The organism is Caballeronia sp. M23-90 (genome assembly GCF_053574605.1).
On record NZ_JBSIPA010000009.1, the window covers coordinates 1 to 43,145 of the forward strand.

A 43,145-nucleotide genomic window follows, 5' to 3' on the forward strand; every position below is an offset into this window, starting at 1 on the left:
TTCTGCTGACGCAGCACCGACTCGTCATAGCGCGCTGGCCGGCAATACCTGGGCAGCGTATCAATGCTACGGCGACCCAGACTGGACCTTTCGCGCGGGACCGCAAGCCACGCTGCCCGCGCCGATGCCCAGCTCAAAGCTGTACGCAGCGGTCGCCTCGCCAAATGCGCTCGTGCTGGCGCTGGACCAACTGAGCCTCGCCGCGCGCTATGACGAGTCGGTGCTGCGTCAGCAGATCGAGCGCATCCAGTATCTCGAAGCAACGTTCCGGGCGCGCTATGGCCAGATCGGCAAGGTTGCCGAAGCGTTCGCGCGCGCGTGGACGCAAGTCGCCAGCGATGACAACGCCGAGCGCTGGTACGAGCGCGCGGTGACAGCAGCAGACGGCAGCGCCTCGTTCGAAGCAGGCGCGGAGTGGGCGCGCGTGCGGGCGCGTCTGGCGCTCGACCAGTTCGTGCGGCCGCTCAGCAACGATCCCGCCAGCGTGCCTGACCCGGCGCAGACGGAGAAGTGCATCAAAGAAGTGACCGACGCCGCCGAACTGCTCGAACGCCTGAGCGCGCTGCGTCCTTCGGTGCGCATGGAAACGCTGACGGGTTCTGCGTGGCGGCGGCTCGCCAAGATCCATCTGTGCGTGGCCAACGGCAGTGGCAAGCCGGCTACGACGGGCATCGACCGTGCCGTCGACCATTTCTTCAAGGCCATCGAGCTTTCACGAGCCGTGCGCAGCGACATGCTGTTTCTGCCAGCGCTCAAGTATCTGTCGGCGAGCACGGTGCAGGCGCTTTGGAAGGACATCGATCTGCACGATGCCGGCCGTCCCGACACCGAGCGCGACGCGCTGATCCGGGACGTCTATGCCTCGCTTATGAAGAAGATGCACCGTCAGACTGATTTCTGGGCGCAGGCGGCAATCAACGGAATCAAAGTGTGCGATGCTGTAGATCGCCGAATTCTCGCGCAGCACACGGACGGCATGCTCGCCTTCTACGAAAAGCTGCATGCCACCGCGAGCGATCCGAAGTTCTGGACGCCTGTGTACCGGCAAGCTGATTTCGTGCTGACAAACTACACGGCGAAGGCATCGGAGCCGGAGAAGCAAGCGGCGCAGGTTCTGAACGCGCGGCTCCGCCAGTGGAGCGAGCACCAGCGCAGCAACCCGAAACCTTGACACCCATTGACTGCATGCACCCAACATCGAACGGCGATCCGCCGTGCGCATCGAGCCGTTCGATGGAAGACGTCGTGCTGTCCGAGGGCAAACTCGCCCTGCTCGCGCAATTCGCTACCTGCCCGTCAGGCTCGGCGGCACAGGTGAAGGCGCTATCAGTCATTTCGCTCCGCGTATCGACGCGAAACGCGTCTCGAGGCTTAGCTGTTCGACCCCGACGCTAGCGCAGCAATTGATGCCCCGGGCATCTGCCCACGATTCGTTAACTCGACGTAAAACGACAGGGCATTCCGTCGTCGATGGTCGACCTAAACTAATTGGCGGCGTGTCACAAGACCAGCAGCAATCTCTCAGGCCGTGCGCGACGGAAAATTCTGCGTTGAACAAAAACGCCTTTCGCGGACGTGCGGAGCGCTTGCTTCCGAATGACCGTTGAGCATATCAAGAGTTGACCGCTAGGTAAGCTAGAGTTGCTTACGTATGGCGAACTGACTATCAAGATTTCTGATCTTAGTCGCGAGCCATATAGAATTTTCGACGCTAACCGCCGTCGCCGAAACTTTGCGTTTGTCTCGGCGGACTGGGTCAGCCAGTTGCCAACGGTCGAGCAAATTCACCAACCGCGGCAGACCCAAGTCGACCCGATTTGGCCCGTGGGATTTCTCCTAAGCGGACGTTCAAGCGCTTGGGTGGCAAGCGCGGCGACGCCGCGCAAACCCCACGTATCGCCTAGCTCCATAGCGCAACGAACATTCGGCGCCCCCTCGGATTTTCACGATTTCGTTGCACGCGCATCAATTGCCCGCGATTCAGATGTTTGCGCCGACCGGCCGGTTGCTGCCGAAGGTCACCCCTGCTTACCCGTCGAGCCTTAATTCGCTGGAGGCGGCTTGAGCCGATGCTTATTTCAATTCCTAACAAATTTTAATGGGCGTGTAACACAACTGACATAGGCTTCGTGCGAGTCAAATGCCGTCGGATGGATCCGGCCCATAACGAGGAGAAGTTGTGAGAAATGCAGGGTTGTGTAGGGGTGCGCTCGCGATGCTGGCAAGCATCGGCGTAATGGCAGGGTTGTCTGCCTGCGGAAGCAGCGACAATGGGTCGAGCGGGCCGAAGGTCACCGGTCAGGTGCTCGGCAGCTATATCCAAGGTGCGGCGGTCTGCCTCGATGAAAACAACAACGGCAAGTGCGACCAGGGCGAGCCTGTCGCGCGCTCGGATGCCCAAGGCAAGTTCTCGATCTCCGATACGAGCAATGGTTCCTGGAAGTATGTTGTTGCCGACCTGAATGGTGCCACGGAGAACGACGCATCGGGCAAGAACATGGGCACAGCGTTCAACAGCGCGGCTACGCTCCGTTCGCCGCGCGGCGTCAGTTCCGTCAGCGCGATCACCACGCAGCTTTCGCAATTGATGGACAGTGGCCTGTCGCAGTCGGATGCTCAAACGCAACTGGCCAGCAAGATCGGCACGGCGCCAGACACTCTGCTGGGCGACTTCAACACCAACGGCAACGCCGCGGTGAAAGCTGCGAGCGACCAGTACATTGCAACCGTCGCCTCTAATAAGGCGATCAAGCACGTCTGGGTTATCGTGCTCGAAAACAAGGCCGCGGAATCGACGTACGGCACGACGAACCCTGATTCGAACCAGGACCCGTACCTGAAATCGCTGATGCCGCAGGGCACGTACCTCGCGAACTACTATGGCACCGGCCACGTTTCGCTGGACAATTACATATCGATGGTGTCGGGCCAGCCATCGACACACGACACCGAATCGGACTGCGTCGCGATTTGGTCTGATATCGTCGATGCCGGAAACGACTCGGCAAACCCCAAGGTTCTCAAGGCAGGCACGGACGCAAACGGCCACCAGAGCGGCGGCTGCGTGTTCCCGGCTCGTGTGCAGCATTTGGGCAACCAGATGGAACAAGCCAAGCTCTCGTGGCGCAGCTACAACGAGGACATGGGCAACAACCTGAACCGTGACGGCACGAAGACCTGTTCGTTCCCGCGCCGTACCGCGCAGCTTGCGGGCACCGACCCGACGAAGGCTGTAGACGGCACGCAGGCCGCGCAGGCTCCTTCGGCTTCGGGTGACGTGGAGGGCGATGAGTACGCAACGCGTCACAATCCGTTCCCGTATTTCCATTCGACCATCGATGATCTGGCAAACTGCGACGCGCGCGTGGTCAACCTGCAAGCCAACCTGGCAACGGATCTTCAGTCGATCGACACTACGCCAAACTTCTCCTTCATCACGCCGAACCTGTGTGACGATGGTCATGATGGTGACGGTACGGGTACTGCGGGCAAGGGCTGCGCAAACGGTCAGCCTGGTGGTTTGACTTCGATCGACGCTTTCCTGAAGAAGACGATCCCGGTGATCCAGGCTTCGCCCGCCTACAAGCAGGACGGCCTGATCATCATCACCACGGATGAAGGCGTCGTGACCGGACTTACGCCGACAACGCAAGTCAGTGCTGATGGCAAGACGCTCTCCTTGCTGGAGCCGGAGATGGGCAATCAGTGCCCTGGCTGCAACCAGCAAACGGGCCCGAACGTAGCGCGTCCGGAACAGGTCACGTTGACCACGTTGCCGGTGGCCCAAGCAGGCCTGCTCGGTATTAATCCGGCGACGCTGCCTGCATCCGTGCAGAGCGTGTCGATTTCGTTGAACTACCTCGGAGTCGGTGGCGATCAGATTGGTACGCTTCTGCTGTCGCCGTTCATCAAGGGCGGCCACGTGGATAACACCGGCTACAACCACTACGCGCTGCTGCATTCGCTCGAAGACAACTTCGGCATGGGCTCGTATCTCGGCTACGCCGATGATACATCGCTCAAGCCGATCTTCACGTCGAGCAACATTGACAACCGCTAATCCCTAGCGATCTCAATAGAACTCTGTTGTCGTTTGCCCGGCTCTCTGTTCGAACCGGGCTGTTTTCTTGATGAGTCATGCGCCAATATCCTTCAAGGGCTGTTCTCGCGACGGCCCTTTGCATTTCCCTTCTGTCCGCATGCGGCAAACATGCGCTGGACGCTCAAGCGGCATCTCCGGTTAAAGCGGGTACTACTGATCTGGTAGCTATCGGCAAGGCGGCGTTCTTCGATCCGTCGCTGTCGGCTTCCGGCAAGCAGTCATGTGCGTCCTGTCACAGCCCCGCGAATGCCTACGGGCCACCGAATGGTCTGGCTGTCCAGTTGGGTGGTCCAAACATGGATCGAGGCGGACTGCGCTCGGTACCGTCGCTGCGCTATCTGCGTTCTGTGCCTTACTGGACGTTCACGCAGGCAAATAGCCTGAAAGAGCGCTTGGAGGACGGCGATAATCAGCCCATTGGCGGCTACACCTGGGATGGGCGCTACAACACCCCTGCGGAGCAGGCTGCATTTCCCCTGCTCAATCCGGATGAAATGGCAAACACCAATGCGGATGACGTGGCGAAGAAGCTGAGCAAAAGCACCTACGCACAGCAGTTCCGGGAAGCATTCGGCCAGGACGTTTTCTCGCGACCGGCAGAGGCGCTGGCAGACCTCGGAAAGGTATTGCAGGCATTCCAGTTCAACGATCCGACGTTCGCGCCGTACTCCAGCAAGTTCGACCGCGTGCTCGACGGCAAGGACAAACTCACGCCACAGGAAGCGCACGGATTGACGCTGTTCAGCGACCCGGACAAGGGCAACTGCGCAAGCTGCCATCGCATCAACAAAGGCGCTCATGGCTCGCATCCGGCATTGACGGATTACAACTTCCAGACGCTGGGCGTACCACGCAACAAGGACATTCCGGCCAACCGCGATCCGAATTTCTTCGACATGGGGTTATGTGGGCCGCTGCGTGAAGACCAAGCGAAGCAACAGAAATGGTTCTGTGGAATGTTCCGCACGCCTTCGCTTCGCAACGTCGCCACGCGAGGTGTGTTCTTCCACAATGGCATGTTCCATACGCTTGAAGATTCGATGCGCTTCTATGTTGAGCGCGACACGAACCCGGCGAAGTGGTATCCGAAAGACGCGCACGGGCACGTCGTGAAGTTCGACGACCTGCCGAAGAATCTGCGCAGTAACGTGGATGTCAAGACGGAGCCGCTGACGAATCACCTGGGCGGCAAACCGGTCTGGTCGGACTCGGATATCCGCGATGTGGTGGCGTTCCTGAATACCCTGACCGACGCGGACGCACAGGCAGTGCCTCGCTAACATCGTGCAGAAAAAAAAGCCCGATTAGTCTTAACCGGGTTTTTTTTGTGTTAAGGGCCTGATACTACTGCGTCATAGAGTCATAGAGTCATTGAGTCATTGAGTCAATGCAGCAAATCGGGCCTCTCTGTAATCGACTGGATCGGTGTACCTCGCGAAATTGAAAAGGCCATCAAGCATCTTCAGCCGATTGTTGACGGTTCTACTTGCGTGTGTGAACGTCCCATTTTGTTTAGGGTTGTAGGACGCCTGCCCTGATCCGTCGACGTGTCAACTCGCCCAGACGCCAGCGGGCAGGCGTCCTACAAGCCCCAAGGGAGGAAACCGCGGAGTGCTCCGACATGGTCTGAACATTTCACCGCTATGGCGATTGGTTCGGTCCTATTGAGGGCACGGTGGATATAAACGCGGGTAAATCTGAGCCTGGGCAACCACGATCGCAGCAGCGACGCTGCTGAGCGTTGCTATCACGCCAACGCGGCCAGCGCCAAACTGCCCGTTTGGAACGATAGGCGCAGGCGTCTCCTATTGGCTCTCGTTGCCGAAGAGCCGACAGTCGATGTGTGCATCCTGACTCGATAGCGTTCATGTGTTGGCTCGCTCAACAGGCGGTCCCCGGATAGGTCTGCTGCGCTGGAGTATGTCGATGATGATCATCGGCGAACCGCAGTGCCGGCAAACGAAGGTTGGCGGCATTGCGACTGTGACTACGTCGTTGGCACTGCGGCCGAGACTGGCAGGCACTACGTCCAGCAACTCGCGTATCTTCGCGAGATTCTCGCGCCGCGATGGGTTCGCGAGCAAACCGTAATGGCGGATGCGATGGAAGCCGCCAGGCAGCACGTGCAATAAGAACCGGCGCACGAACTCATCTGCTTGGAGCGTCATGGTCTTGTTGCGTGTGCGTCCATCCACGCGGTAGTCCTTCCAACGGAAGGTGACGCCGTGTTCGTTGAGGGCGACCAGGCGGTGGTTAGAGATCGCGACCCGGTGCGTGTAACGTGACAGATAGGCGAGTACGGCTTTGGGTCCCGCAAACGGGCGTTTGGCATACACCACCCACTCGCATGCGCGCATTGGCGCAAGCCATTTAGCAAAGGCTGTGAGATCGTTGAGCTCGGCGTATTCGCCGAAGAAGCGCAACCGGCCGCGGCGATACATGGCCTCCAGCTCTTCGAGGAAGCGTCGCCGGAACAGGCGCGAGAGTACGCGCACTGGAAGGAAGAACCCTGGCTTGCACGCTACCCACCGGCTTCGCTCCGGCGACAACCCGCCACCGGGAACGATGCCATGCACATGGGGATGATGCGTGAGCGCGGAGCCCCAGGTATGCAGGACGAGCGTGGCACCGATCTGTGCTCCGAGATGCTTCGGATCGGCGGCGATAGTGCGCAATGTCTCGGCCGCGATATCGAACAGCAGTCCGTAGATGACGGCCTTGTTGTAATACGCAATCGCGCTGATCGCAGCTGGCAGTGTGAAGACCACGTGGTAGTACTCAACGGGCAGGAGATCAGCCTCACGCGCTTCTAGCCACCGGCGCGCAGCGCTAGCCTGGCACCTCGGGCAATGTCTATTGCGACATGAGTTGTAGGCGACTTCGATCGCCGCGCACCCTTCGCAGCGCAGCACGTGTCCTCCCAGCGCCGCGCTGCGGCACTGTTCGATCGCGGACATGACCTTCAGTTGCCCGAGGCTCAGGTGGGCAGATTGACGCCACGTTGAGCCAAGAGAGCGAAAGACGTCGGCCACCTCCAGCGCGCAATGCGCCACGACGGCGAGCTACTCAGGATGCAGACTCTCAAGCGGGCTGACCACCTCGCGCAGAATGTTGGTGGCGACTTGGGCGTAAAGCGCTGTGGTCTCAAGCTTCTTATGGCCGAGCATGACCTGGATCACGCGGATATCGACCTTCTGTTCGAGCAGATGAGTGGCAAAGCTATGGCGCAAGGTGTGCATGGACACGCGCTTGTCGATTTCCGCGGCCTCGGCGGCTGCATGGATCGCCCGGTTGAGTTGGCGGGTGCTGAGCGATTCAATTGGATCGAGCCCTGGAAAGAGCCAGCCGCCGTCGAGCATCTTGCCCTGGGCGCGGGCGACTCGCCACCAAACCCGCAGTCGCTCAAGCAAGATGGGCGAAAGCATCGCATATCGATCCTTCTGACCTTTACCTTGCTCAACGCGCAGCGTCATGCGCTGGCTGTCGATGTCACCGACCTTCAACGCCACCACTTCGCTGGCGCGTAATCCTGTGCCGTAAGCTAGCGCGAGCGCTGTCTGATGCTTGAGATGGCCGGCCGCCGCGATCAGTCGGCCCACTTCGTCGCGGCTGAGTATGACGGGCAAGGTGCGCGGAAGATAAATCGGACGCATCTTCGCCATCAACGCCTCCTGACCGAACGTTGTGCCGAAGAAGAACTTCAAGCCGGTGATCGCCGCGTTCAGGGAAATCGGCGACACGCCGTGGTCAACCAGATGCAGTTGATAGCGTCGCAAGTCCTCAACGGTGGCCGTGTCGGGCGAACGTCCGAGAAACACGGTGAACTGTCGTACCACGCGAAGATAGTTGGCTTGCGTGGTGGGCGCGAGGCGGCGCATGCGCATGTCGTCCATCATGCGCTGGCGTAACGGACTGATGCCTGTTTTGGGGGTTGTCATGGCTCGGCTCCTGTCGAGTAACGAGGCGGATTGCCTCATTGCTCAACATAGGAAACCGAGCGGGTTTCCTCTGAAGAACCACCAGGTTCAAACGCAGTGCATACCGCGCGAGCGGTTTAGTCCGCTGGTCGCGTGCGGCCCCATGTGTCGGGCTCGTGTCGACCCACCGCAGCCGGTCGCGCAGTCAGGGGTTTAACGTCAGGTAACGGAGTGGTCTGGCCATCCAAGCCTGTTTCTCGCGAACAGCAGTTCGGCCTTACCGGTCAGTCAATGCAGTGTTGCGCCAGCACCTGCGAACGTCCGCTTTTGTGCGCACGGCGCCCTGCGTGCTCCCTGGATGGTCGCTGTCGGCATCTCGGTCTCAACCAACAGCACCATTGGCGAGCATTCCTGCGGGCCAAGCGCCCCTCTTTTCCCTCTTTTGGAACGTACCCTGTCGAATCTTCTCTTTAATCGCCGAGATGGAGCCGCGTCAGCCATGCGCCGATCGGCTTCGTAACAATCATTGGTAGGGCCTTTCAGTCATTTTCCTAATCTCAGCCAGAGTGCCGATAATCGGCCTGTAAGGGAAATGATGTGCCATGCAAGTAAAATCGACACAGCAACTACTAGCACCAGAGCGGTTCGGACTGCGTCGTAACGGGAAAACTGCCCAAAGCCGCTTTGTGCGTAGCCCTCGTAAGACTCGACACAGATCGAAACGGCATCGGGAAGGAAAACCGCTCCTACGCACACGGCCAGAATCGCCAACGGAAATGCCTTTCCTCGTAAAGCCCGCCTCACCACGCTGCGATTGTGCTCATTGTCCTCCTTGAAGTCTGCAGGCCTGATCTCGAGAATCTTTACTAACTCCGGGTACCAAAGACTGTAGAGAATCGTGACGACCGTCGCCAACAACGATGCAGCAGCCAGCAAGTCGCTCATACATCACCTCAAGGGTTTTGTGGATCACGCATGGTGGCCTCGACAGACGCCCTTAATTGGTATTGATACTTTGAGATCACGGAGCGAATCAACGACCTGCTTTCGGTTAGCGTAGTTTGAAATAAACTGCAAACCTTCTGCTCGTCTGGAATTTTCCGTCGAAAGCAGACTCAATCAGAAGAAATAGCCGGTACTCCAGAATGTCGCTGCCTCTCTTCAGAGCCTTTTGTCCACGAAACATTGTCACGTATTCCTTTATGGCGGCCGCTGAATAGCCTATCAGTCTGTCTTGCAGTTGAGCCACATCGCACCCCAAGATGGCGGCGAGTTCAGTTGTCTCTTGCTGCGTGAGGGGGATTGTCGTTGTGATGTCCAATGTGGTCTCCCGAATTCTGGTGTCTGCTTCGTGGCGGCCGGACGCCTTGGAACTCCCGTCACATTGCGTTGGATCCAAACGAAAAAATTGAGTGCAAGCGCCCGTCGCATTAATTTACCTAACGGGCATCAATTTTCGTCATGATGATGTTGCTTTGTCCAAATGCCGTTATGACGCGATCGGTTGTTCGATACTGTTCCTTGCGCGAATAGCCTTTCAATCGATCGCCTGAGTGTAGTCGTCCCCATTCGAAGCAAAGGCCTTTTGAATTAAAAAAGAAGGTATGAGTCAAGGAACGAAAAATATTCTCGGCGATCTCTCTTGAGCCAATGATGTCGGTCACACCGTTCAGCGAGCACCAAATAGATTCGGTACTAACTTTACGCGCGTACTGGAACTCAGGGAGGAAACGTGCCCAGTGCAACGCCCGCGCGCTGGGCACGCAATGGTGCCAACGGAAGCTCCCCAGTGAATCGAGCCCGCGTCTCGCGGAGGTCATCGAGTTCTCCCTGGATTGCACTCTTGTCCAGATCGTACTGTGCCTGCGTAATTTTTTGGTTTTGGAGCAGGGTTTGGATTTCGGCGAGTTCTCGGAGCGCCTCACTGATCGATTTGTCGAAAAGCGCGATCGTCTTTTGTGTGGCTTTTCGATATTTAATCGTCGCGTCGTCGTTCAGTTGAAGTAGGTCCCTGGTCCACTCGCCGTCTTTGCTCTGGTTGTGAATCTCGACTAATCCCGTTTTACTGTCGTAGCGAAGGTGTGCCCCCATCTCGAAGTCGCACGGGTTAACTATAAACGGCCCCTTGCTTTCGTCGGAGGGCCAGTAATTATTTTTACGGCTGTTGCAAGCGCCGCAGCAATAGTAGAGATTGGTCCAATCTCGAACTAACGCGGCAAACTGCGGGATTCCCTTTGGGCGATAGTGATCAACGCCCATGTTGATGTTCGGTGCGCTACTGTCCGGCTGCCGACAGTAAACACACAGCCGCGCGAACTCCTTTTGGAGGTATCGCTTGTAGGTCTGGTACCGCTTAAACTGACGGGGCTGGAGGTGGCGCGTGTGCTTCGTCTTTGGATAGAGAAAAAGCATCATGTTTGCGCTTGCACGGCGCGACGTTGTGCCCGCTGAGCCCGGGCCTCGTCCGTGCGTTGCAGGAGCTTGTGAGAATTTTCAAGTGCAACAATTTGCTCATCGGAGACTCGTGGCGCTATTTCCATCAGCAATACGTTTAATTTTTCTAGGCGCGCGAGGATTTCGGGGGCGTGTTGTTTCGCGTATTTGCGCGCCAGCAGCACCATCCGTTCACTCGCGATGCGCTCGACCTTGCTTCGCATTGGGTCTCTAGCTTCTGCTGCTTCCGCGGGTAAGGTACGGGCGGGTTCGTTGGCGATCGGGAGCGTCGCGACAACATCTCCAAGTTCTGCTGCCCGAACGGCAGTCGCGGTGCCAGTTGGACGCTCGAAAAAATTCGCTACGTTCCCCTTCAGAATCGCGAATTGCGTATGCGTGCGTTGCGTAGGAGACGTGCGAGTTTGTGGCGTAGGTGTCCGTAGTTGCGAGCGCGTGTTGGTCAATCCGAAACCAGACCAGTTCGGTGCCGATGACCCAACGTCCTTAGTGATAGCGTAGTTGTTCATGATTCTTGCTTTGCGCGGAAGCCTTTGGGTGCAGCCAGATAGTTGCGTGCTGAGGGACCAATTGCCCAATCGAAGAGATTGAAGGCTTGGACATGCATGGCTTCGATATTTTTCTCAGTGTCATCCACTTCGACTCCGTTTCGGAAGACATCAAGATCCAAAAGATAATCGGGCCATACATCTTCCGGATCTTGGTTGGCCGTTGGCTGTTTCACCCGAATCCCGTGTTGCAAGAGGCATCCACCGTCCTCGCCGCCTACCTGGATCCTTCCCGCGAACTCTTGTATGCCTTTAAAATAGTCCGACAAAAGCGGCGAAACAAGCTCAGGATTTACCCATCCGCCCTTAGCTGGATCGGTTCCGCTGTCAATCACATTGATATAGCGTAGTCCGACGCGAGTGAAAAAATCCGAGTCGATGATCTTCGAAGCTGCTGCTACCACATGCATTACACGCTCTTTCATTTCATGGAAACCTGGGTATGCGTTGGTTTCTATTGAAAAAGCGCTTTCCTTAAGAGAAACCGTCCAGTCGTACTTCCGCGATCGAAAAATGTGTTTGTTTATCGAGCCGGCTGATTCACCACCCATGGTGAGAGTGACCTCGTTTGCGAGTTCCAGCGTAGGGTATTCCCTACGCAGCGCCGCAACGAATTGCGCGGGCGGCCGTCTTTCGCCCAACTCGATCAGCGTTGGAAAGCGGAATTCCGCGACCGCCTGCTTCAGGAAGGTTCGCTGGTATCGGTCCACGTTTTCGGACCGAACGGTTACTAGCTCGTTGACACCCCATATTCCACTCATATTTTTCACTATGTGAAATTATATCGCTTAATGCTTCCACTATGCCACGGGTCGATTGTCTTGTATTGCGATCCGAGATCGCACATGCGAATTGAGCCAACGTAGCCGGCGGACCATTTGAGCTATCAATGGTTCAAGGCACCGTGCGCAAAGCGTTTTCAACATGGCATCGATACGCAGCCCTCATCTACGACGCTGAAGTCGGCAACCAGCGGCGGTTCGCTGCGCTAACGGTGAGCTGTACCCGCGTCCCCGTTCGCAGCGCCGAGTCTATTCTATTATTCGCTGATTACTTTCCCTAGATCACCTACCCGATGTATCGGTCGGTCGAGAACCTTCTGACTCGCTGCTCCCCGCAACTCGAGATTAACCAATTGGAGAGAAGATATGCCAGAGGCAACTTGCCTCTCTGGCGCGGACAGTGACGTAATCCACTTGTAGGGGCATCCCTCCGAATTCGCTTCGCTTCTAGCCTTCGCTCATAAACCGCCATTTCGTTGAGCCCAGTGCCCGAAGAGTGCGAACGGGCAGCTTTCCGAGCAAACCAGCCATTCCAGCGACGGCTCCGTGGGACGGGCGAACGGGCAGCAACTGGCCGGTCACTGCCTGACGCCGATCGGCAGCAGGCGACCCGACGCCAGCACTCACAATTGCGACGCCGCAATGACGGATGTCCCGGCATAAGCGGTCATCCCCCCTCGGACCACTTATCGACCACAAATTTGCCACACTTCACCTTTCCACTTAATGCTGCGGATCGCGTCGACGAAGACGCGGCTTCCCTCCTGCACCGCTTCGCCTTTGGCTCACGGCTGCGATTTACACGCCCTGCGGAATTCCGGTTTTTTTGCGCCATCGGCTGCGCACCGGCACCCGCGGGCAGTTTTCGTCTGTCCACGCAACGCCGCGTGTCGTTGTCATGGAACTGGTCGACCTCACCAAGTCCGGTCTATTTCACAAGATGCACGTGGCGTCTGCACTGCGAGGAGTGACCAGAATCTCGCCGCGCGAACCGCCACCTCGTATTTGGTCAGTCCGGCGCGCATGGCCATCGAAGCCTCGCTAATGCGCCGCCTTGATCGAATCCACAAGCATGAAGTTCGGCGTGGCCACCTCGTGCGGATCGACACCTTGACGTAGCAATCCACTCACTGCCACATGCTTGCCTTGCCACTGCTTCGGCAAGACAGATTTGCCGTTGAAATACAACGCAAGGACCGTCAGCCCGTTCGCATCCGTGTAATCTGTTCCTCCACCTGCGATGCAGACCGGCTTGTCGGGAACAATTGCCGCGAAAGGCCCCCCATTCGGATACCGGCCAAGCGTTGCTTTCCCGACGATGGTCGACTTCGCTGGATCGAACTGCAGGCACTTTCCGTTACCTGGACTGGCAGCTGCAGCGGGCGTTGAAAGGGCAACATATATGGCTATACCAGTGAAGGGTAGGATGGACTTCATCGTGGTCAGGTGGTGAGCGTCATCGGGATATGACCATCGTAACTGCGAAGTGATAGTTCAACACGCATTTTTTTTGAGCCTGGGCGCTTCAGAAGCCTTGACCTGTGCATCCCGCCATACCTGGAAGCTCGACCCGTATCTAGTCGTAGGCGGCTCAGCATCTCCACGCGCAAGGTCGGGAAAAATGACAATCTAAGCACTTCAGGTTCTGACGCTGTATTTTAAGCGGTTATAAAATAAATCCGGATACCATAAAGAGACGGGCTGTCCGAATGGACAGCGGCTCTCCGTCGGGTCATGCAAAGAGAAGAAGCCATGTCTAACAGAGATTCCAAGAAGTCTTCCAAGCGGGCCGAAATGATTGTCGGTCTTATCGCCCTGCTTACCGTCGTCATCGGGGCAGCTATCAAGTTCTTTCCTGGTTCGACGTCTGCAGCTTCCGCCGTGACCGCATCGGGCATCGGGAGTATGGCCGTTAGCATCCCAGGGAGCGTAGCCCACGACGTCATTATTAACCCAGGCCCCAAGGCAGCCGACCCGAGTTCGAAGGAAGGAGCGATCGAACAACTGGAAAAGTGGCATCAACCATATACCGTGGCAGGATTTCAGGCGGCTGCAGAGAGCGGCACACCAGAGGCTGTTCAAACTTATCTGCGCGCCGGCATGTCGCCAGATAGCATTGGTGACGGAGGCCTATTCGTCCTTGCTACAGGTATCGCAAACAACCCCAATGCAGCATCGATCGTGGATTTGTTCCGGACTTTTCATGTGGACTTCGGCGCAAAAGGCGGCGTCAGGTCTGCACTTTTAAGTGACGGCCGTCTCGACACTGAAGCCTTTTACTACGCGTCATTTAATGGTAAGGCGGACGTTGTATCGCGGCTCGTTGCTGGCGGCGCTGACCCATCCCCTCTGCTCGCCACGATGAGAACAGAATGCAGGGAGGCTGTAGATAATCCACTAACTCGCGCAAGGATCAAGAGTCAACTTGAAACGCTGCAGCACGGCGGTGTTCGTGCCGATTGGTCATGCAACTGATGAGCCGCTGACGATGTGCCAACGGCCTTTTGGCGCTCTCTCCCCTTAGAGCCGTCCGATTCAGCCGACGCTACTGGCCCCGGCGCAGTGCAGAACGTGTCAGGAAGATTTTTTGGTGTTCGGAGGCGGCCGGCCTATGTGTCACCGCGTGTCGGCGCAAATTCGCAGAGCCGTTGCTCCGATCGCGAGGCACGGGCATTTCACTGGTAGTCGCCCACCGGCTCCCCCTCGCCAACTTTTTACAACTCTTTCTGACGTCGAACGTAGGCGAGAAATTGAACCCCTCGGCCAAACTTCAGCAACTCTCGAATGTCTGATCTGTTGATGAAAGCTGCCTTGCAAATGCCCTAGCTATGTGCGGCCTGAGTGTCCCTTTCTGGCCGACTGCGGGCAAACACTGAACCGACGGTGCGGCCCGCGGCTTACCATTTCGTCGCCGGCGCAGGTCAACCTGTGAAGGACGGTCGTAAGCGCTGTTCGAGAGTCCGCTGACGATGCGAACGGTCCATTGGTAGCGGAATGGGGGATCCATTCGGCGCTCGTTCCGATAATTGAGCATTACGGGTTTCGGAACTAGTCGTCCGAGCACGTCCTGCCCTGCTTTTAGTTCCAGATCTGCATTCCGCATCAGGCGCCAATCTCGTTGACCAGCTTCAGTTGAAGTGACAACGGTCACAAGATACGAGCGTGTTGTGTTCCGCTAAAAGCGGTGCCGAAGATCGATATTAGCCGCGCGAATTCGGAGTCCAGGCTGCAGCCGGAGAGAGAGTGCGTGTGGATTAGCCAGCATACCAAAGGTCTGCTCGGGGTGACGATGAAAGACTCGGGAATCCGGTGCTGGATATCTCACTACCAGAGATCCGATCACGCGAAGCTACAGCGTCTATCAGTAAATACCTTTCGATCGACAAATACAATGGGCCGAAGTGTAAATTCAAATTCGCTGAATTCGAATCTATAGGGGGCTATAAGTTCATTTGTCGGATTATTTCGGAATAAGAAAATGCGAGCGCGCATACATCGGGGAAGTAAAGAGATCGGCGGCAGTTGCATCGAATCGGAGGAGTCCGGTCAGCGCATCTTGCTCGACCTCGGGTTGCCTTTGAGCGCGGAGTCCAATACCCCGCGATTCCTGCCTGCCGTGAGCGGACTTGACGGAAACGATCCATCGCTGCACGGGATCCTGATCTCGCATCCTCACCTTGACCACTACGGCTTACTTGCTCACGTCTCTCCTAAAGTCAAAATCGGTCTTGGGAAAACGGCCCGCCGGGTATTGCGCGCGGCGTCTGATTTCGTTCCCGTAGAATGGCCATTGCCCAATGTCGGTTGGGACTACTGCTCGCGAAATAGCTTCGACGTTGGGCCGTTCCATGTCACGCCGTATCTAGTCGATCATTCCGCTTACGACGCGTAAGCGCTGCTTATCGAATCTGGAGGAAAGAGGCTTTTTTACAGTGGCGACTTCAGGGGACACGGACGCAAGTCCGCCTTGTTCGAGAAGATGGTTGCGAACGCACCGCGTGCCATAGATGCGCTTCTGGTCGAAGGCTCATCGTTGAGTAGGCTAGACGCCAATGAAACATTCCCGACCGAAAGCAATGTGGAAGCGCAATTTGCTGATGCGTTCCAACAGACGCACGGGCTGGCTCTCGTCCACACCTCCGCTCAGAACGTCGATCGAATCGTCTCAATTTACCGTGCGGCGAAACGGACCGGCCGGACCTTGGTCATCGACCTCTATGCAGCGGCTGTTCTGGAAGCGACCGGAAACACCGATCTTCCTCAATCGCATTGGGACGGCGTGGCCTTATACGTACCGCACACGCAGCGACTGCGAATCAAGAAAAATTCCCTTTTCGATCTACTTTCAAGACATTCGAACAACCGCGTGTTCGAACGCGATCTGAGCAGAGCTCCTGATCGCTACGCCCTTCTTTTTAGGCCCCTTCATCGCAACGATCTCGAGCGCGCACGTTGCCTCGCAAAGGCACACTACGTCTACTCGCAGTGGGAAGGCTACTGGGATCGAGGCATGTACGATTATTTGCGAGCGTGGCTAGCGTCTCACGACATTCCCAGAACTTGCATTCATACGTCCGGCCACGCATCGCCTCGCGATCTGAAGACCTTCGTCCAAGCCATTGATGCGAAACGCGTCGTGCCTATTCATAGCTTCCGCCCTGACTTGTATCCCGATCTATTCGCTAATGTCGAGGCCCATGCCGACGGCGAATGGTGGAGCGTCTGAGCGAGACAAGACACTTTCTTATCAGTTGTTTATCGAAAAGGATTGCAGAACACAATGGACACCATTGATCACAATGAAGAGCCAAATTGGGTCCGTCACCTGAACAATATGACGGCTTATGCACATCAACGACGTCAGCATCAGGAGCGGCTCGCCGAACTCGCCGAACGTCACTGCTATGTTCGTATTGGAGGGAACGGGTTCCGGCTTGTCTCGATCCATCTCGACAACCCATGCGGAAGTCTCTACGTCGACAATCAGGCGATCGGTACTAAGCCCTCGCTCGACGCCGTGCTAAACCAAGCACACTTCGCAAGCCACCGTATTGGTCCTCCGGGCAATGGAAAACGCGAACATCGGCTACAGGCCCATCTGATCCATCGCGCCCTCACCCAACCGGGCAAACTCGCATCCTTGCTGGACTGCGCGACTCTTTTCGACGAACTTTTCTTCCTTTCCGACGAATTTCGACTGGGTGACATTCGCGCCGATGTTATCGCCCTAGGTAGGAAGGGATTGCAGTACTTTCCAGTGTTCATAGAACTCAAGGCAACGCGCACGTTGAAACGCGTGATCCAGCAACTCGAGGACATCACGGAACGGATGGCGGAGGAACCTCACGCTGTCGCTGAATTTCTCGCCGCTGCGTCAGGTATCCCCGCTGCTGAGATCGCAATGATTCCGCTGCGACTGATCATTTGGCCAAGCCGAGGGAACGGGAAAGAAAATTCCGCCGTGTCGATCGCACGCAGCTTCCACATTATAGGCTTCGACGAGCCTGCGCCAGGCGAGTTCATATTCGTACTCGAGTGCTAACGGGGGATGCACTCTCGTCTTTTGAAACCCAGACAGACAACGTTGCGCGGTGCGAGCGTCTCATGTGATTCTGCGTATGCCCATCGCGATTCATGACATCACTGGGTTAGGAATATTGCACGGATGACGTGAATGTTCAAGCACGATGGTCGCCAATGCTTTACGGAGGTATCGTGACTCGTTAAATGACCGATGCCACCGCCCTCCGGCAACCCGTTAGCCAGCCTGTCGTGCCAGCCACGGTTCGAAATTACAGCACAATGCGCCGTATTAGTCGCGCTTACCATCGATATGAACGATATATTGACGCAAGCCCTATACGACGAGTTTCCTGGCCTATATGCGGGTCGTGCAAAGCCTGCAACCGACAGTTCGACGTGTTGGCGGTCCAGTATGGCGACGGCTGGTTTGCACTGCTCCGAGAGCTTTCGATCAAATTAACTGGGTATGCCCATGCGCAAGCCAACGACCGCCTCAAGCGGTCTAGGTCAAAGAAAAGACAGTCGATCTGCGCTTTGAGCTGCACCAACAATAATCTTGTCAGCATTGGGAAAGCGCGGAACTTCCGCTAGGCCGATCATCATTGGCCGAATCAATGTGTGCAATGTGGGGATCTCCGGCAATTTGCGTTGCGCAAACCAAAAAAGGATCGATCGCATTGCAAGTTTCCTCCACGCATTGTTTTAACGTTTCTTGTAGTGCGCAAGCGAACTCTTCGTCCGATCTATCTCTTCGGGTAATGTTTTGGCTCATAATCGAAAAAACTTTAGGAGATGCAATTACCTGCACGCCTTTTTTTGTAAAGACGCGGTTAAACGGAGATCCTTCTTTTAGGCCTTTTTCTTGGATCTTGCGTAATACGCCTAGGCGAACATTCCGAAATTCCTCATGGCCGAAACCATGCTCCCCTAGATGGCAGATCATCAGCTTGATGGTGGCTCCTCTCCGCGTGTTCGAGATCTCATAGACAATGCGTGGTAGATAGGGGTCGTCTGACTCATAGATCCACGGAAACTTTTCTCTCCACTTTACAGGGATAAATCGAATCCAGGTGTTGTTCCCCGCAACTAGCATCAGACTATCCTCTGGCCGACCAATTTTCTCTACAACTGACCTAATCAAATCGGCTTGCCTTGTGACATCAGACTGGACGTACCTAAGTAGCGGCCCCAAGAGCACCTTATTGCGCTCCAGTAAAGTCCGCCACTCTGCGTTGCCGGAGCCGCCTGCCGGCTGCTTCGTGCCTAGATTTTTCAGTTGCGTTAGTACTTCATTGTGGTCGTTCGCCAACCTATTCAATATGCGATTCGCTGGACTGTTATCGTCGGGCGACAAATCATCGAGGATGTCCAGATAGCTTGCAATAAACGCGTATTGCTGTTGCCCTAGGCCGCCTGTCTTTCTCCAAATTCGCAATGCTGCACGGAGGGGCGCCGCAACCGCTTCGGACCACGTGACGTTGATCCACGACGAGTTGACAGATTTTGGATCGTCTTCGCTTGCAAGGGTCAAGTAAATCAAAACCAAGTGTTTATCTTTTAGCGCCCACTTCTTAATCTTCTCGGCGTATTTTTCGAGTTGCTGCGGACCTTCGTTGCTGTCGATCTTCGCCTCGATCGCAATCGCCCAACGGTCCGCTTCGATCAGAAGATCGATTCGTCCTTTGCGCGCAATTGGTTCGCCTTCGCGAATTGAATCGGCGTCATCAAGTAGAGCCGGATTATTAAGCGTCTCGACTTGGACCTCCCGACGCACTCGAACCAAGCGTGAGGCGCTGGTTTCGTAGAGAAACTGAATTTGACTGTTGTCGGCGGCTATACAAACTTCCTTGATGAAGCCTCGAAGAAAGAAGTCGCCCATTCCATGGCTACCCTCGGCGTCAAGCAGCCATGCTAACGTATTTGTGTGACGGATTTCATAACGATCTGCGCGTAGGACACGAAGTGGGTTGAATGCGGCCCATCGAGCTTGCAGCGCCATGGCACGACGGTCATACAGCAAGTTCAGAAGACCCTGATAGATTGGATCGATCGATAAGTTTTTCAATTCATTCTCCAAAAGAGCCCTCAATGTTTTCTTTCAGCGGTCTTGCAATTCAGATCTGAATGCGCCCACGGCTTGACTGCCAACGTTGGCGACGAGGTTACAGACGCCTCTTGATTGTGAAACGGTGATGCCTTTCTTTACTCCGACACAACCGCAATTACTCTATCTGCCGATGACTCTGGATTGGCAAGGTCAAATGTCTCAATCGATAGCACAATGCTCGTACTGTTGAACGGCGCGAAGCGAAAGTTAACGTTTTCCCATTGATTCAACGGCTGAGCGTGCGGGTAAATTAGCATTAGTTGCTTGCAGTTATAGGTATGAGCATAAGCAAGCAACTGATAGAGATCTGCCTGCGCAACCGCGGCATTCACTTCAAGTGGCTGTAGCCGCTTCCACTTTGTGTCGAAAATTGCGACTAAAGTATCATCAATCCAAATGCAAAAATCCGGGCGAAGCTGGAAGCGCATGTTCAGGTCGCCGTCCGCGACCAAGTGTTTTACCGGTCGCTCTCGTGTCAGATTCAACCGCCCGCGCAATGGATGCTTTTGGATAACCGCATCCAGCGAGTGCCCTACGTAATCCTGAAATAGGCGGTTCATATCAAACAAGAGGGACAAACCGGTACTCGTTCCTCCATGAACATCCGGGCCGAGCGCACGTAATAGCCAAGAAGACAAAAGCAGCAGGCGATCATACCGCCGCGTCAAGCGTTGGGTGGGAGGCGGTCCTTGCAAATTTTTTGATGCGCGAATTTCGGCGACTTGGTCCAGCGACGCCGACAACCGCCGGACTGACATTGCGTAGCTAGAACCTATCGGCACGATCGACGAGGCGACTTGCAGAGCAGCCTTCACGAATTGGTTGTGCTCGTTGTCCACCGTCAGCTCGTCAAACTCGCAGTGTAGCGTGTGTCCATCAGCGCGGCCCTTCCGCAATTGCTCTTGCACCTTCAGCCGACCTCGCGGGCGCGTTAGTTGGTCTGTGAACGTCACATAGGACTTGATCCAACCTAAGCGCATCTGATCCGACGCTTCATGAAGAAAGGTGCGAACAAGAATGGACAACAAATCCGCGTCGTCGCTATCCGCCGGATCGCCTTGCCAAAGAGGAATGTCAAAGCACGTTTCCAGCATGCGAATAAGTAATCCCCGGTCGGGAGCGTCCCCTGCTTGATCGTAGATCTTAGGCAAGATTTCGAGCGTCCAGCCTCCCGCGCTGATCAAGCCGCAATAAGATCCCGTTCGCAATCCATCATGAATCGGAGTCAACGCGTTCGCGGGCAACGCAGACAAGTGGCGGAAGAATGCGTGGTAAGCGTCAACAGGCAGCGGACCAAAGGGTTGTCGCAAAACATTCTGATGCTCCCTGACTGTTAAACATCGTTGATTCACGTCAACAGCCCTCTGAACATGTCACCCGTGATTTCACGCTTTACGTGATGCTGTACGAAAGCCCCACGCGGCCGATCGCCTTGCGCGTCCCACCCTTTGCCAAAGATTTTCGTCGGGTCGATTTCTTGCGCTGTCAGGAACTCGCTGCGCCCAAGTTCGCGATTCGCGAGAACCAGCGCGATGCGTGACCAGTCATCGTAAAAATATTCAGACAGCAGCGGTAGTATCTGGTCGGAAAAGTCCCGGCGCAGATCGTCCAGCGTTTTCACGTGTGCAAGATATGCGTGTCCAATCCGATGGTCACGATCAATGAGTAGCTCGATCCGCTGGTTCAGCGTATCAAGCAGCAAGCCAAGATCAATCCCCTCTACCGGCGAATTGAAGATGCTTGAATCGGGGCCGATCTCTTCGAAACGGAAGCGTCGACGCAGCGCGGTATCAAGAAGCGCCACTGACCGGTCCCCACTATTCATCGTGCCGAAGATGTCAAGATTTGCCGGCACGCCGAACGGAATGCGTGAATACGGCAAGTTCACATGCAAACCGCGCTTAGGCTCGCCCGGATACACGCGCTTGTCAATCTCGATTAGCGTAATCAGCTCACCGAAAACCTTTGCGATGTTCGCTCGATTTATCTCGTCGATGAACAATGCGTATCGCTGGCCAGGATCGTTGCGAGCCGATTCACAGATTTCCCGAAAAATTCCCGGCTTGACCTCGTATCGAAGTTCTTTTGATAACTCGTCCACAACGGGTCGAAGCCCTTCCACAAACTCCTCGTAACTCATTGACGGATGAAAGGTAACAAACTCGAACCGCTTTCCGTCGTCGCCAAGATATTGCGGCATCAGCTCCGTTTGCAACCGAAACGTCTTGCCACAGCCAGGCGGCCCATAAAAAATAACATTTACTGGATCTCCAACAATCGGCAACTCGACCACGTCGGGCAAGCTCTCTTCTTCCTGCACGATGACTGGCTTCTCCGACATGGACCGCGCCAGCAAATCGTTCTCGACAGGACCGAGCGGTTGTTGCTCACCATCAAAAATCCAGCGAATGTGTTCAGCGAATTTCTTTTTATTCACTCGCTCAATTGTCTTCCGATATGCGAAAGAATAGATCGTGCTCGGTTCGAAATCCGTGTCCCATTCAACTGAGAGATGTTTTCCGTTCAAAGGATTGTCCGTAACTGTACCTACTGCCTTGATCCGCATGCAACTGACAGTGTGTCCATGGGCATTGAACGGAAGGTTATGCTTTTGCGTGAACGCCGCCTTGATTGCAATCCGGTCGCCTGCTTTGACTTCGTTCACCTGCGCGATGAACTGATCCTCATAGCCATTTTCCCATCGGGTCTCGGCCACGAACTTCGGCGTCATGTCCACCCCGTCCCAATCTGCGCCGACCACCCAGTATTGGCGATTGTCGTCGAGCGTATAATTAGGGTCCCCGACATAGATAAATGTCTGGACGTCAATCAGATCTCTCGGCGAGAGCCCGTCGTCGCGCAATGCAGCCCTCAAGGCAAAGAGGAAGTCGCGCAGTTGCCTGTAATCCCCCCCCGTCAAGGGTCGATTTGCTAACGTTTCGCTGCGAAGTGCCTTGAGTGCGCGCCGGAACTCCTGTGTTTTTATGATTACGTGTTCGGTGGGATCTGACAGCATCAGAAAAAAGCTTGTCACGCTGCGAGACATGGCCGCGAACCCTGAGTCGGGAACAGCTTCGGCAAGCAAGTCGCGCAGACCTGGTACGAACCGATCAACACGACTTTCTACATCGCCATTGCCATACAAAAGGTCCGCGACGAGACGAGCGAGCCAAGATCTCCCGCTTGCCGTCTGCTTGACAAGAGGCCCCCAGTAGCGCCAGCCGACGAGGTTTTGGGACTCACCCGTCTGTAATTTGCGGGTGAATAGGTCAACGAGCTCCGTTCCGAGCCGTGCCTGCGACGTTTCGTCGGTTGCCAGACTTTTTAGCGACGAGGCTATCTCGCGCTGAAAGATATCCACAAGCTCCAGCTTGTAGTGTCGCTCGCCAGCGTCGAGTGCCTCACTCCCGTCACCAAACTTGCGAAAGGTTGGAAACGTCTTGGTCAGCCTAGACCTATACGTGTTCATCGCTTCCTGGTTCAACATTGATTCGTCTCCATGTAGCTTCTTATTATGCTTTCAACAACTAATCTTCGAGCAGGTAACGCGTCGAACTCCAACTGCTCCTGATCAACGATTAAGACGATGTTTGAAGTCGTCCAGCCCGTCTCCAAAAAATCGGATGAACCATTCGGTTGGCCGAAATTGAGCGTCCAGCAAACCAAAATGCTGGCCAACCGCACGACCGACGCTTAATAGGGTGTTAGCGCTGCCTGTGGTGCCCGCGAATCCGCCATTTACCAGAAGCACCGCGCGCCCATCAGAGTCTACGCCCGATGCATATGCGAGACCGGTCAAGCCAGCGCAGTCAATACACACTCGCTCACGAGCATCGCCCTGTACATACCCAGGACCGTCGTTGGCAACTATCAGACCGATTTCATTTCCTGCCGCAATGCGACGCACATCTTCAACAGTGCGTTCGAACAAGTCGAACTCACGAGGCCGAAGCGGATAAATATAAGCGCCAAACGCGTTGTGGAAAGCAGGCCTGTCCACTGCTTCCGGATTGTTTTGTACCCACTCGCGAAAAGCGTTCTCACTATGCTCAGTCGGATTCGCTTCCCGGAACTTCGCATACACTTCGATTACGGTCGCAAACGGGTGCCCCGTTGGGACGCGATTAAGCCCCATCTCGGTCTCGTCAATTTCCGCGACCTCAGGCGCTACACCGCGATGCTGCTCAGGGATGTCGTCCTGTAAATTCCGTAGATCGTAGCCGAGCATGAACATCGCGGCTTCAAATGCGTGCGCCCTTGCAGCGAAGTCGTCAAGTCCTGCGCCTTCACCAACAAACAACGTTGTTCGCTCAAGTACCGCGCGAATGATCCATCCGGTCTTTACCTGCCAGCGTGCCCAGTCTTCATAGGAAACTTGCGGCGTATAGAATTGCGGCGCCCGGGCCAGGCCGATGCTGCCCGGGTTGCGAATCTGCGCTCCGCGAGCAAGACCTGAGGGAAACCGCAACGCGTCGAAACCGCGAACCTGAGCCGCATCAAGCTGGGCGCGAAAACGAGCGTACAACATTGCGAAAGCAGCGCCCACCCGACTGTCATAGATAGGGGAACCCGTGGTGTCGAAAAGGGCGTGGATTTTGGTCAGCCCTGCATCGAACCGCTCTACATTACTCGCTGTGAGAGCTGTGATCTGCTGATCGCCATCAAGTGCGAACAAGGGTGCGAGCTCACGAATATATGAACACAATCGACGCTCACGTGTTAGTCGCTCGATGAATGGTACTGCACCCCGCACACCTCCCCAAACTAGGATAGCTCTCGTTGCGAGGCAGGCCGACCCGTCGTCACCACTCAACACCGTCTCGCGGAGCCACTCGCTTAAGAGTTTTAACGACCGCCGAGTCGACAACCAGTCGGATGATGAGATCGTGTCGCCGCTACGGGCGTCCGTCCAGCTTGTATTCCAGCAGTATTGCAACAGTACGTCTTCTATGCCAACAGCATCATGATCGATCCGTACAGGATTGAACCGACTTTTCCCCACGCGAAGGGAGACGCGTAGTGTCGGAAGGGTTTTTGAAAGCCAACCAACAAACGCATCGACGTGCGGTTGCTTCAGAAATTTGTGTCGGTTCATAAACGTGACTGCGCTGGAAAAGGGAAAGGTTAAGGTGCCAACGAGGCACGGATTGGCCGCAACCCTGAACACTGCCGCGGATGCCGCCGTACTTCCGTGTGATGGCGCACAATGGGCCAAACGCTTGCGCTAGTCGTCGAATGCTGCCGATAACTCGCTCGCCCGCCACTCCCAGTTGCGGTGGATGCTCGTCTAGCCTTGACGGCGTCACTCCCGATGGTCAGAGCACGACGCTGCGAGACAAGCCGCGCGTGGTGCTCAATATTATTTTCCGGCTGCCTGCCAGACTAAGCCTACAAGCTGATTGCCATTGCCAACAAAGCGATAGCTCGAATCATAGGTCCGGTCACTTTGAGGGTCGTAATTTCCAACCTGGTGAAAATGCGCATCGTAGCCTCGCTGCTTTCCGCTCGAATCTGTGTCTATGCTGCCAATGGTGCGAAAGCTCTTGTCGCGGATATATTCTTTGCTCACGTTGATCTTCTCCCGTTCGTAGTTGGTTGACGCAGCGCGCGCATAGCCGTACAACAACTCAAGCGATGCGACCGCAGGATAGATAATTCGTTTCATTCGTGATGTCCTGAGTGGACAAGAACTAATAAACAGCATGTATGAGACAGAGCATGTCTCATACCTCAAGATTGTCATTTAATCACTCATGAGGTGCCACTCAGAGTCGTGCGTCGATCGCCGCAAGCACTTCAAGGGCGCCGCCGGCTATGCCAATGCCAAGTTGCGGGTCGATTGCGTTTTCGCGCGGGTTGATGCGAACGACACGCGGGCCGTTGCGCTCGCTGTAACGTCGGACCGTCGGAAGCGCTTTTCCAGCCCCCAGCTCGATGACGACCCTGCGACTCGAACCAGGCAGCCACGCTCTTAACTTCGCAAGTTGAACTTCGGAGTATTTGTCGACCCACGCTGAGTCCCAAAACATCAAAATGTTTGGCCGTGCCATCCGGCCGCAATGAAAACACCGAGGCATTTCGTTTGCCAGCCGTCCCGTATCCGAGACAACCTGAGGTACAAACGCGTCGGCTGGCCATGCGGTCTGCTGGCACGGCAATGCGCATTGAAGTGAATGGATCGTGCCATGCACCTCGGCGACTCGCGATGGCGGAAACCCAGCCTTCTGGAACTGTCCGTCTACGTTGCTCGTGAATACAAACGCGCCCCGTTCCATGTGCTCCACCCAACGCAGCATAATGTTGAACCCCTCGTGAGGTACAGTTTCACGGTACAAGCCAAGCCGATGCCCGTAAAAACCCCAGGCGCGCGTTGGGTCTGCCGAGAATTGACTTGGATTTGCCATCTCCTCAAAAGACAGCTTTTCATGCGCGAGAGACGGATACGCACGCCAGAAACCCTCCGGACCTCGAAAATCGGGCAAGCCGGAGTCAACACCCATGCCGGCGCCCGCTGTTATGAGCAAGCCATCTGCTTCTCGCACCCACTGCGCAGCCTGTTCGATTTTCTCGTCAAATGTCATGCACGGCTCCCGCGGTTGTTGCTCCTCAGCTCGCGACGGCGAACCTCAAGCCGAAATGGATGGGCCCCGCATCATGACGGAGCCCGGTTTACCACTCGTGCCTCTGCGGGCACGTCTTCTCCCAGCTTCACCCCCGTAAATCTTCGGCGTTTTTTGCTTGTTCTCGTTTTAACCTCTAGGTTAAATGTCGAAAGAGACAAATTGCGTCTGATGCAAGAACAGTCCTTCAGAATCCTTCGGCATGCCGCTCCCAGAATCCTGGCTCGTCATGATGTGCGTTCTTCATGGCCATACCGAGCGAAACAATCCAGAATTTCACGTCGTCGAATCGGCAAGTTCCATCAGGACGCTCCAGGAACTCCTGTACGTCTTGATACGTCGGGTTGCTTAGGTCGTAAGGAATGTCAACATAGACTTGGCCTTCATATGAGCTCCACCCGTTCTCTCGCGCAATTCCGCCACACATTGTCCAAGGTACGGCATTGGCATCGAACCATTCAAGGATACGAGTTCTGCTTTCGATGTCTTCGTAACGCACGGAAGCCTCAAGCGGCGTCTTCGGCCGTTTCGTCTTCGCGAATTCCAAAAAAAGCACGTCACGTTTTTTCTTTCGAGCTATCGCGTCGATATATTCAAGCAGTAATGGCATAGCACACCTCGGATAATTAGCTTAGTTCCGAGCGTAACGCGCGGTAGGGACAAAGGGTGTCTCACAAAAAGTCTTTCTATTTAAGACACTTTTTGTCTCAAACATGCCTTAGAATACAGCACAGGGGATGTCCCGGGATAACGTAAAGAGACCGACGAAATGGCAACAAATGGCGCATTGGATGAAGCAATTCTGGCTGTCCTTCCAGACGAAAACAGTCCCGAACCCTTCATGACGACCCCCGTTATCACAAGCCGGCTCAAGAGCGCAGGTCATAAGGGCCTTTACACAAAAAAAGTCCAGCGGCATCTCGAGAAACTCGAGTCGGACGATATGTATGTGATATCGCGATCAAGAGGACGCGCGTTGGAGTGGCAACGCAAGAAATCCTTGTGGGGGGGCGCCGGTACTTTGATGACTGGCTCGCAAGCGGTCGCTTTCACGCTGCTGGGCCGTTATATCCGCAACAAACTTCCGGACGTGCTTTCAGGCGACATCGAGCCTCTCTTTGCTGCGGCGGAACTGCGCCTGTCCCAGCAACGGCCGGATAACCATAATTTTCGCAGTTGGGTTGATAAAACCGCATGGGTGGACGGCGCCTTCGAACTGTCTCGTCCAAAGCCGAATCCAAAAGTTTTGCATACGGTTTCGACGGCAACCTTCTACGAGCGCGAGCTGATGGTGACGTATCGTCCCGCCTACAAAGGGCAGAAAGAGGACGGTCCGCCGCGCCGGCTCTGTCCTCTCGCGCTCGTTGAGTCGGCAGGCGTGATGTACATGGTGGCACAAGACCCCACCCGCCCGCCGCGGCCCGAGGAGAATAAGCCAGATTGGTTGCGCACCTTGTTCCGGCTCGACAGAATCAGCAAAGTCGAGGACACGCTGGTGTCCTTCAATTACCCGAAGGACTTCAAGCTCAATGAGTTCATCGGCAAGCAAAAGATGTTTGATTTCGTCACAGAACCTCCGGTCACGCTCGAACTGGCATTTTTTGGAAACGCCGGTGAGCATCTTAAGGAGTCACCCATGGCTAAAGACCAGACGGTTGCCGTGCTGCCGGACGGCCGGCTGTTGGTCTCGGGTACGGTTGTTCCAAGCCTCAAGCTGCGGTGGTGGATTCGCTCGATCGGTGTCGACGTTGAAGTGCTGGCGCCAAAATCGCTTCGCGATGAATTCGCCGCAAATTATAAGGCGCTCGCAAAGCTTTACAAATAGTGTGACCAGTCCCGAAGCTAATTGTCTCGTACTCTCGCCACGATTGCGTTTTGTGACCCTGGAGTTCGAAACGCTGTCAGGCGTTCATCCGAGATTTGGATTTGTTGCGCAGGCAGTGCAATTTCGTGACTAAACATCGCGACCAGCCACCGCGTTAATGGCGTCCACATTTTTTTCGCGACCTTTCAGCCTCTCAAGGTAAGCCACTTCTTGCTCAATGCCGCGGGCCTGGACCAGGGCCAGTTGTTCATCCTCCGTATTGCGTGGCAGTTGAGAATCCAGATTGATGAACTCCAGCGTTGTGCGGTGAGCGCACTCTAGAAGGACACTAGGTCGGACGCCAAGTAGATTCGTTCTACGTCCCGCTGCTGCATTTTATTCTCCCGTTCTCTTCACTGCGGGCCATCGCGTCGCTCACGGCTCCAATATCGGCAAGGCGCTCTAAATCTTCAGCTTCAGGAGAGCTCCAACTTGTCCCCAGTCGACCGCAAGGACAGGCACCTCCTGCACTCCCGCCTGTTCGTAGGCAAGCAGCAGGCCGTCGGATCGATCGCCATAGAGACCGTCGCCCGCTGGCGCGATGAGTATCGGAACATTATTTTTCGCAAGTATTGCGGACACTTGCGCGTATGTTGCGTCAGTGCGTCCATAAGTCTGTTCACCAACAGCATTGCGGACATTGGCGGTTGGCACGCTAACCATGACAGCGCGCACCTCATCAGCATCAGCATCTTCGAGATACAGGTTGTTCGCTCGCCACCAAAGCGAGTTACCGTCATCGATTTCCTGACGGATTGCATCAAGCGCTACCCCGGGCAGATACTTTAGGGGAACGACTGCTTCTTCGTCCAGTAACCATTGCGGAGCATATTCGGCAAGCCATACGGACACTGGATCCGCACGGATATCCCGGACGCCGCGCCGCTCGCAATAAGCGGCATGCGCACAGGTATCACACATCGGGTCATCGAACGTGCAAATGGAAATGCTCGGAAACGCAAATCTTTTGTCCGTCATACGTGACCAGCTGAAGTTGGAGCAGAGGACGTGGTCGATGTAAGCAAACGTGTGACCGGTCTCCGACGCCAGCGACTGGCAAACCTGAATGGTAGCTTCGCGCGCTTTGTCGGTGGGCGAGTGGTTTGCGCAACACCCATCAACGACCCCAACTGTCTGGAGCAGTGCGATGCTCGGCGGCCGAACGGCACGACGAAGGCCCATGATGTCCATGAAGCGGTCGACGCTACCGTCCTCAATGCCATCGAATACATGCTTTAGCCACGCCCGCAAAACAGGTTGTGGCCGATACCCTTCGAGCTGAACGTACTGAGAGACGATGGCATGAAACGACGGTCCGCGCCCGGAGTTGACCAGGTCATGAAAAATGGCCGCGAACCGCACTGCCTTTCGCAGACTCCGTTGGAACCGCAAGGGTATGCGAGCGGCTCTGCATAACGCTCGAATGTCGGATTTTGAGTAACCGCGCACCTCGGCAGCGGTGCTCAACATCGGCAGCAGTTTTTTGATTCGTTCGCGATGCACTCGCAAGGTCCAATCCATTCCGAGTTGCGGTGTCTCCGGTTGGCGCTGCATGACGGGGTCTTGCAGTGCAGTCGAGCGCATCAGCGATTCGAAATACTCACCGTTGCTGACCTCATCCAGAGAGATTGCGAAGTCAATAGCCTCCTGCGTCGCAAACTTACGAAAATTTTGTTCGGCTCCACGCAGCACTTCCAACAACGTAGGTTTCATCTAGATCTCTAGATAGGGGCTTGATCGCGAATTGACGCACTTCTTTGTGCCGATGAAATAAATGCTAAAAGCTTGCCATCAGACGGTTGCAATCAGCGCGCGATGGAACCCCCGAACGACAGCATCGATGTTCGGCCGAGCTCCAGAGTGCGCATAGTGCAAAGCGAACACTTCTGAAGACATCTGTCCGAACGCCAGATTCCAGCTCCTAAGGGTTCCAAAACCACTTTCGCTTTTGATCTGATTTGCTGATAAAACCGTATCAATGAAGCCGGCGACCAGCGCAAACAATGACGTAGGGCCGATGTGGTAGGGCCTTTCTGGCAAATATTCCCATGTGCCTTGAAGTCCAGATTTGAGCACGCTGCTATTGTGTGCAGGTGCATGAAGTTCATTGCGCCCGTCGTGGTGTTTATGATTATTCAACCAGTCCACTATTGAGACGAGTCCCTCATCGGTGGCGCCAAGGCGAATAAAACCACTAAGTGTGGTCGCTTCTACCACCGCTTGGCCGTAGACAGATTTACCTGGACCGCACGACAAAAATCCTTCCGAATTCATAAAAGCCGTCGGCACATGACCGGCGAAAATAGCGAATGTTGGCATCAGGGTAACTTCAAAGGATGAAAGCTCAAGCGTAACGGCGGCTTGAGACATTCCGCGTCCTCACGGCTGCTCGGCCTGTCGTTCTGCTACGTCTCTCTTTATTTCCTGCTCCGCACCAAAGAAGTTACATGCATCATAGCTTGGGTGTTCGTGCGAAAAACGAACGACATATGTTCATAGCTACCTATTCCGCGGGGTTCCGTCAAATCGGTTGCGCGATGCATTGATGGCACAAGACGCGTATGTGCGGCCGTACTCTAGTCAAAGTTCCGGCTTTTCCGCATAGCTCGCAAGTCACCCTGCTTTGGTCGTATGCGTCTTTTAAGAGATCCCAAATCGGGTAGGGTTTTTCCCGGTCGAAGTACACCCTCAATGCACCAAATTTTTCTTTTACCTGGATGACGGCGAACGGGTCGCCCGGCATTGAGCGAGCGACTTTCTCAAGGTCTGTGGATAGGTCACGCAGCAGAACGCCCCAGCCCGACTCGCACTCGAAACGCTCGCCCGACGGGAGACGTGGTTCGAGCTTTCGATAAATGACAGGATGGTCGCTGATGATGCACTTTTCAGTTTCGAGGTCCACGGGTTGCTCCCTTGTTTCGGTCGGCTCGGCCAGCGTTATCGGCTTCGGATTAGACGATATCCAGGACACGGGACAAACAATGTCGCAAATCCGTCGGTTAGCAGATATTTCTTCGCGAGACAGATTTCGAGCCAATCCAAAGATTCACACGTGTCGCTCATTCGTTTTTTCGATCAAAGCGGCTAAAGAGAGAAGATGACTGCAAGCAGTAGTGTGTCATTCATTTATAGGTCCATGCATTGCGATCTCGCGTCGTAACGCCCCGCACTGCGTGCCAAGGCTCGGGTCCGCTGCAACGGCAACCCACGCGCTTTGCCCGCACGGGTCTGGTCATTGTTCCGCTTTCAGCGTTGCGGAAATGATGCACGGACCGGCTTCCAGGTCGTTCAGGTTGGTCCATTCGAGCTTGCATTCCTTGCCCGTTCCACGAACAATCGCGCACTGCAAGCGAAAGCTCGGGTCGGCAAAACGTCGCAACGGAAGTGGGCCGTAATTGCCCCATTGCACCTCGTTTTGAGGACTGCGTCCGACCGTCAGCAAGACGGCATTCGGAAGCACGCTCACGTCGCAGGTGGCAAGAATCCACCAGAGCCCTTCCGGGACAGCGGCAATAATTGGTGCATTCGTACATTCCGGAAGAAGGTGCGCGAGTTCGACGCCGACCCAGCCTTCTCTCAAGCTCAGAAGTTCCATACGCATGGTTGGGCGGTAGGGCGCTACGGAACAACGACGCGTACGATGGACGATAGGAACCCTCTCTAGACGCTTCAATGCGGAGGCGGGCCAATCGTCCATTCGCAACAGTGCGGGCTTGATAAATCGAATAGCCTTGGACACGTTGCTTATCCAGCGCAAGGTCACGAGGCCATCGGCTGAAACGTACACCTCTTTTGTACAAGTCCCAAGCTCTTGTTTGACGATGAACAGTGGGCGGCCGTCGTACCGACCCCACGATATTCCTGCTTGCCGGCGCTTCCACGCCTTTGCCCATGCGAGCCATTCGTCGCTTAACTGCTCCCGAAGAGCCGACTCGCCGTAGCCCCGGTCCTTTACGCCGCCAAACGGGATCGCCAGCAGTAATTCTCCTTGCAGAGCAAAGTCAGACCAAGAGCCGCCCAAGCCGTGCACGCCGGGGTAGGTCTGAGCTTCGCGTTGTATCCGCGCAAAGATATCAAGCGACTCCATGGAGAGCGCCATCATCAGCGGGTGCCCACACCAGTTCGCGACGTCATGACTTACCTCGAGATAGAGCGTGTTTTCACGAGGTTCAAGGTTTTTCTCATCGATGAAAAACGTGTCGCCCATATTGCGTCTTTATCCAATCAATGTCGGTTTAGCAAGATAGCGCCAGCATGCTTGAAAGCGGAGCAGCAACATTCAACGTTGAATCGGCAAACTTCGGAGACAACGCAAAGAGTGCATGTTACGAAAGTCCGCAAAAGTTCATGTTGAGCGTGCCATCAGACACCTTGCGTCCCAATAAAGCGGCTGAAAAGAATGAACGGTTCGGCTGCCAGTGCTTGGCCCGGCACCCGTTCGAGGTGCGCCAGCGAATGGTATTCGCCGAGCGCCAGCATCATGGGTTTGCAGATCGGGGACATGCTCTTCGCGGGCATTCCCCTGCCGAACATACCGTCACCGCGAAAGAGCTCCTTTTTCCCGCAGCGACCTAAATTTCGACGCTATTTTCGGAACGACAACACTTTCATAAAGTTGGGTCCTTCTTTTTTTGGTCTTAAGTGCGGCGGTTTAGTTCGTCTGGAAGCAAGCCCTTCACGGCATCGGCAGAATATTTCTTGAATTGTTCCCAGAGCTCGCTGCTCTGCCGATGAGGGTCAATGAGCACCCAATCTCTCGCGTCGAAGGGTGCTGACAGAGTTTCGCAGAATTCGTTGTCGTGCATAAGTGCGGTCGCTATAAGGGAGGGAAACACAATGCTACATCAACGTCATCAGCTAAACCGAGGGTTGTTTGTCCTGGTAAATCGCCCTTCTATCAAATTCTGCATCCGGGCTGTTGGTAGCACCTGTCTCGGCATAGGGTGAGGTCATTAGTGAAACCTAAGGCCCCGAGGGAATTTTTTTACGTTCGAGACGTTACGTTAGCGCGGGCTCGATCTACCAAAATCGAATAGTCACGCTGGCGGCTCGCATCCACCGACAAAAAACGGTTTCCACATACCCTCGATCAAAAACGGACATCCATCATTGTTCGTCAACGACGGCTGCATTTTCTTAATCGTGCTCAACCGGTAACTCGAACATGGCGCGGGCCGTGGCACCCCACGTAACGAGTCATTCCGTATCCAGCTGCCGATCCAATTGCGACACCAACTCCAAACGGGATGGCCCTCGTCAGAGCAGGCTTGTTAAAGGATAATCCGATCGGTTCGAATAGCTGCTTGATGGTCCGGAGAACAGTACCCTTTAGGTATTTGTTCACCATAGCCACACCAGCTCTTGACGCGATCCTGGTTCCTTGAACAGTCGCGGTCTCCTCTATGCATCGTGTTCGGTTGTTCATCAGGATCAGGTCGTGCGCGCGCAAGGTTTCACGCGGCATTTCGACGAAGCCTTCCTACGCAAAGTTCTCGCCATACAGATCTGAACCGCCCGGCTTAAGCCCCCCACGTGCGCGAGTAGGCGCTAAGCGTGACGCCGTGCTCGACGATATAGGCGCGCACCAACGCGTAGCAGTCGCAAACACCGTGCACAAAGGGACAAGCCCGCAGCGGAGCCTTGAAACCGTTCGGGCGCGTGATGCTATAGGTGCCTACCAGCACGTTCACGATGCGTCACGGCAGGCCCGTGCGTTCGACGCCGCGCGGTCTGCAAGAAAAGGCTCGGGGGACTGGTACAGATGCTAATGGGCGAGGTAAGTTTCTGATACGATCGTGCGCGCAACGCCATTTACAGAAAACTTACATTTAGACATGGCTAATCTAAAAATCTTCGTCTCGTCCACTTGCTACGATCTTCAGGCAGTACGAGGTCAACTCCGCGCCGTGCTGACGAGCATTGGATATGAACCGGTCATGAGCGACCACTCGGACGTGATTTACGACCCTCGGGCACATACTCACGCAAGCTGCCTGCGCGAAGTGCAGAATTGCGACATGCTTGTGTTACTTCTCGGGTCTCGGTTTGGGGGAACCATTGTGCCGAAAGCCTTAGAAGCGATCGACCTTACCGCATTGAGTGAGTTAAGTCGGGCAGACCGTTTTCTGGATGAAAACAGTAAGCTTTCGATTACGCAGGCTGAAGTGCTACAAGCGATACAATTCGGTATCCCGGTTTTTGCGTTCGTCGACGCAGGCGTGATGCGCGACTACTTAACCCACGAGAAGAACAAAAAGAAGGCGATTATCAACGAGATTAAATTCTCTTCGATTGACAAACAAGAGACGGCCTCCTACATCTTCGAGTTTATTAACTTTCTAAGACTGCGAAGCGAGAACAACAGCGTTTATGAGTTCGCGCGGTTCGAAGATATAGATCACCAACTGAAGAAGCAATGGAGCGGACTTTTTCAGCGCCTACTTCTCGAACAGCGTACCAAAGCGAACGAAAGCCGCCGAATTGAAAACCTAAGCAGCCAAATTGCCGATCTGAAGGCGGCGGTGCTCGGGTCTATATCAAACACTGAACTCAAGGAAACAGCTAAAGGAGCGATTCGGTTTCGACAGTTGATCGAGTTTGTTGGCGGACTTGTCCGCGAGCCCGAGAAAGTAAAGGGCGTGCTGCAATCTGATCTTAGTTGGGACGATCTATTCGAAAGGTTAAACATTGCGGAGATGCGGGCGGAGCGTGGGAAATACGGATCGGTAAGAACCGTCATCTTGTTGAAGGACGCAACGTTTTTCCGCACCCGCTTACCGCTGAGCATGATCTCGCGCGTTGCATCGGAGTGGAACGTGTTCATCGGCATCAAGGTCGAAGCAAAGCAAGCAATTATAGATGCCGTTCTTGACAGCCGTGAAGGCCGCGTCTCGACTTTGATCCGTCATGTTATCGAACCATACGTGGAAGATTTTCAGGTCAGTGTAGACGACGAGTTTGAAGATCGACTCCCACCTGCCCAGATATTGCTAACGGAAGAGAAGGTCATCGAGGATTCATTAAAGAAGTTTCTGGTTGGCGGTGCGGCGTTTCGCAATATGCGGTTTATGGTGGAAGTCAAGGATCACAAAGTCGGCATAGAGTTGCTTCCAAGAGTCGGTGGTCAATCCTTAACGTTCAGTTACACCTACGACACTCCCGCGAATCACGATCTGTCGGCTTTGATCGAGCACCTCAAAGCAAGCATTGCTCATGACGTCGCTTCTGGCGGTAAGCCGAAAGAGACGCCTGACAGCTGGTCAGCGGCCTGAACGGTAAGGCGCAACCGTTTCACGATGTAGACAACAACACTGATCAACTCCACCGGGTGATGACAATGAGCCTTAGCGATCAACTTGAAGCCCATCTTAAAAAGTTTGTGTCTCCACCGTATCTCTTTGTTGGATCGGGGATCGCTCGGCGCTATGTTGGTATTGCAGACTGGGCAGGCCTACTTGAAAAGCTATGCGATTTGCACGATCTAGACTACGGCTTCCTGAGCACCAGTGCCAAAGGAGACCTGCCTGAACTTGCAAGTGGGATGGCCCGTGAACTGCATCCGCGCTGGTTTAAAGAAAAAAAATATAAGGAATCTCGTGAGCAGTTTAAGAAAAACGCTATAAACGACGAATCGGCACTCAAGTTCGAGATCGCCAAATATATCGTTGGCAGCGCGGCAGTAACAACAGATGCAAATTTACTTAGCGAATTAGAACTGTTCAAGAAGGTCGTTGTCGACGGCATCGTGACGACGAACTGGGACGGTTTGCTCGAGGGACTATTTCCCGACTATGCCGTTTATGTTGGGCAGGAAGCGCTCCTGTTCGCACAAATCCAAGGGATCGGAGAGATTTATAAGATACACGGCTCATACGACGACCCGAATTCGCTTGTACTTACCTCATCCGACTACGGTGAGTTTCATCGCAAAAATCCTTATCTGGCGTCTAAGTTGCTTACTTTCTTCGTGGAGAACCCGATCGTGTTCCTCGGTTACTCACTCACGGACAAAAATATTCTTGACATCATCCATTCGGTGCTCGACTGCTTGTCTCCGGAAAACGTTGACAAACTCGCCGATCGCTTAGTCTTCGTGCAATGGGACCGGCACGGAGGGGATGATCGTTTCGAGCGGACCATATTGTCGAAAGATGGCCGTACGCTACCCGTCTATCAGGTAACAACTAGTTCGATGTCATCGGTGCTTGAGGCTCTCACTAGAATCCAACGGAAAATTCCGGCGAAGGTCCTACGTATGCTAAAAAAGCAGGTGTTCGACCTAGTCCATACAACGGTAACTAGCGAGCGCATTTATGTGCAGGACATCAACGAAACCACAGACCTAAGTAAGCTTGAATTTGCGATTGGCGTTGGTATCCAAGAGCGGCTGCGAGAGAAAGGCTACACAGCATTGGGACGACTGGACATCATTCACGACGTCTTATTTAACCAAGGTGGGTACCGGGCGGATTTGATCGTTCGCGACACGCTGCCTGAACAGTTGAAGAAAACGTACCTTGTACCGGTCTTTAAATATCTTCGAGATGCTTCGGCGACGCCAGGATGGGATCAGAAGCTACTCAATGATCGTGTCGTCACTGCGAGCGCAGCAACTCTTGAAAGCTTCCGCCCAAAAGGGCTTGGCAAAAAGACGGCGGCCGCAATCGCTGCTTACGAGAAAGACTTCGCTAGCTATGCAAAGCAAAATGATGTGGAAAGCGTTATCAACTATGCGGGAAGACTACCCGAAGCGTCCCTCAAAGTTGATCAGCTTCATCAGTTTCTCGTCGACAACATCGAGCAAGCGAGCAGCGCAAAGAATAACGTAACGACGAATTTTTTCAAGCTGGTTTGTATCTACGATCTGCTGCAATTCAAGCAACTTTGACAAACGCGGATACGCAACTTTCTTGGCCGCCTAGTCGGTTCAGGAAGGCGTCGGCACGGCATATCGTAGAGAGCGCTCACGCTGGCGCGTCGCTCCTTCCGTACCGCAGTTTCACACGAACAAGGTATGGCGAAAGCAAAACGGCCCGTTTTCTCGCGAAGTCAGGATGCCGTTGAACCGTCGAACAAAGCTCGGAGCGCGCCAGAAAACCCGTTGCGGAAATGGGAGCGAAGTGTCAGGCTAGATAGGAACAGTAGTCGGCTCATGGCCACTCGGATAGCCTGCACGGTTCCATTTGCTTTCACATTTTGGCAATTCCAGTGACCGCTTTCGGTGTGCTACCGACGCTCGAATGTCCAACCACGCCATCAAGTGAACGTCGCTTCTTGGCCGGTTTCTGTCTGACGCTGCGGGGGCTTACCTTCGCCCAAAGGCCCAATTGCCTACGCAACTGTGCGGCTCGTCTTTTAGCGCATCGCACATTCGCGGGATCCAATCCTTGGTGAGTTCCGGGCGTTAACGAGATTGGACCGGGCGGCGGCCGAGTCAGCAACGAGATGGGTTCCATGCATCGTTTGCGGTCTTCAACACTTCCATCTCGTGGATTAATGCTTGCCGTCCACAACGTAACGAGACGGTACCAGATAATCCATCCCCTCCGCCTATGTGATTTGTCTTTTAGCGAATCGCGCCTGCTGCATGACTTCCGCCAATCAACTGCTGCTCTTACGCGGCATTCGCTTTATTGGCTTTATTGACTATCCTTCCCTCGTCTTCGAACCGCACATCATCCGCCATCGTCTTCGTCCCGCGAAGCGCCGCGGTGAGCTCGGACGGTTTCACTGCGTTGAGAACCATAAAGCTCTTCAGCGCCGCCTTAGCGTCGATCTCGAAGCACCGCTTTCCGGAAATCGTCGATTTCTCATCGTCGGCCTCGATCCTGGCGATCTCGTCTGCGAGCGGGTGGGCCTGTCTCTTGAAAATGGTACGGAGGCGCGCGTCGACCATCACCCGGTCCATGCTCCAAGATGTGCGGTTGGAAAGCGCGTTTTCGCCGGCGAGCACGCTATCAGCGACGACTCCGAGACCCATCGCTCTAAGCTTTGCAAGGTCAGCGCGAAGGCTTTCCGTGTTGACGCGGGCTGTGCCGCGTTCGAGCCGCAGCTCGATCCGGTTCGCGTTCACGCCACTCTCTCGCAGCGCCAGCGTCAGTGTCTCGGCGAAGTCGCTGGTCAGGAGCTGCTTTGGATAAAGGGGCATGCAAACGGTCATCTCGGGCAGGCGCGCGGCGAGCTTGCAGGCCTCGCGCGCGAACCAGTCCCCGAGTGGAACGACGAGACCGCTTTGTTCCGCGACGCGCAGATAGGTTTCCGTACCTAGCCGGCCAAGCGTCGGGTGGTTCCACCAGGGTCGGACTTCGACAGCGATTGCGTTCGTTGCTGAGACGCGCACGCTGCAGGCAAGATCGAACTCACGCGCTTTGATCGCGATAAGCATGTCGTGCGCCAAATGCCGCTCAGTCTCGGCGGAAGTTTCCGCATCCTCAGTGTAGAAGGTAAAGGTGCCGCGCTGTTTGCCCTTGGAACGATAGAGCGCAACGTCGGCGAAGCGGAAAAGCTCGTCTTCCTCCAGTGTATCTTGCGGCGTCAACGCGATACCGATCGAAAGGCCGACCTCAAGCCACCGCTCGCCATGCGCGATCGGCTGCGACACGGCATCGATGAGGCGTTCCGCAAGTTCGACGACCTGCGCCCGCGAAAGGTTTGAGGCTGCGACGACGAATTCGTCGCCTCCGATCCGCGCGGCGAGTTGGCCGTCTGTCAACTCACCCGTCAGGCGGGCGGCAACGGTACGCAGCACGACGTCGCCGATATCATGGCCGAATGTGTCGTTGATCGGCTTGAAGTGATCGAGATCAAGATAGAAGAGCGCGAGCTCGCTGTCGGTTGCCGAAAGCACCCGACGCATGAACTTGCGCAGGCCAAGCCGGTTTGGAAGGCCCGTCGCCGGGTCGTGCTGGACTTCTTTCTGAGCGCGTGAGAGATCGGCGGCAAGCGAAACGTCGGCAGTGATGTCGGCGGCGATCTTGACGATCTTGAAGGGCTTGCCGTTCAAATCGTAGATTGGGTTGTAGGACGCCTGGATCCAGATCTCCGACCCGTTCGCGGCGATGCGTTTGAACTTCGAGGACAGAAACTTGCCCTTGCGCAGTTCGCTCCAAAAGCGCGCGTAGTCGGCGTGCGCAGCGGTTTCCTTATCGACGAACATGCGATGGTGCCGCCCGACAATCTTTGGGAGCGCGTAACCCATCAGGGTGAGGAAGTTGTCGTTCGCCTCCAGCACATTGCCGTCCATGTCGAACGAGACGACGCTCTGCGACTTGTTGATCGCAGCGATCTGCCCTTCGTAATCACCTTGTCGCAACTTCTGCTCAGTAACATCGACGGCGTTCTTGACGACCTTGAAGGGACGCCCGTTCATGTCGAGAATCGGATTGTAGGAAGCTTGCAGCCAGATCTCCCGACCATCGCGGCCGAGGCGCTTGAACTCGCCTGCCTGATACTGACCCGCAGCGAGCGCCTGCCAGAACTTCTCGTAGGCTTCACTTTCGCGTTCCTCGGGCGAAACGAACATGGAATGATGGCGACCAATGACCTGGGACAGCCGATAGCCCGTCCGGTCGAGGAAGTTGTCGTTGGCGTCGAGAATCGTGCCGTCGATGGTAAAGGCGACGACGCTCTGCGACTTGTGGATCGCGGCGATCTGGCCCTGATGGTCTGCCTGACGAAGCTTCTCGCGCGTAACCACCGTTGCGTATTTAACAATCTTGAAGGGGCGGCCCTCCTGATCGAGCACCGGACTGTAAATCGCCTGTAGCCAGATGTCGCGCTTGTCGCGGCCAATCCGCCGGAATTCGCCACTGCGATGACGACCGGCGACCAGATCGCTCCAGAAAATTTCGTAGTCGAGGCTGTGCGCGTAAGCAGGATCGACGAACATGCGGTGATGGCGGCCCTCGAGTTCCTCCATCGTATAGCCAACCGCTTCGAGGAAGTTGCGGTTGGCATCGAGAATCGTGCCGTCGGGCGCGAAGGTCACAATGCATTGCGACTTGTCAATCGCGGCGATCTGGCCTTCGAAATCGGCGTTCTGCTGCTTCTCGAGCGTGACGTCGACGGCATATTTGACGATCTTGAACGGGCGGCCTTCGAGGTCGAAAATAGGGTTGTAAGTTGCACGCAGCCAGACGGCCTTCCCGTCCTTGCCGAATCGTCGGTATTCGCCAGAAGCATGCGAACCCTGCCGCAAACGTTCCCAAAATGCAGCGTAGGACAGGTCGACTGCCTCGTCGGCGGCGACGAACATCCGATGATGCTTGCCGACGATTTCATCGAGCCGGTAGCCGGTCGCGTCCAAAAACTTCTCGTTGGCGTGAAGGATAGTGCCGTCCATGTCAAAGTGGATGACGGCCTGCGAGGTGTTGATGGCGGCGATCTGACCGGCTTCATCGGCAGCCGACATCAAGCGGTCGGTGACGTCGCGCACCAGCATGACGATCTCGCTGACCGCGCCGTCCTCACCTGCGATCGGTATGCAGGACACCTCGGTCCAGAAGGAACTGCCATCGCGCTTTAATTGCCGCATCTCGCCAAAGAAGGCTTCGGCGGTTGCAAGGACAGTGTCGATCTCGTCCAACGCGCTTGTACCCAATGCGAGCGGCCTGAAGATGCTGCGATTGCGCCCGATAAGTTCCCAACCCTTATAGTTGAAGAGTTCCAAGAAGCGCTCGTTAACACGAAGGATGCTGCCGTCGGGCGCGAAGGCAATCCGCCCCATGCTTCTTTCCAGAGCTTGCGCATCGGCCAGAGTAAAAGATAAGTTCATCGGATCGATCAGCATTGTCTCCGCCAGTAAGAGTTGCGGCAATATGCGCAGATGGCAGAAAAAGGAAGTTAGCTCAAGGATTGAAAACGATGGCCGCTCAACCTCTCTCTCAGCGCAGATTCTTGGTTAACGACACTGATTGGAAAAAATATAGGTAGACCCTGTGGACGAACTTGGCCACGGTAGGTTCTACCGCAGCGCGACGGATGATGCGATGCTCCGCTTTGTCTTTTGCCTACGTAACAATAATGAAAGCGTTTGAGTTTTCCCTAGGCGTGCTCGATTCGGTCGTAGCTTTGCAAACAGCCTTTCCGAAAAAAGCAGCCTTGACCTGCTCACTCGTTTTATGCGGGATGACAAGGATAAGCCGCATGAACGTGCCGCCTGCCCGTCAGCCTCGCTAAGATAGCCTCAACACCGGCGGCCACTCGTGGTTCAACATCTGGGCAGAACCGAGCTGCATCTTCCTATGGACTATTCCGACTACTAAATTTCCTAAAGCTATCGCTTGGACCGAGATTTACTACGTTTAGCGTAATGTTTAGCTTCTTCAGTCTTTCGCTGGTTTACTTTGGCTCGGAGCGCCGACTCGCGCTCTGCTTTCGCTTTGGCGCTTTCGGGCTTACAGACCATGACTAGCACAACGATACAAAACGCACTAAAGATCAGCTTCCAAACAGCGCCGGCCGTGCTGTGATCATGGTCGATAACACTCCCGCCACGAGCGAACGCCTTGCACGAACAAGCGAGCAGAGCAAACAGGCAGCAGTAAATTCGAAATTTCATTAATAAGCGCCTTGCGGTGGGTAATGTGCCTGCACGCACAGAAATGCTGATTCAAAAGCTGCTACAAAAAATAGTATCTACGTAACCGATCATCAACGCGATTGAGCGAACGGTGTTGAGGCTAGCGGCACCGTATCATTAATTTTTGATCTCTCTGGTGGGGGCAAACTTTTGAGCCCTTGGCTGATATTCAAAGCCGTCGTCTCTGCAGCATCACTTACTCAGCCCTTTGATTGTGCGCTGGTGCTGCTCCACGAGATCATCGGGCATTTTCTTAATCGCCCCATCTCGCTTGATCAACAACTCGCCTCTTGCTTCATTGGGCGTGCATCCAAAACGCTCCTTGAACGCTCGGCTGAATGTCGAATCGCTCGCGAAACCTACTGTGTAAGCGATTTCCGCTACCCGCGCGCGGACGTGTTTCGGCGAGGTTAATCGCCTCAGCGCTTCATCCAGACGCTGATCTTTTATTCGTTTGGCCACTCCGCCCGCCTCGCCCGCTTCGGCGAACAACCCGTAAAGCGCGGTGCGAGATATCCCCAGTGCCTTGCAAAGAGCAGCAGGTCCCAAATCCGGATTTAGTAGATGCTGATCGATGTAGGAAGCCGCTTGCGCTCGGAGCATTGGAGCCAGGCGCGGGTCCCCCTGCGCAACCCTTTCTTGGGCTTTTGGCAACAGGCACGCGGCCAACAAGTCCAGCGTCCCATTAACGATGATCGGCATTTGCTCTTCGGTCATCGTCGCGGCAAGCCGCGCGAGGGCGTGCATGTGAGCGGCGAACAGTTCTCCAATTGCATCATTTGCCGCCCAACTCGCGCCGTGAATTTGCGAACCCTGCGGCAGCCGTCGATCAAGCGCCGAGCGCGCAACGCTCAGCGTGATCATCGGCGCGTCAATGGCAAAACCAATGTTTTCGACAGCGAGGTCCCGAATGGCGACGGAGTTCAACGGCACCCGTTGCTGCCCTTCCGCAAACTCAGAAGTGAGCTGCCCACCAACCAAGCAATGCACCAAGTATTGATTGATGCCTGACAGCGCGATTTTGCGCCGCGTGCGATGGAACTGCACCTCGCCCTGAGCGGCATGGCGGGTGAGCAAAATGGGCCCCAAGTTCCAAGTGTCGACGCTCGCCGAAAAGGAGACTTCCTTTGGTCGCTTGACGTCATACATCGGCCGTAGCGCTTCCCTCCAAATCTCCTCTGCGTCGTCCTCTTTGAACGACGAGCTTTCGAAACGAATGTGCTGCGGCATATTTTTTTCGGCCCTGAATTTTTACGAATGTTAGCCGGGTATCAAGACTACCGCAGCGCGCTTTCTTCCTGAACAGTCATGGATTGGCAAAAAAAACGGCTCTCCGGACAAATCGTCAATTTTTTCAGGATTTTTCGCCGTAAGACTTCGACGAGTCGTGCCGATGATTAAGCACATGAGACGCGGCATTGATTCGCCGTGTGCGTATTCCACGCAAAGTGAATGGCCATTCCACGGCAAAGTGAATCGTGATTCCAAGGCAAAGCGAACAGGAATTCCACGTCATCGCGAACAAACGGAGCGCAGCGACGCGGGGCCTTTGCTATTTACTTTGTTTGCGAGTTCGCGGTCAAGCTCCCGCGCGTTTTTCGCAACGATTCTCCTTCGAGGGTAATGCGATGTGCGTTGTGTACCAGGCGGTC

General features: G+C 55.2%; 32 protein-coding genes and 1 pseudogene. 10 read left to right on the forward strand and 23 right to left on the reverse strand.

Annotated elements, in window-relative coordinates; genetic code table 11:
* The 3 genes and pseudogenes from ACRXB1_RS02095 to ACRXB1_RS02105 all read left to right on the forward strand — a co-directional run.
* Positions 1 to 1,171 (forward strand): annotated as a pseudogene (locus tag ACRXB1_RS02095) (hypothetical protein); the annotation flags it as partial.
* 1,008 nt (positions 1,172 to 2,179) lie between these two features.
* Entirely contained in the window at positions 2,180 to 4,060 is a 1,881-nt protein-coding gene (locus ACRXB1_RS02100; protein WP_449490925.1) for an alkaline phosphatase family protein, read from the forward strand.
* Between the two features lie 77 nt (positions 4,061 to 4,137).
* Positions 4,138 to 5,382, forward strand: coding sequence for a cytochrome-c peroxidase (locus ACRXB1_RS02105; RefSeq protein ID WP_449490926.1), 1,245 nt, complete (start codon positions 4,138 to 4,140; stop codon positions 5,380 to 5,382).
* Positions 5,383 to 5,967: 585 nt separating this feature from the next.
* On the opposite strand, the gene ACRXB1_RS02110 is transcribed toward ACRXB1_RS02105, so the two are convergent.
* From ACRXB1_RS02110 to ACRXB1_RS02150, 9 genes are all read right to left on the reverse strand, one after another.
* Entirely contained in the window at positions 5,968 to 7,155 is a 1,188-nt protein-coding gene (locus tag ACRXB1_RS02110; RefSeq protein ID WP_449490927.1) for an IS91 family transposase, read from the reverse strand.
* A gap of 9 nt (positions 7,156 to 7,164) precedes the next feature.
* On the reverse strand, positions 7,165 to 8,040 hold the full coding sequence (locus tag ACRXB1_RS02115) for a tyrosine-type recombinase/integrase (RefSeq protein WP_449490928.1): 876 nt from the start codon (positions 8,038 to 8,040) through the stop codon (positions 7,165 to 7,167).
* Between the two features lie 522 nt (positions 8,041 to 8,562).
* On the reverse strand, positions 8,563 to 8,964 hold the full coding sequence (locus ACRXB1_RS02120; protein WP_449490929.1) for a hypothetical protein: 402 nt from the start codon (positions 8,962 to 8,964) through the stop codon (positions 8,563 to 8,565).
* Between the two features lie 106 nt (positions 8,965 to 9,070).
* On the reverse strand, positions 9,071 to 9,340 hold the full coding sequence (locus ACRXB1_RS02125; protein ID WP_449490930.1) for a hypothetical protein: 270 nt from the start codon (positions 9,338 to 9,340) through the stop codon (positions 9,071 to 9,073).
* 118 nt (positions 9,341 to 9,458) lie between these two features.
* The gene (locus ACRXB1_RS02130) at positions 9,459 to 9,683 is read right to left on the reverse strand and encodes a hypothetical protein (RefSeq protein WP_449490931.1); all 225 of its coding nucleotides are present in this window, start codon (positions 9,681 to 9,683) and stop codon (positions 9,459 to 9,461) included.
* A 55-nt stretch (positions 9,684 to 9,738) separates the two neighbouring features.
* Positions 9,739 to 10,434 carry a hypothetical protein gene (locus tag ACRXB1_RS02135; RefSeq protein ID WP_449490932.1) on the reverse strand — a complete coding sequence of 232 codons (696 nt, stop codon included), beginning with the start codon at positions 10,432 to 10,434 and terminating at the stop codon, positions 9,739 to 9,741.
* Positions 10,431 to 10,979 carry a hypothetical protein gene (locus ACRXB1_RS02140; protein ID WP_449490933.1) on the reverse strand — a complete coding sequence of 183 codons (549 nt, stop codon included), beginning with the start codon at positions 10,977 to 10,979 and terminating at the stop codon, positions 10,431 to 10,433. The genes ACRXB1_RS02135 and ACRXB1_RS02140 overlap by 4 nt, the downstream gene beginning before the upstream one ends.
* Positions 10,976 to 11,728, reverse strand: coding sequence for a TIGR04255 family protein (locus ACRXB1_RS02145; RefSeq protein WP_449490934.1), 753 nt, complete (start codon positions 11,726 to 11,728; stop codon positions 10,976 to 10,978). Before ACRXB1_RS02145 ends, ACRXB1_RS02140 begins: the two co-directional genes overlap by 4 nt.
* Positions 11,729 to 12,841: 1,113 nt before the next feature.
* Positions 12,842 to 13,237: a hypothetical protein gene (locus tag ACRXB1_RS02150; protein WP_449490935.1), complete on the reverse strand. Its 396-nt coding sequence runs from the start codon at positions 13,235 to 13,237 to the stop codon at positions 12,842 to 12,844.
* Between the two features lie 315 nt (positions 13,238 to 13,552).
* On the opposite strand from ACRXB1_RS02150, the gene ACRXB1_RS02155 reads away from it, so the two are divergent.
* The 4 genes from ACRXB1_RS02155 to ACRXB1_RS02170 all read left to right on the forward strand — a co-directional run bounded on the left by ACRXB1_RS02155 (position 13,553) and on the right by ACRXB1_RS02170 (position 17,342).
* A complete protein-coding gene (locus ACRXB1_RS02155; protein ID WP_449490936.1) occupies positions 13,553 to 14,275 on the forward strand; it encodes a hypothetical protein in 723 nt (240 codons plus the stop codon).
* Positions 14,276 to 15,278: 1,003 nt separating this feature from the next.
* The gene (locus tag ACRXB1_RS02160; RefSeq protein ID WP_449490937.1) at positions 15,279 to 15,692 is read left to right on the forward strand and encodes an MBL fold metallo-hydrolase; all 414 of its coding nucleotides are present in this window, start codon (positions 15,279 to 15,281) and stop codon (positions 15,690 to 15,692) included.
* A 75-nt stretch (positions 15,693 to 15,767) separates the two neighbouring features.
* Complete coding sequence (locus ACRXB1_RS02165) at positions 15,768 to 16,526, forward strand: MBL fold metallo-hydrolase RNA specificity domain-containing protein (protein WP_449490938.1); 759 nt, start codon at positions 15,768 to 15,770, stop codon at positions 16,524 to 16,526.
* A 54-nt stretch (positions 16,527 to 16,580) separates the two neighbouring features.
* Positions 16,581 to 17,342, forward strand: coding sequence for a hypothetical protein (locus ACRXB1_RS02170; RefSeq protein ID WP_449490939.1), 762 nt, complete (start codon positions 16,581 to 16,583; stop codon positions 17,340 to 17,342).
* 540 nt (positions 17,343 to 17,882) lie between these two features.
* Here ACRXB1_RS02170 and ACRXB1_RS02175 read toward each other — a convergent pair.
* From ACRXB1_RS02175 to ACRXB1_RS02205, 7 genes are all read right to left on the reverse strand, one after another.
* Positions 17,883 to 19,388, reverse strand: a complete 1,506-nt coding sequence (locus tag ACRXB1_RS02175) for a PDDEXK-like family protein (RefSeq protein ID WP_449490940.1) — start codon at positions 19,386 to 19,388, stop codon at positions 17,883 to 17,885.
* Positions 19,389 to 19,525: 137 nt separating this feature from the next.
* Entirely contained in the window at positions 19,526 to 20,782 is a 1,257-nt protein-coding gene (locus tag ACRXB1_RS02180; protein WP_449490941.1) for an McrC family protein, read from the reverse strand.
* On the reverse strand, positions 20,779 to 22,917 hold the full coding sequence (locus tag ACRXB1_RS02185) for an McrB family protein (RefSeq protein WP_449490942.1): 2,139 nt from the start codon (positions 22,915 to 22,917) through the stop codon (positions 20,779 to 20,781). Before ACRXB1_RS02185 ends, ACRXB1_RS02180 begins: the two co-directional genes overlap by 4 nt.
* An 84-nt stretch (positions 22,918 to 23,001) precedes the next feature.
* Entirely contained in the window at positions 23,002 to 24,105 is a 1,104-nt protein-coding gene (locus ACRXB1_RS02190) for a hypothetical protein (protein WP_449490943.1), read from the reverse strand.
* Positions 24,106 to 24,789: 684 nt separating this feature from the next.
* Positions 24,790 to 25,095 carry a hypothetical protein gene (locus ACRXB1_RS02195; RefSeq protein ID WP_449490944.1) on the reverse strand — a complete coding sequence of 102 codons (306 nt, stop codon included), beginning with the start codon at positions 25,093 to 25,095 and terminating at the stop codon, positions 24,790 to 24,792.
* 100 nt (positions 25,096 to 25,195) lie between these two features.
* Complete coding sequence (locus ACRXB1_RS02200) at positions 25,196 to 26,011, reverse strand: SIR2 family NAD-dependent protein deacylase (RefSeq protein WP_449490945.1); 816 nt, start codon at positions 26,009 to 26,011, stop codon at positions 25,196 to 25,198.
* A gap of 226 nt (positions 26,012 to 26,237) precedes the next feature.
* Positions 26,238 to 26,660, reverse strand: a complete 423-nt coding sequence (locus tag ACRXB1_RS02205) for a hypothetical protein (protein WP_449490946.1) — start codon at positions 26,658 to 26,660, stop codon at positions 26,238 to 26,240.
* Positions 26,661 to 26,819: 159 nt separating this feature from the next.
* Between ACRXB1_RS02205 and ACRXB1_RS02210 the strand changes: the two genes are divergently transcribed.
* Entirely contained in the window at positions 26,820 to 27,875 is a 1,056-nt protein-coding gene (locus ACRXB1_RS02210; RefSeq protein WP_449490947.1) for a helix-turn-helix transcriptional regulator, read from the forward strand.
* Between the two features lie 441 nt (positions 27,876 to 28,316).
* Here the strand turns inward: ACRXB1_RS02210 and ACRXB1_RS02215 are convergent, their stop codons facing one another.
* From ACRXB1_RS02215 to ACRXB1_RS02235, 5 genes are all read right to left on the reverse strand, one after another.
* Positions 28,317 to 29,627 (reverse strand): hypothetical protein, encoded by a 1,311-nt coding sequence (locus ACRXB1_RS02215; RefSeq protein WP_449490948.1) that lies wholly within the window; start codon positions 29,625 to 29,627, stop codon positions 28,317 to 28,319.
* Positions 29,628 to 29,705: 78 nt separating this feature from the next.
* Positions 29,706 to 30,284: a hypothetical protein gene (locus ACRXB1_RS02220; protein WP_449490949.1), complete on the reverse strand. Its 579-nt coding sequence runs from the start codon at positions 30,282 to 30,284 to the stop codon at positions 29,706 to 29,708.
* A gap of 151 nt (positions 30,285 to 30,435) precedes the next feature.
* On the reverse strand, positions 30,436 to 30,816 hold the full coding sequence (locus ACRXB1_RS02225; RefSeq protein ID WP_449490950.1) for a hypothetical protein: 381 nt from the start codon (positions 30,814 to 30,816) through the stop codon (positions 30,436 to 30,438).
* A 330-nt stretch (positions 30,817 to 31,146) separates the two neighbouring features.
* Positions 31,147 to 32,121, reverse strand: a complete 975-nt coding sequence (locus ACRXB1_RS02230) for a hypothetical protein (protein ID WP_449490951.1) — start codon at positions 32,119 to 32,121, stop codon at positions 31,147 to 31,149.
* A 155-nt stretch (positions 32,122 to 32,276) separates the two neighbouring features.
* Positions 32,277 to 32,417, reverse strand: coding sequence for a hypothetical protein (locus ACRXB1_RS02235; RefSeq protein ID WP_449490952.1), 141 nt, complete (start codon positions 32,415 to 32,417; stop codon positions 32,277 to 32,279).
* A gap of 1,292 nt (positions 32,418 to 33,709) precedes the next feature.
* On the opposite strand from ACRXB1_RS02235, the gene ACRXB1_RS02240 reads away from it, so the two are divergent.
* A complete protein-coding gene (locus ACRXB1_RS02240) occupies positions 33,710 to 35,185 on the forward strand; it encodes a DUF4062 domain-containing protein (RefSeq protein WP_449490953.1) in 1,476 nt (491 codons plus the stop codon).
* A gap of 65 nt (positions 35,186 to 35,250) precedes the next feature.
* Positions 35,251 to 36,801 (forward strand): SIR2 family protein, encoded by a 1,551-nt coding sequence (locus ACRXB1_RS02245; protein ID WP_449490954.1) that lies wholly within the window; start codon positions 35,251 to 35,253, stop codon positions 36,799 to 36,801.
* A gap of 726 nt (positions 36,802 to 37,527) precedes the next feature.
* Here the strand turns inward: ACRXB1_RS02245 and ACRXB1_RS02250 are convergent.
* Together ACRXB1_RS02250 and ACRXB1_RS02255 are read right to left on the reverse strand one after the other, a co-directional pair.
* A complete protein-coding gene (locus tag ACRXB1_RS02250; RefSeq protein ID WP_449490955.1) occupies positions 37,528 to 40,701 on the reverse strand; it encodes a PAS domain S-box protein in 3,174 nt (1,057 codons plus the stop codon).
* Positions 40,702 to 41,685: 984 nt separating this feature from the next.
* Positions 41,686 to 42,723 carry a helix-turn-helix domain-containing protein gene (locus ACRXB1_RS02255; RefSeq protein ID WP_449490956.1) on the reverse strand — a complete coding sequence of 346 codons (1,038 nt, stop codon included), beginning with the start codon at positions 42,721 to 42,723 and terminating at the stop codon, positions 41,686 to 41,688.
* Positions 42,724 to 43,145: the final 422 nt, after the last annotated feature.

Excerpts from the sequence above, each read along its gene's own strand:
- ACRXB1_RS02105 (WP_449490926.1), top strand. The coding sequence starts at position 4,138 with ATGCGCCAATATCCTTCAAGGGCTGTTCTCGCGACGGCCCTTTGCATT.
- ACRXB1_RS02115 (WP_449490928.1), bottom strand. The coding sequence starts at position 8,040 with ATGACAACCCCCAAAACAGGCATCAGTCCGTTACGCCAGCGCATGATG.
- ACRXB1_RS02120 (WP_449490929.1), bottom strand. The coding sequence starts at position 8,964 with ATGAGCGACTTGCTGGCTGCTGCATCGTTGTTGGCGACGGTCGTCACG.
- ACRXB1_RS02135 (WP_449490932.1), bottom strand. The coding sequence starts at position 10,434 with ATGATGCTTTTTCTCTATCCAAAGACGAAGCACACGCGCCACCTCCAG.
- ACRXB1_RS02140 (WP_449490933.1), bottom strand. The coding sequence starts at position 10,979 with ATGAACAACTACGCTATCACTAAGGACGTTGGGTCATCGGCACCGAAC.
- ACRXB1_RS02150 (WP_449490935.1), bottom strand. The coding sequence starts at position 13,237 with ATGAAGTCCATCCTACCCTTCACTGGTATAGCCATATATGTTGCCCTT.
- ACRXB1_RS02155 (WP_449490936.1), top strand. The coding sequence starts at position 13,553 with ATGTCTAACAGAGATTCCAAGAAGTCTTCCAAGCGGGCCGAAATGATT.
- ACRXB1_RS02160 (WP_449490937.1), top strand. The coding sequence starts at position 15,279 with ATGCGAGCGCGCATACATCGGGGAAGTAAAGAGATCGGCGGCAGTTGC.
- ACRXB1_RS02170 (WP_449490939.1), top strand. The coding sequence starts at position 16,581 with ATGGACACCATTGATCACAATGAAGAGCCAAATTGGGTCCGTCACCTG.
- ACRXB1_RS02185 (WP_449490942.1), bottom strand. The coding sequence starts at position 22,917 with ATGTTGAACCAGGAAGCGATGAACACGTATAGGTCTAGGCTGACCAAG.
- ACRXB1_RS02195 (WP_449490944.1), bottom strand. The coding sequence starts at position 25,095 with ATGAAACGAATTATCTATCCTGCGGTCGCATCGCTTGAGTTGTTGTAC.
- ACRXB1_RS02200 (WP_449490945.1), bottom strand. The coding sequence starts at position 26,011 with ATGACATTTGACGAGAAAATCGAACAGGCTGCGCAGTGGGTGCGAGAA.
- ACRXB1_RS02205 (WP_449490946.1), bottom strand. The coding sequence starts at position 26,660 with ATGCCATTACTGCTTGAATATATCGACGCGATAGCTCGAAAGAAAAAA.
- ACRXB1_RS02210 (WP_449490947.1), top strand. The coding sequence starts at position 26,820 with ATGGCAACAAATGGCGCATTGGATGAAGCAATTCTGGCTGTCCTTCCA.
- ACRXB1_RS02215 (WP_449490948.1), bottom strand. The coding sequence starts at position 29,627 with ATGAAACCTACGTTGTTGGAAGTGCTGCGTGGAGCCGAACAAAATTTT.
- ACRXB1_RS02220 (WP_449490949.1), bottom strand. The coding sequence starts at position 30,284 with ATGTCTCAAGCCGCCGTTACGCTTGAGCTTTCATCCTTTGAAGTTACC.
- ACRXB1_RS02230 (WP_449490951.1), bottom strand. The coding sequence starts at position 32,121 with ATGGGCGACACGTTTTTCATCGATGAGAAAAACCTTGAACCTCGTGAA.
- ACRXB1_RS02235 (WP_449490952.1), bottom strand. The coding sequence starts at position 32,417 with ATGTCCCCGATCTGCAAACCCATGATGCTGGCGCTCGGCGAATACCAT.
- ACRXB1_RS02245 (WP_449490954.1), top strand. The coding sequence starts at position 35,251 with ATGAGCCTTAGCGATCAACTTGAAGCCCATCTTAAAAAGTTTGTGTCT.
- ACRXB1_RS02250 (WP_449490955.1), bottom strand. The coding sequence starts at position 40,701 with ATGCTGATCGATCCGATGAACTTATCTTTTACTCTGGCCGATGCGCAA.
- ACRXB1_RS02255 (WP_449490956.1), bottom strand. The coding sequence starts at position 42,723 with ATGCCGCAGCACATTCGTTTCGAAAGCTCGTCGTTCAAAGAGGACGAC.